The sequence below is a fragment of the Streptomyces sp. NPDC046716 genome (assembly GCF_040645755.1).
GTDB lineage: Bacteria > Actinomycetota > Actinomycetes > Streptomycetales > Streptomycetaceae > Streptomyces.
Genome location: NZ_JBEYYU010000032.1, coordinates 1 through 57,671, shown reverse-complemented (window position 1 = coordinate 57,671; position 57,671 = coordinate 1). Strand labels below are relative to the sequence as shown.

The following is a 57,671-nucleotide window of genomic DNA, read 5'->3' as shown; positions in this document are numbered from 1 at the left end:
GACATCGTGCAGAACGTGCCCCTGGCACGGCACGCAGTTCTGCTGTCCGCCGACGGCCTTCCCCGCGGCTCGACGGAGGGCCTCGACCCGAAGGACGTCGACACCATCTCGGCCGCGATGGCCGGCATGCAGTCCCTCAGCCGCGCCACCGCCCACTTCGCCGGTTCGGCGAAGGACGGGGAGTGGAGCCAGACGGTCATCGAGTTCGACCACGGCTGGATCTTCCTGATCGGGGCCGGGCAGGGCGCCTACCTGGCCGCCGCGGCCGAGCCCGACGTCGACATGCAGCAGATCTCCTTCCGCATGCACCGGCTGGTGGCCCGCCTGGGCAACAACCTCACCTCGCCGCCCCGCGTCCCGACCGACGAGCTCGGGGCGGGCGGCTCCGCCGCGGCGGAGCGGCACGAGGCTGGCGGCGGATCGGGATTCGTGCTCCCCGAACTGGACCGGGCGGTGGCGGACGTGCACGGCGCCCGGCACGCGGTCCTGCTCGGCGGGGACGGACTGCCGCGCGGGGCGACCTCCGCGATGAGCCGGGACCTGGCGGACACCATCTCCGCCGCCATGACCGGCATCCACGCCTACAGCCGGGTGACGGCCCAGTTCGCGGGTCCCGTCGCGGACGCGACGTGGCGGCAGACGGTCATCGAGTTCTCGCACGGCTGGATCTTCCTGATCGCCGCCGGCGAAGGGGCCTTCCTCGCCGCGTCCGCCGAACACGACTGCGATATCGAGGAGTTCACCACCCGGCTCCACCAGGCAGTGCCCGAACTGACCGCGCGCTCCGCACCCGGAGGGGGAGTCGGCGATGTCTGAGGAGCCCGACGAGGGACCGGAACTCACCTCTCCCTTAGTACCGCTCTTCGTGATCACGAACGGGCGTGCCCTGCCGCCGGATCACCAGTACGCGCACACCGCCCTGGTGACGGCCGCCCGCGACGCGGACACCGCCGCGCGTGGGCTGTCCCCCGAGGCGCGTACCGTCCTCGACCTGGTGGCCAACGGATTCCTGTCCGTGGCCGAAGTGGCCGGACACACCCATCTGCCGCTGGGCATCGTCCGCATCCTGCTGGCGCAGCTGGAGGAGGGCGGCCTGATCCTCGTCCGGAAGCCCATCCCCAGTGCCGAAAGGCCCGACAGGGAGCTGGTCAGCGCCGTTCTCGACGGCCTGCGGAAGAAGCGATTCGGAGCGTAACTTGTACTTGGATCCAGACGTCTCACACGCAGTGAAGATCCTCATAGTGGGGCACTTCGGGGTCGGGAAGACCACCTGCATCGGCGCCCTCTCCGAGATCGAGCCGCTGCGGACCGAGGAGGAGATCACCGAGGCCAGTGTCGGCTTCGACGACCTCTCGGGCACGCCGAACAAGACGACCACGACCGTGGCCATGGACTTCGGCCGGCTCAGCCTCAGCGACAGCCTCGTCCTCTATCTGTTCGGCACCCCCGGGCAGGAGCGCTTCAAGGAGATGTGGGAGGAGCTGTCGCGCGGCGCGCTGGGCGCGCTCGTCCTGGTCGACCCCGAGCGCCTGGAGGAGTCGTTCCCGGTCCTCGACCTGGTGGAGCGGTTCGGCCTGACGTACGCGATCGGCGTCAACCGGTTCGACGGCACCGCCGACTATCCCCTCGAAGAAGTGCACGAGGCGCTGAATCTGTCTCCGGACACCCCGGTCGTCGGCTGCGACGTCCGCGACGAGGAGTCGGCCGGGCAAGCACTCATCACCCTGGTGGAGCACCTCATGACCCTGCTCGCCTAGGGCCCGCCCCTCCAGGGACCTGCCCGGCGGACGACGCCGGGGCGTCGTCCGCCGGGCCGCACCGGCCCGCCCCCGCTCATCCGCACCGACAAGAGATCGCCACCCACGCGCGGCCCGCGCCGCCGGCCAGGCCCTAGGAGCACGGAAATGCAACAGCCCACAGAGTCCTCGCACATACCGCCGGGCTGCCCCGCGCACGAGAACGTCCGGCTCTACGGATCCGCGTTCGGCGCGGACCCCGACGGTCACTACGCGCACCTGCGCGCGGCCGGGCCCAGCGCGCCGGTGGACATCGCCCCGGACGTCGAGGTCGAGCTGGTCACCAGCTACGACGCGGCGCTGTACATCCTGCAGAACCCGGCGTCCTTCGTCCGTGACTCCCGGCGCTGGAACGCGCTGAACGAGGGGCGCGTCCCGGCCGACAGCCCGGCCCTGCCGATGATGGGCTACCGCCCGAACGCGCTCTTCAGCGACGGCGCCGCGCACGCCCGGCTGCGCCAGGTCGTGACGGAGAGCCTCGCGACGGTCGACGAACGCCAGATCGTCCGCCTAACGCAGCAGTCCGCCGACTACCTGATCGGCCGCTTCAGCGCCGATCCCAGCGGCCAGGCCGAGCTGATGGCGTCCTACGCCCAGCCGTTGCCGCTGCTGGTCTTCAGCCAGCTGTTCGGCTGCCCGCCCGAGCTCGGTGACCGCGTGATCGCCGGGATCAGCGGCATCTTCGAGGGCACGCCGGGCGCCGATGAGGTCCTCGGCGGCGCGCTCGCCGAGCTGATCGCGCTCAAGCACCGCAGCCCCGGACAGGATCTGACGACGCGTCTGATGCAGCACCCGGCCCAGCTCAGCGACGAGGAGGTGCTGCACCAGCTGGTGACCCTGCTGTCCGGCGGCACAGCGCCGCTGGCGGCCACCATCGGGACCAGCAGCGCGCTGTACCTGGGCGAGGAGTGGCAGGCCGGGCTGCCGGTCGAGAGCGCCGTCTCGCACACGCTGTGGAACTACGCGCCGATCGCCAACTACGCCGCCCACTACCCGACGCACGACGTCGAGCTGGGCAACCGGGTCATCCGCGCGAACGATCCGGTGCTGATCTCCTTCGCCGCGGCCAACACCGACCCCAAGCTGAACGTCCACCGCGAACAGCTCAGCGCGAAGGCCCACTTGGGCTTCGGCGCCGGTCCGCACGGCTGCCCGGCCAAGGACCCGGCGTTCATGATCGCGGTCACCGCCGTGGAGTCGCTGCTCAAGCGGCTGCCGGACGTCGAGCTGCGCCAGCCGTTCGCGACCCTGGCCTGGGTGCCCTCGCCGTGGAGCCGGTCGCTGGTGACGCTGCCCGTCCGCTTCACCTCGCGGGCCGTTCCGTACGCCCTGGGCGACTCGGGCCAGGCGTCGGCGCTGTCCGGTGTCAACCCCGCGTCCACTTCAGCGGAGGCTTACATTCCGGCCACGCAGGGCGGTCAGGCCGGCGCCGGATCGGCGTCCTCGCGGCAGCCGCAGCAGCGCAAGGGGGGCCTTTTCAGCCGCTTCGTGGCGTGGACGAGAGGCGAGTGATTTTAGTAACCCTGCGAGGACAGTGGGTTATTGGATGCTTGAACGATCATGTGGGTATTCATGGCGGCTGACGCTCAGAAAGGAGCATCAGCCATGGGAGTTGTCTCCACCCGGACGCACGATCGCCGGGCCGCGGTCTCACTGTTCTCCAGACTACGGACCGCCGCGGGACAGGCCGATCCCTTCCCCTTCTACGCGGATCTCGCTTCCCGGGGCGGCGTCAGTCCCGCCCCGTGGGGCGGCTCTCTCGTCACCGGCTTCGACCTGTGCGACCAGATACTCCGAAGTCGCGAGTGGCTGGAGCCGGACGCGAGTTGGCGAGAACGTCAGGGGGCCGGTACTCGCTGGAACGCCCCCTCCTCGCGGGAGATGGGCAGGACCCTGCCCGCTCTCAACCCACCGGACCACACCCGGGTACGCCGGGCCGCCGGCGGATTCGACCGCACCACCATCCAGGACATGGGCCGGATGCTCGACCAGGTGACCGACCGGCTGCTCGGCAACCTGACCGAACAGCTGCGGGAGGGCGAAGCCGACTTCGCCACCCTGGTCAGCGAGGAGCTGCCCGTCGCGACCATCGGGCACTGGCTCGGTCTGCCCGCCGAGGACTGGCCACGGCTGCGGGACCTGACCCACGAGCAGGTCTTCACGCAGGAACTGCTCCCCTCCGCGACCCAGTTGGCCAGGTCGGACGCGGCCACCGCCGAACTGCGCGCCTACTTCGTCGAGCTGGTCCGCGACCGGCGGGCCCGGCCCGGCGACGACCCCGTGTCCCGGTGGATCAAGGCCTGGGACGCCGTGGAGCCGAACCGCGACGAGGCCGACGAACAGGTCTACCTGCTGGCCCTGTTCGTCGTCCTGGCAGCCCTGGAGACGACCTCGACCTTGCTGACGATGACGGTGCTCCGGCTCGTCGAGCAGCCGGAACGGTGGAACCTGATCGCCTCCTGCCCCGATCTCGTCCCCGCATTCGTCGAGGAGACGCTCCGCTACGATCCGCCCACCCATGTGATCAGCCGGGTCGCCGCCCGGGACACGGCCCTCGAGGGAATCGAGGTCCGCCGGGACGAGATGGTGCACCTCATGGTGGCGGCGGCCCACCGCGATCCGGCCCGGCACCACGACCCCGACCGCTTCGACCCCCTGCGCAAACCCGCCCACCTCGCCTTCAGCGGAGGCATCCACTACTGCCTCGGCGCCCCCCTGGCCCGGCTGGAGGCCCAGACCCTGCTCCGCCACCTCACCCAGCGCCTCCCCCGCCTCACCCTGGTCCGACCTCCCGCCTGGGCGCCCCGCGTGGCGTTCCGGCGCCCGCTGAATCTGGACGTTGCCCCCGCATGACAGAACAGAATCGTTTCCTCTCGACGCCCTCCCCCAAGGCGATTCGCGTCGAGCAGGACGGCCCGGTGCTCCACGTCCGCCTCGCCCCCGAGGGGATGGACCCCACCCTGAGCGTCGCCGTCCTCGACGACCTCATCTCGGTGCTGAACGATCTCCACGAAAGACCCGACATCCGCGTCCTGGTGCTGTCCTCGATGGGCGAGGACTTCTGCCTGGGCGCGGATCGCATCGAGTTCCGGGCCGCCATGGAGCAGGATCCGAGCGGCGCCGCCCTGCGCCGCATCGTGGACAGGGCCCATCGCCTGTGCCAGGCGCTGGAGACCACGCACGCGATCACCATCGCCCAGCTCCACGGCAAGGTCATCGGAGCCGGCCTCGCGCTGGCCTCGTACTGCGATCTGCGCGCGGGGGCTGACACGTGTCGGTTCCGCATGCCGGAGGTGGGCATCGGTCTGCCTCCGGCGTGGGGCGGGGCCATGGGCCGCCTGATCTCCGAGGGCGGCGCCGCCCGGGTCCGCGAACTCATGCTCACCTGCGACATGTTCGACGCCGACACCGCCCACCGGATCTCGCTCCTGCACAAGGTGACCCCGGCCGACGCACTGGAGCGGGCCGTCGCGGGCTGGACCGGACCGCTCGCCCGACGGTCGCCGGAATCCCTGGTCCTGACCAAGCGCATGCTGGCCGGCTACTCCCGGGCCGACCGCACCGCCGACATCACCCTGCTCGACTCACACCTGCTCGCCGCCCAGGTGATCGGCGCCCGCTGACGCCCGCCGGGCAGAATCGCCGCGCTCCGTCCTGGACCGTTCCGGGGCGGTACGCGGCGCCGGACACCGCACACCCGGCCCCGCGACGGAGCCGGGGCGGTGTCAGGTGCGCACGGCACTGTGGCGCCCGGGGAATCGACCGTACGCAGGTGGTCGACCCTCTCCCGCAGGACGTTGAAGGCGCCGAAGATCTGCCACGCGTACTGACCGTGGAGCGCGGGCCCTGCCCACCGGAGTCCTGGACATCGGACGGGAATCCGCGGCGCCGCCGAGGTGTTGGGCCCGGCATGACCGACGCTCAGGCGCACGAAGACGCACTGCTCCAGCTCGCCGCCGACATCAAGGAAGGTGTCCTGGTCACGCTCAAGCGCGACGGCCGCCCGCAGTTGTCCAATGTGTGGCACGTCTACGATCCCGCTGCCCGCACCCTCCGGATCTCCGTCACCGACGACCGGGCCAAGACGAAGAACCTCCGCCGTGATCCCCGGGCCGGCTATCACGTCACCAGTGAGGACCGCTGGGCCTGGACCGTGGTCGAGGGCACCGCCGAACTGACGCCGGTCGCCTCGGACCCCCACGACGAGACCGTCGAGGCCCTGATCGCCCTGTACCGCGACCGCAACGGCGAGCACGACGACTGGGACGACTTCCGCCGTGCCATGGTCCGCGACAAGCGGGTCCTCGTCACCCTCCACGTGGAGCGCGCGTACGGCCAGCCCAAGCGCTGAGCCGCTACCTCTTCTCCCCTGTCCGCCCCGCCACGGCCAGGCCCGCGGTGCCGACCAGCAGCAGCACCACGATCGTGCCCAGCGTGAACGTCTCGAACGTGGGGCGGGAGACGCCCCAGGTGTCCTGGAAGTCGTAGTCGATGCCGAAGACGGACTCCAGGACACCGGGGAACAGCGCCGCCCAGGAGCCGATCAGGATCCAGGCGTAGACGAGCGCCGCGCACACGACGAATCCCCGGTCGCCGAAGGGGACGCGGTAGGGCCGGTGCACCTCGGGGCGGCGCAGGCGCAGCGCGAGCAGGGCGGGAACGATCGCGAGGTAGGACAGCAGCAGCGTGGTGACCGCCACCGTGAGGACGACGCCGAAGACCGCTCCCGTGTCACCGTGCACCAACCGCATCGCGGTGAGCATGAAGACGGTGGCCACCGCGCCGGAGAGCAGGTTGGTGCGGACCGGTGTGCCGAGCCGGGGGTGGAAGGCGCCGAGGCTCCGGGTGAAGAAGCCGCCGTCGGCCGCCGCCATGGCCTGCATGCGGTCGCTGACGATCATCCAGGCGCTGCCCTGGGTGAGGAGGGCGAAGACGAACATGACGGCGGTGCAGGTGAGCAGCGGGCCGGCCGCGCCGCCGTAGACGCCGAAGACCAGCCGGACCCCTTCCATGAAGCCGCCGATGCCGGTGACCTTGTCGCCGGGTACGACCGCGAGGAGGGCCAGGACCGGGAGCAGGTAGCAGGCGGCCGCGATGGTCGCGGAGCGGCCGAGAGCGGCGGGTACGTCGCGTTGCGGATCGTGCATCTCCTCGCCGGCGGCGTTCGGCGCCTCGAAGCCCACGTAGGCGAAGAGGAGGATGGGCACGAGCCCGAGGAAGCCGGCTGTGGTCGGGGTGAACCGGGCGTCGGACAGGCCCTGGAAGCCGTGTTCGGCTCCGTAGAGGACCGCGGTGACGGTGAACAGGGTCAGGGAGAGGACCTTCACGACCGCGCCGACGGTGGTGATCCACTTGCCGCGGCTGAGCGAGACGATCGCGGTGAGGATGGCGATCCACACGAAGAGCAGCTTGAACGTGTAGTCGCCGACGGTGCCCGAGCCCAGGTGGAAGACGAAGCCGTCCCAGGTCTCGGCGGCGAGGAAGACCAGGGAGCCGCCGAGCCAGATCGGGTTGGTGACCCAGTAGAAGAGCGTGGTGAGCGCGGCCGCCGGGCGGCCGAAGGCGAGCTTCACCCAGACGTACGGGCCGCCTTCCTGCGGGAACGCTGCGCCGGTCTCGGCGAACAGCAGTGCGTAGGGCACGAGGAAGAACAGGGCGATGGCCGCCGTCCAGGTGGCGGCCTCGCCGCCGCCGGTGGCGATCTGGCCGACGGTGTCGAACGAGATCACCGCCGCCACGGCCATGGCGGTGATGTCGAAGCGTCTCAGGCTGCGTCGCAGCCCCGTGGTGGCGGTCTCGGCCTGCGGGCCGGCGGACGTGAGCTTGGTGGACACGGGCAGTTCCTAGGGCAGGGGTCGGGGACTGCGAGCAGTGGCGTGCGGGCGCGTTGCGGGGGGGTCCGTGTCGGACGGGGGCGGGGCCCGGCGGGTGCCGGACCCCGGCCGTCGGAGCGTGTGTGTCAGGCGGGGCGGATCTCGCCGGTGGTGTCGGTGCGTTCGAGGACGCCGCGCAGGGCGGAGGCCACTTCCTTGGTCTCGGTCTCCGTCATGATCAGCGGGGGCGACAGGACCAGGCTGTGGGCGGAGTCGCGGACGATGACGCCGGTCTCGCGGCGGATGACGTCGTGCGGCATTCGGTCGGGGTCCAGCGGGAGCGGGGCGCGGGTGGCGCGGTCGGCGACCAGTTCCACGGCGAGCATCATGCCGACGGAGCGGATCTCGCCGACGATCGGCAGATCGCCGAGGTGTGCCTCGAGTTCGGCGTGCAGGGTCGCGCCGATGGTCTTGGCGCGGGCCAGCAGGCCCTCCTTCTCGATGATGTCGAGGTTGGCGAGGGCGACGGCGGTGGCGACCGGATGGCCGTTGTACGTGTAGCCCATCGGGAAGCCGTGGTCGCGCAGCAGCACCTCGGCGACGTGGTCGCCGACGAGCAGGGCGCCCAGCGGTACGTAGCCGGAGGTGATGCCCTTCGCGGTCACGATGATGTCCGGGGTGACGCCGAAGTACTGGGCGCCGAACCACTCCCCCATCCGTCCGTACGCGGTGACGACCTCGTCGAAGACCAGCAGGATGCCGTGCCGGTCCAGGACTTCGCGGACCCGCGGCCAGTAGTCGGCCGGCGGGACGAGCATGCCGCCGACGCCCATGATGGGTTCGCCGATCATCGCCGCGATGTTGCCGGGACCGATCTCGGCGATGCGCTCCTCCAGCTCCCGGATCAGGAAGTCCGTGGGGTCCTGGCCGTCGTACAGCTCGGTGCGGTAGGGCCAGGGCGGGGTGAGGTGCGAGACGTGCGGCATCATCGGCGCGAACCCCTCGTGGTACAGCGGGAATCCGGTGGCCGAGCCGCCGCCGTAGCCGATGCCGTGGTAGGCCTTGCTGCGCGCCAGGATCCAGGTGCGGTCGGTGTCGCCGCGGCGGTGGTGGTAGTAGCGGGCCATCTTGATCGCGGCCTCGTTGCCCTCCGAGCCGCCGGAGGTGAAGTAGACGTGGTTGAGCGGGTCGGGCGCGAGCGCGGCGAGGCGGGTGGCGAGTTCGACGGCGCGGTCGTTGGAGAACTCCCAGAAGCTGGTGAAGTACTCCAGCCTGCTCATCTGCTGATGGGCGACGTCGGCCAGCTCGCCGCGTCCGTGTCCGACCTGGGCGAGCCAGAGGCCGCCGGTGGCGTCGAGGTAGCCGCGGCCCTCGGCGTCGGTCAGCCGGCAGCCCGATCCCTCGGTCATGACGACGCGCTCGGTGGCGCTGCCGGGCAGGTAGGGGTGGATGATGTGCGCGCGGTCCCGGCGGACGAGGTCTGCGGCGTCGAGGGTCATGAAGCTGCCTTCCGTGATCGGTGACGTGCTGTTCGGGGAGCCCGGGCCGCTCACCCGTAGGTGATCCAGGTGGTCTTCAGGCCCGTGTACTTGTCGAAGGAGTGCAGGGAGAGGTCGCGTCCGTGGCCGGACTGCTTGAAGCCGCCGAACGGGGTGAACGGGCTGAGCGCGTCGACGGTGTTGACCGAGACGGTGCCGACGTGGAGGGCGTCGGCGACGCGGTGGGCGCGGCCGACGTCCCGCGTCCACACGGACGCGGCGAGCCCGTACGCGGAGTCGTCGGCCAGGCGCACGGCCTCCGCCTCGTCGCGGAAGGACTGGACGGTCAGGACGGGCCCGAACAGTTCCTCGCGGACGAGCGGGGAGTCCGCGTCCAGGCCGGTGACGACGGTCGGGTCGACGTAGGCGCCCTCGCGCTCGGGGCGGGTGCCGCCGCAGACGAGCGTGCCGCCCGAGCCGCGCACCGCGGCGAGCACCCGCTCGGCCTGCGCCTCGTCGACCAGCGGGCCGAGCCGGGTGGCGGGGTCGAGCGGGTCGCCGGGCAGCCAGGTACGGGCGTGTGCGGCGACGCGGGCGGTGAACTCCTCGGCGATCGAGGCCTCGACGAGCAGGCGGGTGTTGGCGGAGCACACCTGTCCCGCGTTGTAGGCGAAGCCCCACGCGGCGCGCTCCGCGGCGGCGTCGAGATCGGCGTCGGCGAAGACCACGTTCGGGCTCTTGCCGCCGGCCTCGGGCCACACCTGCTTCATGTTGGACTCCGCCGCGTAGGCGAGGAAGCGCTTGGCCACGGCGGTCGATCCGGTGAACACGAGGGTGTCGACGCCGGGGTGGAGGCCGAGCGCGCGCCCGGTCACCTCGCCGGGGCCGGGCACCACGTTCAGGACGCCGTCGGGAAGCCCCGCCTCGGCGGCCAGTTCGGCGAGGCGCAGGGCCGAGAGCGGTGACTGCTCGGCCGGCTTGAGGACGACGCTGTTGCCCGCGGCGAGGGCGGGCGCGAGCTTCCAGCTCGCGATGTCGAGCGGGAAGTTCCACGGCACCACCGCGCCGACGACGCCGAGGGGTGCGCGCCGCACCAGGGCGAGGTTCCCCGGCGGGGCGGGCGCCACCTCGTCGTAGAGCTTGTCGACGGCTTCGGCGTACCAGGCGAAGACGCCGGCGGCGCCGGGCACGTCGGTGCCGAAGGACTCGGCGATGGGCTTGCCCATGTCGATGGTGTCGCAGAGGGCGAGTTCCTCGCCGTGCGTGTCGATGAGCCGGGCCAGCTCCAGCAGGACGCGCTTGCGTTCGGCCGGTGCGGCGCGCGACCAGCGGCCGTCGTCGAAGGAGGTGCGGGCGGCGGACACGGCGCGGTCGACGTCGGCCGCGGTGGCGACCGCGACGTCGGCGACGGTCTTCCCGGTGGCCGGGTCGACGGTGGCGAGCGTGCCGCCCTCGACCGGTTCGGTCCATCGTCCGTCGATGAAGAGGCTGGTGCGGGGGGCGAGTTCGGCGGCGCGCTGCCGCCAGTGCGAGTGCGTCGGCATGGGGGCCTTCGGTTGCGTACGGCACGCGGGCCGTACGGAGGTGTCCGGGCCGAGTCCTGCGAAGGCGGCTCTCCTGACCCAGTTCTTTGATGCTGGATTCAAACAATGCGTCAGAGGTACGTCAATGCCCTGAACGGGATCTGCTTGATTTACCTGAACGACGTAACAGAGAATTAACCGCATGGGGAAACTGGGCAGACCGAAGAACCAGACGGCGCGGCGCGAGGCGCTCGTGGACGCGGCGGGCCGGGCCATCGCGGAGCGGGGCCTGGAGGGCCTGCGCATCAAGGACATCGCGGCGGAGGCCGGCATGTCCGCGGGGTCGGTGCTCTACTACTACCCGGAGCTGGACGAGCTGGTGATCGAGGTGCACCGGGGCGCGGTCGAGCGCTTCCTGGCGGCACGGCACGCGGTCACCGACGAGGTGGCCGACCCGGTGGACCGGCTGCGGGCGCTGATCGCCTCCGGGCTGCCGTCCGCCCCCGACGACGCCACGCACGGGCTGCTCTACGAGCTGCACGGCAGGGCCGACCGCAGCGCCGGGCACGCGGCGCTGATGGCGTCGCTGTTCTCCAGCGAGGTGGGTCTCTACACGACGGTGCTCGAAGTGGGCGCCGCGACGGGGGTGTTCACCCTGACCGGGCCCGTCGGCGATCTGGCCAGGAACCTGGTCGCGCTGGAGGACGGCTTCGGCCTGCACATCGTGAGCCGCAACGCCGGTCTGACCCGTGCGGAGGCGCAGCGCCTGATCCGTGTCCAGGCGCGGGCGGTGACGGGCTGCGCGGAGCTGTGACGGCTCAGTTTCCTCCGGCTCGGGTCCCTCCGGCTCGGGTCCCTTCGGCGATCTCCCGCAGGACGTCCATGACCGCGCGGGCGCGGGCCGACTGCGCCGTTCCGTCGAGCGAGGCGATCCTGACCTCCAACGGGCGCCCCGCGTCCCGGAGTTCGAGTTCCGCGATCTCTCCCCCGCCGTAGGTCGACCGGGTCGCGGGGCGCTGGTTGAGCACGGAGTAGCCGAGGCCGCTGGCCACCATGGAGCGGACGGTCTCGTAGCTGCGGGTGCGGTAGCGGACGTCGGGCGCGGTGCCGGTGGCGGTGACGAGGGCGCGGAAGTAGTCGCGGCTGTGCGGGAGGTCGAGCAGGACGAGCGGTTCCGCGGCGAGTTCGGCGAGGCTCACGCCGTCCCGGTCCGCCAGCGGGTGCGCGGCGGCGACGATGACGTAGGCGGGGGCGTGGGCGATCGTCTCGCTGCGCAGTTCCGGCTCGGTGGACAGGCCCAGGTCGTAGGTGAGGGCGAAGTCGATGCGGCCCGCCGTGAGGGCGGCGACGAGTTGGTCCGCCTCGTCCTCGACCACGTCGATCTCGATGCCGGGGTGCCGGCGCGTGCACTCGCTGAACAGGCGCGGCAGATAGTACGGGGCCAGGGTGACGAAGCAGCCGACGCTGACGGGCCCGGAGAGGGCGGGTCCGTCGCCGCGCGCCTCCCGTTCCATCTCGCGGGCCCGGCCCAGCAGGTCCCGGGCCTGCTGGCGCAGCCGCTCGCCCGCCGGGGTGAGGGTCAGGCCCCGGCCCCGCCTGCGGATGAACAGCTGCACCTGGAGGTCGCGCTCCAGACCGGTGACGGCGGCGGACACCGCGGACTGCGCGATGTGGAGCTCGGCCGACGCCTCCGTCATCGATCCGCGTTCGGCCGCGACCAGGAAGTAGCGCAGCTGGACGAGGGTGAATCCGGGCGGTGTCGTCATGCGGGGCCCCTGTGCCGGTGGATCGGGTGTGGGCCCGACTCTAGGCCGGGCGTTCACCGGGCACCGCCACGTCCTCGGCGTGCAGCAGCGTCGAGCCCGCGGTCTCCTTCAGGGACAGCGCGGCGATCAGACCGCCCGCCGCGAACACCATGAGGTAGGGCCCCGGCACCAGCGTGCTGCCCGTCGCCGAGATGAGCAGGGTCAGCAGGTACGGCACGGTGCCCGCGAACAGCGCGGCCGTCACGTTGTACGCGATGGACAGGCCGCTCTGCCGGGTGCGGGTCGGGAAGGTCTCCGCCGACCACACCGCGTAGGTGCCGAGGATCGCCGCCAGGATCACGCCGAGCGTCAGACCCGCGATCCAGGTTCCGGTCAGCCCGGTCCGCATCAGCCAGAAGGCGGGCGTCGACAGGACGAAGAGGGCGGCCGTCGCCCCGATGAACACGGGCTTGCGTCCCACCCGGTCGGACAGCGCGCCGAACTGCGGCACGAGCACCAGGCCGAGGAGCGAGATGGCGGTGGAGAGCAGGGCCGCGCCGTCGGCGGACCGGCCCAGGTGGTCCGTCTCGTAGGTGACCAGGTAGGTCAGGACCGCGTAGAACGGCACGTGCATGGCCGTCATCAGGCCCGCCGCCTGCAGCAGCTGGCGCCGGTGGGAGCGCAGCAGTTCGCGGACGGGGCTGCGCGGGACGGTGTCGTTGCTCTCCAGCGCGCGGTATTCGGGGGTGTCCTCGATCCGGTTGCGGATGACCACGCCGATCACGCCGAGCGGCGCCGCGACGAGAAACGGGATGCGCCAGCCCCAGGAGGTGAGCTGGGCGTCGTCGAGGCCGGTGGACAGCAGCAGGAAGACGAACGAGCCGGCGAGGAAGCCGAGCAGCGAGCCGACCTCCAGCCAGCTCACCCCGAACCCGCGGCGGCGGCGCGGCGCGCTCTCGGCGAGGAAGCTGGCCGCGCTCCCGAACTCGCCGCCCGCGGCGAAGCCCTGGACCAGCCGCAACAGCACGAGGAGCACCGGGGCCGCGATGCCGATCGAGTCGTAGCCGGGCAGCAGGCCGATGGTGAGGGTCGCGCCCGACATCAGGAAGATGACCAGGGACAGGGTCCGCTTGCGGCCGATCCGGTCGCCGAGCGGGCCGAGGACCAGGGCGCCGACCGGCCGGATGCCGAAGGAGACGGCGAACACGCCGAACACGGCGAGCAGGCCGGTGGTGCGGTCCTCGGCGGGGAAGAACACGGTCGCGACGGTGTCGGCGAGATAGGCGTACGCGGCCCAGTCGAACCAGTGCACGAAGACGCCGACGGCTCCCGCGGCCACGCTCCTGCGCAGGGTGGCCGGGTCGGTGGGCCCGTCCACCGCGCGGGACTCGGTCTCGGTGGTGGTCACGTCGCTGCCTCCTCGGGTGCGGCCCGGTCCACCGCGGTCCACGCCAGGGCGATCGCCGCGTCGAGCAGGGCCCGCTCGGCCGTTCCGCCGACGCAGTGCGCGGCGAACTCCCGCTGGTGGTTGGTGGCGGGCAGGGAACCGATGCCGATGTAGGGGTGGATGGCGGGCACCACCTGCGAGACGTTGCCCATGTCGGTGGAGGCCCGGTTCATGCGCGCGGCCTGGCCCGGCGGCGCGAACTCGCGTCCCAGGGCGACGGCGTTGGCCCGGTAGTGGGCGAGCGCGGTCTCGTCCGCGCGGAACTCCGCGTACGGCTTGCTCTCCGGTTCGATCTCCAGCGCGCAGCCCGTGGCGAGGGCGCCCGCCTCGAAGGCGCGCATCACCCGGGGTTCGAGCTCGGCGAGTTCGGCGAGCGTCTCGGCCCGCACGTACCAGCGGCCCGACGACCGCTCGGGGATGGCGTTCGGGGCGTCACCGGCGTGCGTCACCACGCCGTGCACCCGCGCCGACGCCGGGAGTTGCTGGCGCAGCAGGCCGATGGCGACCTGGGCGACGGTGAAGGCGTCGGCCGCGTTGACCCCGGACTCCGGGTAGGCGGCGGCGTGCGCCGACTTTCCCGTGTACGAGATCCGGGAGTGGCTGACCGCGAAGGGGCGGGCCTCGGCCACGTCCACCGGCGCCGGGTGGGCCATCATCGCGAGGTCGACGCCGGCGAAGGCGCCGCGTTCCAGGAGTTCGATCTTGCCGCCGCCGCCCTCCTCGGCCGGCGTCCCGTAGACCTCCACGGTGAGCCCCGCGTCGTCGGCGACGGCGGCGAGGCCGAGCGCGGCGCCGACCGAGCTCGCCGCGATCAGGTTGTGCCCGCAGGCGTGGCCGAGGCCGGGCAGCGCGTCGTACTCGGCGCACAGCGCGACGCGCACGGGTCCGGTGCCGATCCGCGCGTGGAACGCCGTGTCGAGGCCCAGGTAGGAGGAGGTGACGTCGAATCCGGCGCGGTCGAGCAGCTCCGGGACGCGGGCGGCCGCCCGGTGTTCTTCCCACGCGGTCTCCGGGTCGGCGTGCAGTCCCTCGGAGAGGGCGACGAGTTCTCCGGCGTGCCGGTCGACGGCCTGCCGGGCCGCGTCCTTCGGGGCGCGGCCGTTCACCGGTCCCCCGGTACGCCGTAGGAGGGTGCGGCGGCCGGGTCGAGGCCGCGCCGCACATAGTCGTCCCGCTGCGGCAGCCACACGTCGAGGAGGTCGCCGAGCCGGTCGACGGGGTCGTCGGCCCAGTCGACGCGCAGGTCGGTCACCCGCCAGCCGACGTCGGCGACGACGGCGAGCCCGGCGGAGTGGACGGGTCCCTCCTCGCCGCCGGCCGCGACGGCCGCCTTCATGGCGGCGATCAGCCGCTCCTCCAGCTCCCCCGCGGCGGCCGCGTACGCGTCGACGAGGACCTGCGCAATGTGCGGGCCGGACAGCATGTTGCCCGCGGCCACCGCGCCGTCGACGGCGACGGCGGCGTACGTGCCGAGGGTGTGCGGGCCGCTGTGCGCGAAGCCGGGCCCCGAGCGTCCGAGGACCGTCAACTGCCGGTAGCCGATGGTCTTCTCGTACCGCCGCGCGCCGGTCACGTCGGCCAGGGCGCGCTCCGCGTCGCCGTGCTCGGTCAGCCCGTCGAGCAGATGGGTGCCGAGGGTCGGGTCGGTGATGTTCTGCGAGGTCGCCGCGCCCACTCCGGGCCGCAGATGGACGACGCGGGCCGCCACGGCCGGGCTCGACGAGCTCGCCGCGATGCCGAACCGGTCACCGTCGCGTACCACCAGGGAGAACGTCATGCCCGCTCCTCCTTCGGCAGCACGGCGATCGCGTCGATCTCGCACAGCCATTCAGGGCGTGCCAGAGCGGAGACGACGATCCCCGTGGAGATCGGATGGACGCCCTTCGTCCACCGCCCGACCGTGCGGTACACGGCCTCGCGGTAGCGCGGGTCGATGAGGTAGATCGTCAGCTTGACCAGGTGTTCCATCCGGCTGCCCGCCTCTTCGAGCAGCATCTTGATGTTCGCCATGGCCTGCTCGGCCTGTGCCTCGGCGTCTCCGACGCCGACGGATTCACTGGTGTCGAGGTCCTGGCCGATCTGGCCGCGGACGTACACGGTGTCGCCCGCGACGACGGCCTGGCAGAGGTCGTTGTCGAGGTTCTGCTCGGGATAGGTGTCTCGGGTGTTGAACGGCCGGATCCGGGTGTGCCCGCCGGCCACGATCGGGGCGCCTGCCATGCTCTGTGCTCCTCAGTTGCTGCCGTGGACGCTGTCGTCGGTGCTCCGGTACGCGAGGTATCCGCGCCGGGTCGTGATGTGGTCGGCGACGTACTTGGCGTCGTGCCAGACGCCCCAGATGAAGCTCGATCCGCGCCGGGACAGCCAGGGCAGACCGAGGAAGTAGACGTCCGGCTCGCGGGAGACGCCGCGGCTCTGCTCGGGCCGGCCGTTCTCGTCGTACGCGTCGACGTCGAGCCAGCCGTAGTCGGCGGCGAAGCCGGTGGCCCACACGATCGAGGTGACACCGGCCTCGGCGAGGTCGAGTGCGAGCCGGGGCTCGGTCAGGCACCGCGGGTCGGCGCCGAGGACGTGGGCCTGCGGCTCCTCGGGAAGGTCGAGGCCGTTGCGCTCGATGTAGGCGTCGGCCGCCCGGAGCAGGCCCAGGTACTTCTCGTCGCCGAGCGCGATGTTCGTGGCGAGATCCGGGGCGAACCGGAGCACGCCGTCCTCGTACGACGCTGTCATCCCCACGAGTTCGACGCCGGTGCCCGCCAGCGCCCGGAAGTCCACGGTGTGGCCGCCGCGGGCCCCGCTGACCGCGATGGTCACGTGGGCGGCGCCCTGGGGCGGCGTCGTCAGGTCCCACAGGCCGAGCACACCGAGCCACCAGCAGAAGTCGCGGCCGCGGTACTGGCGCGGCGGCCTGTCGTGCGGCCCCACGGAAAGCAGCACCCGCCTGCCGGACCTGCGCAGTTCGTCGGCGATCTGGACGCCGGACGAGCCCGCTCCGACCACCAGCACGCCGCCGTCGGGCAGTTGGCCCGGATTGCGGTACTCGCTGGAGTGGATCTGCGTCGGGACGGCGCCGTCCGGCACGACGGGCGGGATGACGGGCCGCTGGAACGGCCCGGTCGCCGCGACGACGAACCGCGCGTCGATGTCCCCCTCGGACGTCTCGACCCGGAAGCCGGGGCGGCCCTGGTTCTTGCGTACGTGCGTCACCTCGACGCCGCACCGCACGGGGGCGTCGATCTTCTCCGCGTACGCGGAGAAGTACTCGGCGACCTGCTCCTTGGTGGCGAAGCCGTCGGGGGCGACGTCGGGGAACTCCAGGTTCGGGAACCGGTCGTGCCAGGCGGGTCCGTTCGCGACCAGGGAGTCCCAGCGCTGGGAGCGCCATCGCTCGGCGATCCGGTCGCGTTCCAGGACGATGTGCGGGATGCCCTGCGCTCCCAGGTGTTCGCTCATCGCTATGCCGGCCTGACCCGCGCCGACCACCACAACGTCCGTCTGCTCACTGGGCATTTCGACCTCCACTCACGCGGCGGCCGATGCCGCGGCGCCGCTGCGGACATCCTTCGGCCGAGCCCGGAGTTCTGTCCAACAGTTGTTTCAGCGGAGAGCGTTCTGTTTATCAGATGCGCCGATGCGGGGGCCCGGCCTGGACGGCCGGAGCCCGGTGCGGCCCACGCCCGGCGGTGACTGCTTCGCTCGCCGGCCAGCCGGAGGTGAAAAGTTCGTTACCGGCGTTGCACGACCCCGATGCCGTGGTCGAGTCTCAGGGGAAACGGACGTCTCGACAGCGAGGGCACGTGGTGACTGCGGTGGACTGGGCACATCTGCGTCAGACACGTGAGCGCGCCGCGGCGGCGCGCGCCGTCTCCAGCGAACTCAAGCAGGAGAGCACCAGGCTCATCATGGTGAGCCGCTCGCTGCTCCGCCGGCACCTGCGGACCCAGCTCGTCGACGAGCCCACCGTGAGCGAAGAGGCGACACGTCGCTGAGCCACATCGCGAATGCAGGGGACCGGGCCGCCGACGCACCCGGCCCGTCCCGTCAGCCGGTCCCCCGACGGTCCCGCCGCTCCTGCTCCCGGCGACGGCGTGCCGACTGGCTCTCCTCCACCAACTTCGCCGCCTGCTGCCGAAGTTCGGCAGATTGCCTCCTGGTGGCCTCGACGCGTCTGCAGACCTTGCCCAGGTCCGTCCAATGGGCCATGGCGGCCACCTTCTTCGCTCCACCGATACCCGACCGGCCCTCTCGAACCGACACGCGCCTGCGCAGCCCGGTGCGCGCGTCGACGGGACCATGCCCCTGATACCCCTGTCCGTCAGCGGCACGCTGCCGGATCGGCCGGATTGTCGGCCGCCGGCCGGAAGGCGGTCGGCTCCTCACCGTCCGTCCCGCGCCCATGACGGCGTCCAGGACCGGCGGAACAAGCGGGCGCCTGCGCTGTTCACCAGCTGTCCCAGTGCAGCACCTGCTCCCTCGGGATGCGGCGGGCCGGGCGGAAGCCGGTGCCGAGGGTGAACGCCAGGGGGATGAACGCCGCCTGCATGACGTCGTCGTAGGGGATGCCGAGGACGCGGGCCGACTCCTTCTCGTGGACGAGGTTCCCGGTGGTCCAGCAGCTGCCGAGGCCCCGGGCGCGGGCGGCGAGCATGAAGCTCCAGACGGCGGGGAGAATGGAGCCCCAGGTGCCGGCCTGGTTCAGGACGGGCGCGTTGTCGGTGCGGCCCTCCACACAGGGCACGACGATCGCGGGGACCTCGTGGATGTGCTCGTAGAGATGGGCGGCGCCGGAGTACACCCGCTCCATGTGCGCCACGCCGGCCCGGCGCACATCCCGTTCGGGGAGAGGGTCGGAGGCACCCGGCGTGCGCACGCCGGCCCGCCACACCTCGGCCAGCGCGGCCCGCTGCCCGGGATCGGTCACGATCACGAAGTGCCAGCGCTGGCGGTTGCGCCCGGTCGGGGCCTGGACCGCCAGGTCCACGCACTCCTCGATCAGCCGGCGAGGTACGTCCCGGGTGAGGTCGAGGCGGTGCCGGACCGCCCGGGTGGTGGAAAGGAGTTCGTCGGAAGAGAGGTCGAGAGTCATGCGTTGACCTTCGCGGGACATGCGGTGCGGCGACAACGCCGGACTTTCACTGGATGAAAACGCGGGGTGCGACATGGCCGAGAGCGTTGCCGGGCGAGTCTTCTCGGTGCTGGACGCGTTCGTGGACGCGCCGGCCACGCTGCGTCTGACGGAGATCGCCCGCCGGACCGGGCTGCCGGTACCGACGGCACTGCGGATGGTGCGGGAGCTGGTCGCGTGGGGCGGGCTGGAGCGGGCGGCCGACGGCTCCTACCGCCTGGGCACCCGCATCCGCTCCCTCGGCGCCGCGGCTCCCTGCCCGCGCGGCCTGCTCGACGTCTCGCTCCCCGCCCTGCGCACGCTCACCTCGCGCACCGGTGGCACCGCGGACATCGCCGTCCCCTCCGACGGCACGGCTCTGTGTCTGGTCGGCGGCAGACGCCTGCCCCTGCACGCCACGTCGGCCGGCAAGATCCTCCTCGCCCACGGCCACGGCCCGCCGACGGAGGTACGGCGCCACACCCGTCACACGGTGACCGCACCGGGCATCCTGGGCTCCCAGCTGATCCGGATCAGGGAGACCGGCCTGGCGACGGCCCACGAAGAGTACGTTCTGGGAGAACTCTCCTTCGCCGCAGCGGTGTCGCGGAACGGCCGGACCATGGCGGCGGTCTTCGTCACCCTGCCCACCAGCTCCCCGCACGACCGCGTCGGCAGCGCCCTCCGCGAGGCTGCCCGCACCATCGGCCGAGGACTCCCCGACCCGTCGCGATAACCGCGGCGACTGCGGCGTGCCACGCAGTTGCCGGATCGAGGAGCGGTCCAGCAGACCGGGATCACCGTGCCGGCGCCATCGGTCGACCCACGTGCGGGCACACGCCCGCGGGACACCCGTCTCGGCGGCGACGTACGCGATCGCGCACCGCGCCAGCGTTTCGACGAGCCACCGCCCCGCGCCCCTGAGAGGCGCGTTGCGGTGCGGCACCCGGATCTGTCCGCTCCGCCGGTGCGGCCCCGATCCGCTCCGAGGGGTGGACCGCTCGACGCTGCCCGCCACGGCGGCGGACGGTGCGGCGTATGCGGCGCGCGGGTTCATCCGGGGATCGGAGTGGCGCCGGTCGCGGCGAGAGACAGGGACCAGAGCCGGGCCGCCTCGTCGGGGTCGATGGCGTAGGCGCGGACGCCGCCGTCGTCCATGGGGGTGCCGGGGGCGGAGACGTGGGCGATGTCGCAGTCCTCCAGGTAGAGGCCGCCCCTGCCGTCGAGGAGCGGGGACGTGGCGGCCCACAGCCCGGTGGCGGCCCCCTGGGAGGGGGTCTTGAAACCGTCGCCGATGACCGTGCCGTGCTCGTCCACCCAGCCGCGGTCGATCTGCGCCTGGAGCGTCATCTCCCGCTGGAGCCCGGTGATGATCTTGCCGGGGTGGAGGGCGAACGCCCGGACGCCGTCGCCTTTCCCGACGGCGTCGAGGTGCACGGCGAACAGGGCGTTGGCGGTCTTGGCCTGGCCGTAGGCGAGCCACTTGTCGTAGCCGGTGCGAAAGTGCGGATCGTGCCAGCGGATGCCGGTCAGGGTGTGTCCGGCCGAGCTGTTGACGACGACGCGCGCGCCGCCCGCGGCGGCCAGGAGCGGATGGAGCTCGCAGGCGAGGGTGAAGTGGCCGAGGTGGTTGGCGGCGAACTGGCCTTCCCAGCCGGGCCCGACGCGCCGCTCCGGGGTGGCCATGACTCCGGCGACCGCCATCAGGAGGTCGACCCGGTCGAGACGGTCCCTGATGTGCGCCGCGGCCGAGCGGACGCTGTCGGTGTCGGCCAGGTCCATGGGGACGATCTCGCAGTCCTTCAGCTCCTTCAGGGCGGCACGGGCGACGTCGGGGCGGCGGGCGGGGACGACGACCCGGGCTCCGGCGGCCGTCAGGGCCCGGACGGTCTCCAGGCCGAGCCCGGAGTAGCCACCGGTCACCACGGCCGTCCTGCCGGAGAGATCGAGGCCGCCCACGATGTCGTCGGCGGTGGTGGAGGCGGAGAAGGGCGAGCCGAGCGGCTGCTGATCAGTGAGCGTCATGCCGCCGACGCTACGATCTAGAGCGAGGTCTAGATCAACCCCGGGAGTGAGCGGCATGACGACCACCGAGGCTTCCGCGCGGTCGCTGAGCATCGGCGAAGTGGCCGAGCGGACCGGACTGAGCGTGCACGCCCTGCGCTTCTACGAGCGTGAGGGCCTCCTCGTCGGGCCGGTCCGGCGCACGTCGGGCGGCCGCCGGCGCTACACCTCCTTCGACGTCGAATGGCTGCTGATCTGCGTCAAGCTCCGCGAGTCCGGCATGCCGCTCGCCGACCTCCAGCACTTCGCCGAACTGGTACGCGGCGGACCGGGCAACGAGGCGGAACGGCTGCGGCTGCTCGACGCCCATCGACAGCGCGTCGACGCACAGATCCGGGCGCTGGAGGAGTGCCGGTCCGTCATCGCCCGGAAGGTCGACGTCTACGCCGAGCACCTCGCCCGCGGTGCGGCCGGCGGGCTCTGGGACCCGACGGCCTGAGGCGAGCCCGGACCACCGTGCGCGTGGCCGCCGGATGCGGCGTGCTCCAGGGCTCGGCATCCTCGGTAGCGTGACCATCCACCGCATGGAGTGTCCATGTGTCCGGTCGGTCCGAGCAGGCCCCCCGGCGGAGAGTGATGAGGCGGCGATGAGCGAACCGACGAAGCCCGAGGTCGACGTACCGAAAGGTGACCCTCCTGCCGAGCTGACCGTCCGGGACCTGATCGTCGGGGACGGGGCCGAGGTGAAACCCGGCATGGTGGTCAGGGTCCACTACGTCGGGGTGACCTTCGCGTCCGGGAAGGAGTTCGACGCCTCCTGGGACCGGGGCGAGCCGTTCAAGTTCGCCCTGGGCGGCGGCAGGGTCATCAAGGGCTGGGACCGGGGGCTGAGGGGGATGAAGGTCGGCGGCCGGCGCGAGCTCGTCGTTCCCCCGCGTCTCGGCTACGGCAATCAGTCGCCCTCGCGGTTGATCCCGGCGGGCTCGACCCTGGTCTTCGTGGTGGACCTGCTCGACCTCTACTCCGGCACAACCGGGTGGAGCAGGACCTAGCGACCGCTGCGGCGGAGAACCGCGGGGAGCGCCCCGGACACCTGTCGGTCCCCGCCACCGCCCGGCCATCCCGCGTTCACGTCCGCCTTCGACGATGCGTCCATGAGACGACACCTCGCCCCCGCCCTGACCCTCGGCCTCTGCGCCCTGGCAGCCTCCACTCTTCCCGCCCACGCCGGTCCGCGCGGGAACACCGAGGGCTACGGCACCAAGGCCGTCTACCGGCCGCAGCAGAACCCGGGGACGTACGAGCGGGCGCCCCGGGGGTTCACGCCGGTGTTCACGGAGCTCGTCTCCCGGCACGGATCACGCGCCGCCACCGACGGCGAGGACGCAGATCTGGTGCTGGCACTGTCGCGGAAGGCGGAGTCGGCCGGCCAACTCACCACGAAGGGGCGGGAGTTCGAGTCGCGGGTGCGCGGACTGCTCGCCGCCATGGAGAAGGTGGGGTACGGAAACCTCAGCGGACGCGGGAAGCAGGAGATGCGGCAGACGGCCGACCGGATGCATCAGCGGCTGCCCTCGCTGTTCTCCCGGATCGCCGAGGACGGCGAGAAGATCGACGTGGTCACCTCGGGACAGGACCGCGCCGTCGCCAGCGGCAGCGCGTTCAGCGACGAACTCTCGGCCGTCGAACCGGCGTTGAAGCCGCTTATCGGCGCCTCGCGCACCGACAAGGACCTGCTGTACTTCCACAAGGCCGCGGGCGGCGCCGCCTACCGCGACTACGTCGAGAACGACCAGCGTCTCAAGGACACCCTCACCGCCATCCGCGAGCAGCCCGCCACGCTCCGCGCCGCCCGCACGATCCTGCGGGAGCTGCTCACCGACGCCTTCGTGGACGGTCTGCCCGACGCCGATGCCGTCGACGCCGCCGAAGCGGTCTACAACCTGTACGCCATCGCACCCGCCATGAGCCAGGAGAGTCCGGACGGTGCCGGCTGGCACCTGGAGCGGTACGTGCCGCGTGCCGCCGCCTCCTGGTTCGGTTACCTGGGTGACGCGGAGGACTTCTACGAGAAGGGGCCCGGGTTCTCCGACAGCGACATCACGTACGACATGGCCCAGCCGCTCCTGGACGACCTGTTCGCCCAGGTCGAGGCCAGGCAGGACGGCACCGGCGACCTGGGCGCCGAGCTGCGCTTCACCCACGCCGAGGAGATCATCCCGCTGGCCGCGCTGATGCGTCTGCCCGGCAGCACACGTGCCGTGGCGCCGGACCGTCCGTACACGTACAAGAACAACCACTGGCGCGGCGCCGCCGTCGCCCCGCTCGGCGCGAACATCCAGTGGGACGTCTTCCGCAAGGGCGACACCTACCTGGTCCGCATGCTCTACAACGAGAAGGAGACCGCCTTCCGCGCGGGCTGCGCCCCGGTGGCCAAGGGCAGCAAGTTCTACGAACTCGGCGAACTGGAGAAGTGCTTCGGCCGCGCGTGATCGGGCCGGGCCCCGTTCTCGCGGCCGTCCGCAGCGGTAGAAGCACCCGGGATGCCTGATCATCGGGCATCCCGCATAGGCTCCGAGGCGGCGGGCAGGCTGACTGCCCGGGCGTCGTGGGCGAGGGGGATCGGCATGGGCGAGGTGTTCTTCCGCAGGCTGAGCCGGTGGCAGGCGGACGGGGACCGGGAGGAGCTGGCGGATCTCTACGTGTCCGCCTACGAGGAACCACCGGGCGAGGAGTACCGCAATCGCGAACGCTTCCTGGCCAGGCTCTCGGAGGATGCCCAGCGGCCGCGATTCGACATGGTGGTGGCCGACGACGCGGAGGGCGACGACGACGAACCGGCGGGGGTGGCGTACGGCTATCCGCTGCACCGGGACGGCTCGTGGTGGCGGGGATTCGTCGGCGTACTGCCCGACGAGGTCGAGGAACTCACCGCCTCGGGCAAGGTGTTCGCCATCGCCGAGTTGATGGTGCTGCCCGAGCACCGCCGCCGCGGGATCGGCACCCGCCTCCAAGAACGGCTGCTCGCCGCCAGCGACGCGGATCTGGCGGTCGCGCTGGTCGATCCCGCCGGCGTGGAGGCGCAGGCTGCCTTTCAGGCGTGGGAGTGGGAGAGGTTCGGCGAACTCCGCCCCGATCCGGGAGCTTCCGTCCTCCAGGTGTTCACCCGGGTCCTGCCGGGCTGAGCCGCGGAGGCCCGCCCGCCGGGGTGCTGATCGACACCCGGCGGGCGGGCCACCGAAAGGGTTGTAGGCCGGAGGACCACGACCTCGCGGGAGGCCTCACGCCCTCGCGCTGTCAGCGCACGCCGAGCGCCTCGCGCAGCGTGGTGAACAGGTCGGTCTGGTTGGTGACACCGAGCACGCGGTACGCCTGCGGGCCCTGGGCCGCGATACGGACCTCGGTGCCGGTGTGCTCCTGGGACTGGCCCGGGGTGTTGGTCGAGTAGTTGACCTTCAGCTGCTGGCCCTCGTCGGTGACCAGCGTCGAGGACAGGCCGGGCGGGGTGGCCTCCAGCGGCACGATCTGGCTGGTGTGGCCGTGGTCGGCGGTGGTGACGACCAGGGTGTCGGGGTGCTTGGCCGCGTAGTCGCGGGCGACCTTGACGGCGCGGTCGAACGCGGCGGTCTCCCCGATCTGGCCGCACGGGTCCGCGGCGTGGTCCTGCTTGTCGATCGAGGCGCCCTCGACCTGCAGGAAGAAGCCCTTCTTGGAGTGCTTGGACTTCTGCTTGGCCTCCAGGAGCTGAATGGCCTTGGTGGCCTGGTCGGCCAGGTTCGGCGTGCCGGCGGGACGGTTCGCGTTGGAGGTGACGCAGCGCTGCGGGTCCGTGCCGCCGACGGCGGCGGTCTTGCCGGTCCACTCGGTGGGCACGTTGCCGGACGCGAACAGGCCGAGCACCGGCTTGCCGCCCTTGGCCGCCTTCATCGACGCGTTGTCGGTGACGACCCGGTAGCCCAGCTGCCGCGCCTGCTCGGTGACGGTCCGGCCCTTGTACTTGCCGTCCGTGACCTTCTGGTCGAAGCGCTGCTTGCCGCCGCCGAACAGCACGTCGACCTTGTGGTTGACGCTCTGCTCGGCGATCGAGCCGGGTCCGCCCTTGGCGAGAGTGTCGCTGGGGCAGGTGGCCATGTCGGCCGGGCCCTGGCAGGAGCGGTCGGTGACGTGGGAGGCGAGCACGGCCGGGGTGGCGTCGGTGAGCTCGGCGGTGGTGACGCTGCCCGTGGCGAAGCCGCCCTTCTGCGCCAGTTCCAGGATCGTCGGTACGGCCTTGTCGGTGCCCGGCGTCTTGGAGATGCGCCCGTTGACGGTCTTGGTGCCGGTGGCCCAGCCGGTGCCGCTGGCCGCGGAGTCGGTGACGTAGTCCGGGGTGCCGTCCTTGTGCACGGCGTACGTCGTGTAGGCGCCGGTCATGGGGAACTTGTCCATGTTCAGGCGGCCGTTCGCCCCCACGGTGTAGTCGCGGGCCAGCGTGATCTCCGAGTCGCCCATGCCGTCGCCGATGAGCAGGATGACGTTCTTGGCCTTGCCGCCCTGGACGGCGTGCCGGGCCTGGTCCTGCGAGCTGAACGCGCCCGCGGAGGCGGAGAACGCGACGGCGGCGGTGACCGTGGCGGCGGCCGTGGCGGCCATCGCGTGACGCCGGGACAGACGCGGTCTGAACATGGCAACTCCTTGACTGATGCTTGATCTTGGAGCTCAGCTCACCAGCCCCGGGTGAACCTCAGCGGACGCCACCACGTCGTTCCGGCGACACGTGGGCGACCTGGCGCGTACGCGGTTCACGGCGCCCGGTCAGGTCTGCCGCGATCGCTGGAGCATGACCTGCTGGGCCTGTGCGGGGGCGAATCGCCGGCGGCCGCTTCACGGCCGCCGGCGATCGGCTTCACGCCGGGGTCATCCGGTGATGCCCGCGGCGCGCACGACGGTCTGCGTCACGGTGTTGCCGTGGCTGTCCGCCGCCTGCACGCGCAGCGTGAGGTACTGGGCGGAGGCGGGAGCGTGCAGGGTCGTGCTCATCCTGCCGTCGCCCCGGCCGCCGAGCCGGGCCGTGGTCCAGGTCGCGCCGTCGTCGTAGGACAGCTGGACCTTGGTGGTGCGCAGCGCCGCGTTCGCGGCTCCGTCGAGGTGGGCGGGCGTGATGAGCAGCGAGGCGTCGCGCTCCGCCTTGCCGTCGGCTGATGTCGGCAGGGCGTAGTCGACCTGGATCAGCGGGAGTTGCGTCGCGTCCTCCTTGTCGCGGGGCCGCGCCGAGGTGAAGGTCCACTCGGTGCGGGTGGCGGTCGAATAGGGGAAGGCGGCTGTGGCGGTCCGTTTCGCCTCGTGCACCAGCCGGTACCTGTCCTTCTTCGCCGGTACGGTCGCCGTCAGTCCGGCGCCGCCCTCGGCGAGCAGGGTTCTGTCGCGGTAGAGGGTGGTCTTCTGGGTCGTGTCCGTGCTGCCGAACGGCGTCCAGTTGACGTGGTCGCCGCCCGAGTCGCCCCACGAGGGCAGGGTGACGTCGATCTGGTCGCCGGTGCGGACGGGCGCCGCGACGCTCCCGTTGATGCGCGGCCTGACGACGGGCCCGAACCAGTCCACGTCCGTGGTCCTGCCCGCCGGGTAGGTGACGGCGCCGGAGGCGCTGTACGACAGCGACTGGAGTTCGCCCTCCTCGACCCACGAGAAGGACGTGTCCGTGCTGACGTAGTCGGTGCGGTGCGCGCCCGCGGTGCTGAGCCGGTTGCTGCCGACCCGGTAGGCGGTCCAGGGGTGGACGTCGTAGCGGTTCTCGTAGACCTCACGGCCGGTGGGATTGTTGAACGTGGTCTCCACGCGGGCGAGTTGGCCGTCCCTGGGGGCGTAGACGGGGTTCGCCGGTGTGCGGCCCTTCCAGGTGTGGACGAGGTCGTAGAGGTAGTCGGTGTCGGGGCGGGACACGGCTTTCAGCGGGATGCTCTTCGTGGGGCTGGCGTCGACGCGTGCGAGGAGTTTCTCGCCCTCGGTGCGGGACAGGCCCACCACCTCGATGGACGATTTGATGATGGCCTCGCGCAGACGCCCGTCGAGATCGTTGACGAACAGCAGCAGTTTCACGCCGGCCTTCTGCGCGGCCCTGATCTGGTCGTCCGCGGTGTCCTCGTCGTCGGAGTCCCAGGGCACGACGGCGGCCTTGCCGGCGGCGTCGACGCCCTCGTAGTCCTCGTCGAGGCCGTCACCGGGGTGGACGAGGTCGAGGTCGTAGTCGTCCTCGGGGAGCTTCGACGACCCCGGCATGATCCACAGGTCGTCGAACTCCTGCGTGCCGGAGGCGACCGTCAGCAGCGGTTCCTGGTTGCGCCAGCGCGCGGTGACGTACTGCTCGCCGTCGCTCACCTTCGGGGTGGCGGCCGTCCACATGCTGTCCCAGCCGTCCGCGATCAGGGTGCTGTCCAGGACGGAGGTGCCGTCGTCGAACTCGCGGTAGTAGTCCAGGCGTCGGGAGAAGTTCTCGGTCTTGCGCGGGGTGACCGCGGAGATCTCCCGGAGTTTGCTGCCGTCGAAGGTCAGGTCGGTGGCGCCGGTGATGTCCACCTGGGGGATGACCATGCGGGCGTATCCGGCCGATGAGGCGCCGTGGGTGCCCTCGACGCGGAAGTCGGCGTAGACGGTGTAGCGGCCGGGCGGCAGGAGCTGGTCCGAACTACCTCCGTCGAAGAGGTAGTAGCCCGCGTACTCGTCGCCCTCCCGGAAGAAGGTGAGGGCGCCCCAGGTGGCTTCGCCGGACCGCCCGGTGATGGTGCTGCGGACGTGGAAGAGCTGCTGGCGGGTGCTGACGCCGAGGAGGGTGCGGGTGAGGACGACGCCGTCCTCGGAGGCCTTCAACCTGCCCGTCCAGCGCTTGAGTTGGCCCGCCTTGGCCGGGTCGGTGGTGACGGTGACGCTCGCCGTGCCGTGCGCGGGGACTTCCATGCGGTCGTCGGAGACGGTGAAGACGCCCGCGGGGACGCCGGGTGCGTCCACGGCGAGGTCTACGGTGACGGCCTGGTCACCGGTGTTGGTCCAGGTCGCGGTCTTTTTCACGCTGTCCGTGCCGTCGCCGGGCGAGTGGATGCCGGCGTCGACCGTGCCGGTCGCGGTGAGGGGCGCGGTGGCGGCCTGCGCGGCGTTCACGCGGCCGTTGCCTCCGTCGTCCGCCGTGATGTCGGGCGTGGCCTTCACGGTGCTGACGAGGGCGTCCTTGATGCGGCTGCCGGTCCAGTCGGGGTGGGCGGCGGCCACAAGGGCAGCGACGCCGGCCACGTGCGGGGTGGCCATGGAGGTGCCGCTGAGGGAGATGTAGGAGCCGGAGCCTTCGCTGAAGTACTGCGAGCGCGCGGCCAGGATGCCGACGCCGGGTGCCGTGATCTCCGGTTTGAGGGCGTCGTCGCCGTAGCGGGGCCCGCGGCTGGAGAAGTCGGCGATGGCGTCCGAGGAGTCGACGGCGCCGACCGTCAGGGCCGCGTCGGCGGTGCCGGGCGATCTGACGGTCTGGGCGCCCGGGCCGTCGTTGCCCGCGGCGATCGTGAACAACGCGCCGGTCTCGGCGCTGAGTTCGTTCACGGCCTCGGCGAGGACGGTCTCCCCGTCGGCGTTCACGCTGCTGCCCAGGCTCATGCTGATGACGCGGGCGCGTTCGTCGCGGGCGGCCCACTCCATGCCCGCGAGGATCCAGGAGTCGTACCCGTAGCCCTCGTCGGACAGCACCTTGCCGACGTGCAGGTCGACGCCGGGGGCCACGCCCTTCTCGGTGCCGCCGGAGGCCGCGCCGCTGCCCGCGATGGTGGAGGCGACGTGCGTGCCGTGGCCGTTGCGGTCGGTGACGTCCTCGCCGGGGACGAAGCTGTCGCTGTCCTCGACCACGCCCGTCAGGTCGGGATGGGCCTGGTCGTAGCCGGTGTCCAGGACGGCGACGTCGACGCCGTCGCCGGTGTTGCCGCCCTTCCAGACCTCGGGGGCGCCGATCTGGGCGGTCGAGTCGCTGAGTGTGGCCTCGACCTTGCCGTCGAGCCACACCTTGCCGATTCCGCCCGCCAAGTCGGTGCCGCTGCCGCGGACTTCTGCCGTCTCGGCGCGTGTGCCGGTGAGTTCCTTCCACAGCGCGCCGGCGTCCTTGCGATCCGCGGCGAGGGCCACGCCGTTGACGCTGGTCAGCGGCCGGACGCCGGTGACCTCGGCGGGCATCGCGGCCGCGCGTCTTCGCAGTGTGGAAGCCGAGGCGTCCTTGCCGCCGTAGGTGACGATGAGGGGCAGGCGGTCGACCGAGGCGTCGTCGTAGCCGTCGGCCACCAGGCGGGTGACGTTGAAGAGCTGGTCGTCCAGCGCGCCGGAAGCCAGGTAGGAGCGGGCGGAGTCGGGATAGACGTACGTGTCGCCGCCCACCGTCAGCACGCGGGCCGCGCCCGGCTCACCGTCGGGTCCCTGCACCTTGAGCGTGCCGGGGCCGCCGCCGGCAGTGGGCGTGATGGTGACCTTGTCGCCGGTGATCAAGGTGACGATCGATGTGGCAACGTTGTCAGCGGTGCGGGTCGCGCCCTTGGCGTCGACGTTCCGCGGGGTGTCTGCGGATGCGGTCATCGGCGGGGTCGCCGCGGTGACCAGAAGGGCGGCCGCCAGCACGAGCAGGCGGCGCCTTCTTCCTGACAGATGGAGTGTCAAAGGATCCCCTTGACTTGAATGGATGTTCAGGCCGCCGGGAATCTATGCCACCGAAGTCGATCTCGGGAAGAGCGCGGAGTGCTGGCATCAGTGCGGCAACACCCCTGAAACAGACGGATGTTGAGTCCGCCAGGACTTATGACGCCTCTCACCCACAGGCCCGCGCCGCAGAGGATGCACTGCATGCAATCTCAGATGGCTGAACCAAGTCGGCGATGCCCGACGCCGACAGCGACGCGCGCCGGGTGATCCTTCGGGCCTTCGGATACGGAGCCGCTTGACGGAATCTGCCGTCCGGACATGCGGAGGACGACGAGTAATTGCAAGGAGCTGTGGGGTGGGGCGGCCGCATGCGCCCGTCGAAGAGATCGATAGCCTGCCGCCATGGCTGCGGACGAGGGGACCGAGCACCTTGGTACCGATCTTGAGGACCAGGGTTGGGGCGCGACGCGTGCCTGGGTGGAGAAGGGACTGCCCGAGGCGGAACGCATCGAGGAAGTCACGCAGTTGCGTGGCGGCTGGACGTCGGAGATGCGCCGGCTGGACGTCTGCGGGCCGGGCAGTCGACGCTCGCTGGTCCTGCGGTCGTTCGTCAAGCCATTCTTCGTTCGCCACGCGGAGGGCCTGCTGACACGAGAGGCAGCCGTTCTGCGCATGCTCGCCAGCACGGATGTGCCCGCGGCCAGGCTGGTCGCCGTGGACGCAACAGCGCAGTACTGCGATCACCCCTCCTTGTTGATGTCCCTGTTGCCCGGGACCGTACGCCTGGATGATGCGCGGACCGACCGGCGTGCCGACCTACTGGCGCGCCAGTTGCTGCGCATCCACCGGCTGCGGGTGCCCGAAGTGGAACGGCCGCGCGCGTATCAGGCGTGGACCTCTCCCGAGCGGGTGATCCCGCCCGAAGACACCGATCAGCCGGAGCTGTGGCAACGGGCCGTGGACGTAATCCGCCGCGAGCCCCCGGACTACCGGGCTTGCTTCCTGCACCGAGACTTCCATCCCGGCAATGTCCTCTTCACGGGCGACGGCGACGGTCTGCGCATCAGCGGCGTCGTCGACTGGGTGGAGACCTCGTGGGGACCGGCCGACCTCGACGTGGCCCACTGCTCGACGGCCCTGGCTCTGCTGCACGGCGTTGCCGCGGGCATGCACTTCGCCGACCGTTACGTTGCGGCGGGAGGGACGCTGGCCGAAGATCGCGCCGCGCATCTCTACTGGCGTCTGCTGGACGCCTTGGCCCTCGCTCCGGACGCGGAGAAGGTCGCGGTCCCGTGGCGCCAGGTGGGCCGCCGCGATCTGACCCCCGCTCTGCTGGCCAGGCGGCTGGAGGGATACCTCCAGGCCCTTCTCACGCGCTACGCCTGAAGACCGAAGCCTCCCGCCCCGCGTTCGACCGACCGGGCCCGCTCCGGCGGCTGCTGTAGTCACAGTCCGCCGTATGCCAGCCCGCAACGTCCGAGTCCCGTTGAGGGGACGCCACCTCGAGCGGCGTCAACGTCGCGGCTCCGCCAGGATGAAAGCCTCAGCCATATTGATTCTATGAATTCCGTCGCTGTTTTCGCGCAATGAGCACCAGAAGAACGAGAGAGGGAACAGTGGAGAGAAGTCGCCACCCCACATCGGGATGCGTTGCGGGAATTGCTATACCGCCGATCAATAGCACGGCCACGGCAGCCCACATGTTGCGGTCTGAAACACCTTTTGACGATACGACAATTTTTGCGGTGAGGAGGAGGCACAGGATGCCGAGGATCACATTCAGAATGGTCAACGTGGGCTTCTTGGTGAGTGGTGGAAGGGCGAGGTCCGGAGGGTCCGGACCTCGCCTGCTGCTACTTACTGCTTGCTTTCAAACGGGGGGTCAGCCCCAGCGGCCGTCGTCCCAGGGGGAGGTCTTGGTGTAGCACCCTACCCAGGGGACGCAGACGGTGATCCGCGAGCGTTCCGCGAAGTTGTAGAAGCCGGTGGTGACCCGGCCTCGCTTCGTCTGCTTCTTGCCCTTGTAGTAGCGGGTCCAGACGGCGTGACGCCGACGACTCTGCCACTTCATGCTGTCGATGTAGACGCCGAACCAGAACCGCCCCATGATGCCCTGAAAGAAAGCACGCAATGCCCTGGGCATGTTGCTGTACGTGGAGTTGTACCACTTGCCGTTCACCCAGTATGTGGATTTCCGCTTCCACTTGGTCGTCTTCTTGGACTTCTTGCCGTCCAGGTCGAAGACATTGATGGGATCGCCCATGCCGTATTCGTAGGCGTTCGCGCTTCCGCCGTAGACCGGGTCGACGGACAGGAAACGACCTGTCACCGGGTTGTACAGGCGCACGCCCATGAGCGTGAGCCCCGTCAGGGTCTCGCTGGAGCGTTGAGCTCCGCCCAGCCAGCTGTAGCGGTCGGAGGACGAGTTGGTGCGAGGGGTTCCGTACTCGTCGTAGTCCATCGCCAGCGGGGCCTCCGAGGCGTCCAGCGGCAGTTGAAGTGCCACGTCACCATGGATGGTGGTGAGCTGGAGCGCGGTGCTGCCGCTCTTCGCGGTGGTTGCCTCGAGCTGCCCTGTCACCGCGGACACATTGCGGGTGAGCGCTCCGGTCGACGTGTTGTCGATGATCCATCGCGGCGAGTCGTTGTCACTGCCGTAGTGGTTGATCTTCGAGGAGGTCTGCGTCCAAGTGGAGCCACTGCCGCTCTCGACCGTCCAGGAGCGGAACCGCAGGGCGGAGTCGAGCTGCCAGGTCTGCCGCTTGCCGCCGGCCGTCTGCTGGTGGGCGAGATCGTTGGTGTAATAGGAGATGGTGCTGCCCGACGGCAGTGTGGTGGTACGTCCGAACGCGTCGTAGGTGTATCCGGTGTCGGTGATGCGATCGGCGCTGTCGTAGGTGTGCCTGGTGGTCGTGCCTCCACTGGTGGTGCAGTCGGCGCCGGGAGTCGCCGCGGCGGTGGTGAGGGCCGTGCGGTTGGCGCGTGCGTCGAAGGTGTAGCTCCGCCGCGTGCAGACCGTCTCGGCGGTGTCTTCGACCGTGGCGAGTCGCCCCGCCACGTCGTAGCGGTAGTTCTGGTCCGACCAGCCGGTGTGCGCGACGACCTGGTCGTGGGTGGAGGTCGTGACGGTGTCCGAGTAGACGAGGGTGTCGTCGCTGGAGCGGGTGTAGGTCCGGTTCAGCACGCTGCCGTTCGTGTCCAGTCGGACGTCCAGCCGGTAGCCGCCGGGCAGGGTCTCCTTCTTGACGTTGCCGTCGGCGTCGTAGGCGTACGCGAAGGTACCGGCCACCGAGTCGGTCATGGATGTGGCCATTCCACCGGGCTCGGCAGCATGGTCGTACGCGTAGACCGTGGTGGACGGTGCGCTGTCGGAGACCTTCACCACACGGTCGAGCAGGTCGTACTGGCTCGTCGTCGTGCCGCCGTCCGCGTCCGTGTAGGAGATGAGACGGCCGAGCTTGTCGTAGCCCTTGGTGATGGTGCCGCCCGTTGCGGACGTGGTCTTCAGCGGCCTGCCCGTGCCTTCTTCGTACTCGATGGTGGCATCGGAGATCGCTTGTCCGATGCCGCCGGTGACGGACGTCTTGGTCTGACGGCCGGCCGCGTCGTGCGTGGTCGTGGTCGTCCGGGTCGTGCCGTTGGCGGTCTCGGAGACCTTCGCGGGGTTCCCCCACCAGTCGTACTCGGTCGTGGTGACGGGCATCCCTGCGGGGTTACTGCCGCCGCCGGTGACGGCGCCGCCCGCGGAGACGGCGCAGACGAGGTCGGCCCATTCGGGGCGGCCCTGGCACGAGCCGCTGCCCGTGGCGGACCAGTACGTCGTGACCCGCGAACTGGCGTCGCCGCTGTCGGCTCCGGGAAGGATCTGACGGATGACCCGTCCCTGGGCGTCGATTTCTGTGGTCTCGGTCAGCGCGAGCCCATCGGGATCCTTGATGACCTTGGTGGGAAGTCCCTTGACCCAGTCGATGACGGTCTGAGTCGTACGGGTGTCGCCCTGGACCGCGGGGTGCTCACGAACCTGAACTCCGTTCGTGGACCGGGTGATCTGGTGCTGGACGGTGGCCGTTCCATCTGTGGGACGGCCGGTGTCGTACGCGTTGACGGTCCAGGAGCGGCCGGTGACCGCAGTGCCCGCGGACGCCAGAACGGTGCTGCCCTGCTTGAGGTCAGCGGTCAGCTCGACCCGTCGCAGTGGCCCGAACTGCTCGAATTGCCGTGTGCCGCTCACGTTGTAGAGGGAGCGCGTGGAGAGTAGATCCGCGCGTTCCGCCGAAGCCAGGCGGTCGATGCCGAGGTCGGACTGGACCTGACGGTCCGCTGCCGTCAGGCCGAGGGCCACACTCCGGTTGGCGGCGGAGAGGTCCCGGACGAGGTTGCCGAAGCGGTCGTACTCGGAGGCCGTAATGTGGCCACCGGGCTGTGCGGTATTGACGCGACGGCCGGAAACGCCGAGATAGTGCACCTCGGCCCGCTTGTAGGACTCCGGATCCAGTGCGCCACCCGAGTTCGAGGAGGGAACCGAGTCCGCGGGGAAGACTGCCGTGGCGTCGACGGGGGCATCGAGCTGTGCCCAGGTGGCGACGGTGTCGACGCCCATCCTGTAAGGGGCGGCGGAACCGGTCAGCGGAACGTCGTAGACGACACTGGTGATCGCCTTGCCGTCCTCTGTATCGGCCGAACCCTGCTTCAGCGCGGCGCGAGTGGCCTTGAGGAGCATGCCTTCGCCCGCGGTGGCGGCATCGCCGGCCTTCCCGTAGGTGAAGGTCCACGGCAGCTCGCCCGGAGGGGTGTACTTCACGACGCGACCCGCGCCGTCGTACTCGTACCGGGTCTTCTCCACCGGGGAGGTCCGGGGGTTTGACACCTCGCGCAGCCGGCCCTCGCCGTCGTACGCGTAGGTGGCGATGGCCAGAACCTTGGAGCTGGTGGCACCCGGTTCGGTCGCCCACAAACGGATGGACTTGACCTGTCCGACCACGTCACCGAATTCGGTCTCCGTCGCGGTGGTGGACAAGGGGTACAGGTATTCGAGGACGCGGCATCCCTTGGTGGAGGGATCCTCGGCGCATTCGGCCGCGGTGGCGGCCGACGTGGGAGCGATGACCCACTTGGGCCGGGCGACGGCCTTGCCCTGGTAGGTGGTCTTGGTCGAGACCACCGTGGTCGTCGTGTGGGAGAGCCCGTCGAGAAGTGTGCTGGAGACCTGCCATGTCGACAGCGACGCATCCGCCTTGGTGAACCGCGTAACGGTGCCCTCGGTGTCGGAGAGAGTGAAGGAACTGGTCACATTGCCCTTGAGGGTGAGCTCCTCCGCACCCGGCTCGGGTATCCAGCCCGCCCTGTCCGCAGTTGCGGTGAAGTGGATCTCGTCGCCTTCGGAGTCCACGACGGCGACGGCGGTGTCGGAGATCTTACGAAGGTGCGCGTAGTCGGAGTCCGCAAGTTCGGCGGCGGTACCTGACACCCACTCCTTGCCGAAGATCGGCGCCTGACCTTCCTGTTCCCCACCCTTGGCCGGGGTGCGGGACGAGGACGTGCGGGAAACCAACATGTCGAAGGCGCCGGCATCGGTTTCCGACAGAGCGAAGTCGCCGGTGAGCAGGTTCACGCTGCCGGGACCGACCTGCTGTGTGGCAGCCCCGTCTCCGTTGCGGTCCACGACCACGTTGAGAGGCTCCGTGGCTCCGCTGGTCGTACCGGATCCGGTGAACTCGGCCTGGATCTGGACGGATCCGTCAGGATCCACCGTGTCCGTGGCGCTCCAGGTCAGCGGGGCGTTCTGGCCCATGGTCAGCGGTACCGGCCACTTGCTGAGGGGCTTGCCGTTGCTGGTGACGTCGCCGACGGGGATCCGGGTCCAGTCGTCGGCCTCGGAGCGGCGCCAGGAGAATGCCACGGACGTGTAGGTGCCGGCGTCGGCCTCGGCCACCAGGGGAAGGCGGCGTGCGGTGCGCTCACCCTCCTCCGGCTGGACGAACCCGCCCGGGCCGGCGTGGAAGGTGTACTCGATCGCCTCGGACTTGTTGTCCGCCTTGTCCACCGCCCTCACTTGCACGGTGTGGGTACCGTTCTTGGGCGGGGTGATGGTGATGGCCTTGGCCGAGGAGGATCCGCTCGTTGCGACCTTTTCCCACGTCGTGCCGTCGAGTGACCATTCGAGCCAGTGGTGGTCGGCCGACGGCGGAGTGACGGTGAATGTTCCGGCCTCACCTGCTCCCTTGACCCAGGAACCGGAAGGATAGTCCGTGGACGTGATCTTCGTGGGGGCCGAAGGTGCCTTGGTGTCGACGGTGAACTTCTTCCATGACGACCACCCGGTGTTGTAATGGGCGCCGTCGTAGGGAGAGGTGCGGAACCGGTATGTCTTCCCCTCGGCGAGTACACCTTCCGGCACCGTCACCGAGGCAACCTCGCCAGAGGGCACGTACTTTGACACGAGGACCTTGCCGACCTGGGCGTCGGTCGCGTCGTCGAAGATCTGGAAGGTGCCGTTGACCTGATCGCCATCCGCATCGACGAACGTGTCGTTGAGGGTCGGTGTCAGGGTGTTGACGATGTAGTCACCGCCGTAGGAGAAGTATGGCGGACCGGCTTCCTCCTTGGTGCCGGTACGGGGCCGGTAGTTGTAGTTCACCACCAGCTTGGGTGGATTCGCCGCGGCATTGGCCGAGTTCACCCGCTTCCACTGCGCGACCACGCCCTCGTCGGTCGCCCGCAGGCCCATGTGCCCGCGGGTGGCCTTGGCCGATGCCCACTCCTGTACGAGCGTTGTCACGTCGGAGTCGATCCAGCCGTCGGGCTGGGAGGCGCAGCCCGCGTTCCCGGTGGTTCCGGTGGAAGTCGCCTTCTTCGCTGTCCAGGTGGGCTGTGCGGTCCAGCGCGAGGACGTGGAGGCGGCCCCGGTCGACCAGACCTCCCACGGGTACGGCTTGCAGTCGGTGTTGCCCGAGTGGAAGTTCCACAGGGACAGCTTCGCGTCCAGCACCAGGGCGTCCTGGACCGGCGCGGTGTTCCAGCTGATGAAGGAGCGCGCGGTCCGCGCCGTGCCGTTGGAATTCGTCGTCCCCGGGTTGCCCAGGTCCAGCTCCGTGTCGGCTGACCAGTCCACGGTCTCGCCCTGCTGGACGTAGGTGTCGAAGACGTTCGACAGCGATGAGGTGGAGGGGTCGACGGTGACCGGATAGACCGTGTCCGGGTCGGCGAGGAACTTCGCGTCGGGTGTCACCACCAAATCGACGGACGCGCCCCTCTGAACGACCTTCAGGCCGACCTCGGCGCGGTTGGTGTGCTCACCGGAGCGCTTGTCGACGGACGCGTCCCACATCACGGGAGCAGGCATCACGGAATGCTTCTTGTTCTTCCTGTCGGTGAACTGGACGCTGCCGTCTGCGAGTTGCTCCGCCTGGAGCCCCTTCACCTGCAAGGGCAAGGTGTAGGTGTAGGCGCCCGTGTCCGGCTGCTTCTTGATCTCGACGTACTGCTCGAAGCCGGTACGGGTGGCCTCGACGACGACGTCCGCCCCGGGCACGGCATCGGTGTACTCGGCACGTGTGCCGTCCAGCTTCGGCTTGGGCAGCCCGCCCTTCCACTGCAGCGTGATCTTCTGGTCGCCCTCGCCCATGGTCACCAGGTCGGTGGCCTTCGCCGACTGGGCGGCGCGGAGCGAGGCCGGGCGGGTACCGGACTCGCCGGCCAGCTTCAGTCCCTGCGGGTGGGACTTCGCGGTCACGGTGCCGTCGTCGGCCGCGGACAGGCTGACGTCGATGTCGCGCCAGGTGCCCGTGTCCAGGTCCTGGTAGCGGATCGGTCCTGCTGAGAGCTCCGTGGTGAGCGAGCCGTCCTTGTTGACCCAGGTGGTGGACGTCTCCGTACGCTCGGACAGCGCCTCCACCCGCCGGCCGGACAGCCGAGCCGCCACCTTGGCCGAGGCTATGTCAGCGGCCTGGGTCGCGGTCTGTTTCGCGGAATCCGCAGAGGCGCTGGAGCCACGGGACGCGGCGGAGGGCAGCGCGGCGGCGGCCTCACTACCGTAGATCGCCAGGGATGTCATGAGCAGGGCCAAGCCGCCTGCGACGGCTCGGAGACCCGGGCTGTGTCCGGCCGCTGCATCCGCGCGGTCGGGTCTGGAACTTCGCATAGGTCCTTCCTCTGTTGGGCTGTCAGGGAGAAACAGGGCATGGGCGGAGCAGGGCCTGGCCCCGATGGCCGATCCTGTGGGTGTGAGGGGGCGTGTGGGGACATGGCTGACGACGCCGTCCGCGGTCGGACGGCGCTCAGCTCACGACATGGGATGTGGTGACGGGGTGCTGCGGGCTACGGCTCGATGAGACCGACCCTGATGGCGTAGCGGGCGAGCGCGAGACGGTCGCGCAGGCCGAGTTTCTGCATGAGATTGGCCCTGTGCCGCTCGACCGTCTTCACACTGATGTACAGAAGCTCGGCGATCTCCTTCGACGAGTGCCCTTCGGCCACGAGTTTGAGAACCTCTTCCTCACGTTCCGTGATGGTCCGGGCTCCCTTGTCGGCGGAGAGCACGTTTTCATCGGCTCGGTCGAGGATGCGACGGATCAGCGTGCTCTCAGCACCGGGGTAGATGAACGGCTCGCCCCGGACGGCGGCATGACACGCGTCCACCAGATCGCGATCGGCGACCGACTTGAGCACATAGCCGCTGGCACCGACTCGTAGGGACTCGAAGAAGTATTCGCTGCTGTCGTACATGGTCAACATCAGGACGCGCAGGCCAGGATGGGCACGGGAGAGTTGCCGGGCAGCCTGGAGTCCGGTCAGCCGTGGCATCGCGACATCCAGGATCGCCAGGTCCACTTCCGTGGTGACCGCGGCCGCGACGGCCTCGGCGCCGTCTCCCGCCTCGGCCACCACGCTCAGTCCGGGCTCGTGGTCCAGGATTAGCCGGATTCCTCGTCGTACCAGTGCATGGTCGTCAGCCAGCAGAATCCGGACGGGTGAGCCGCTCATCGGGTCCCCTCCGACACGGACGGCACAAGAAAGCGCACCTCCGTGCCACCGTCAGGTGGCGCTCGGAACGTCAGGTCCGCGCCCACCAGAAGGGCACGTTCCAGCATTCCCCGGATGCCCGAACCCTCTTGCTTTCCTTGCAGGCCGCAGCCGTTGTCGCGCACCACGAGTTCCACCTGGTGCGCGCTGCGCCGATACAGGTGAAGGCTGACCTGCTGGGCGTGCGAGTGGCGGAGGGCGTTCGAAAGGCCTTCTTGTGCCACGCGATACACGGCGAGTTCGGTTTCACCGGCGAGTCGGGGCAGTTCCGATGCGATCTGATGGTGAACCAGGAGACCGGGCGTGCTGAATTCGGCCACCAACGCTCGCAGCGCACGGGGCAGGCCCAAGTCCTCCAGTACACCTGGTCGCAGCCGGCGCGCGATACAGCGGATCTCGTCGAGGCTGTCGCGCGTCAGTTCCTTGACCGCGAGAAGCTCCTCACGAAGTTCCTTGGCCGCCTCATCGGCCAGCCAATTCAGCTGGAGGAGCACTGCCGTCAGCGTCTGACCGACCTCGTCGTGCAGCTCCCGTGCGAGGTGCTGCCGCTCACCTTCCTGAGCTGCCACCACCCGCGCGCTACTCAGAGCCCGTTCATGCTCCAGTCGATCGAGCATGGCGTTGAACGTGGACAGCAGTTCGGCGATTTCGGTGTGTCCGCTGACCTCCGGCCGAGCCGAAGGATGGACAAGGTCAGCGGAGGCCATTGCCCGTGACAGCCGCTTCAGGGGCGCCAGGCCGTAGTGGAACAGCACAGCGTTCACCACGAGCATGGTCAACACGCCGCAGCCGATCACCAGGGCCTCGCCGAGACTCACGGGCGTTGAAACAGTGACCCAGGGGCCCATCAACAACGCGGCAGCGGTGACCAGGACAAGCGCATTCAAGGTGAAGATGCGCCAGAACAGCGACACCGCGAACCCCCTTCCCCCGACGACCTTGCCCACACCGGACCATTGGATCACGGCCGTGAGCTGCGAAAACATGACCAGCGCAGTCTGAAATATCGGAACGGCGACGTCTATGGGGGGCAACACCCATCTTTACCGTCTTCGACCCCTCGGACCGGGCCCGGGTCACCAGACTCCCGGTCCCGGTCCAGTCCGACAGACGATCGCCAAACCACGGCCAGTCGGCAGAGCTTCACGGCATGCAGGGCAGTACCGACCCCAACCAGATGCAGCACACAGCCGAACAGGCCCGCAACGAATCCCCGTTCCTCCTCCGCGGGCAAGCTCCGCACCTGTCCGAGCACGACACTCAACGCAACACCGGCAACTGGCTCGCCCACCAGCAGCCCACCGAACGCCGGGGCGACCGGCTCGCCCTCTGGTTCAACGTGCTCAGCGTCGCAGCCGCTTCCCGGCCTGCTCGTGCAACCCTCGGACGCCTTTGCGAGTCTCCTGTTTGCCGAACGGTGGGTCACGCCTGGATCAACTTCGGGCAAACACCAACAAACCCAACACCTCATCGAAGCGGGATGTCCGCCGGACGCCTCTGTCCCTTGCAGGAGCTCAACGCATGGCCAAGCACATACGCCCTACCACCCCACCTCCGGCGCACATCCGCGTCGCCACAGCGAACGCCCCGGCGACGCCCCTGACCGGCGGCCTCCTCACCGCGTCGGCGGGCACGGCCGGCGCGGCCGACGGCGTCACGCAGCACCGCAAGGCGGATCTCAACGGGGCGGGCTACGGCGACGCCGCGTTCTCCACTGGCAACGCCACTGCGTCCGGGCAGAAGAACGCCGCGGACTTCGTCGCCCCGCACGAATCGGCGAACGGCATCACGTCGACCCAACGCACCACCATCAGCCAGAACACCACCAGCGCGCCCGGCTCCTCCGCGGCCTTCTCTCAGGACCGCTGGCGCGCCGCCCTCACCGCGAGCGACATCAACGGCGACGGCTGCCCGACGCTCGGGGCGAGAGCCACCAACTGACCTGCAGCCATGAGTAGTTCATCCGACCGGACGACGGGCGATCCCGTCACACCGAACTGCCGGACAGGCCCGTACTGCGACGTCGGCCACCAGGCCCACCTCAACAACCACTCAGTGGTCGATCAGCACAGCCACACCCGACACGTCATCGTCAACAACCCGTCGAAAGGCCCGTCCATGAAGCGTACGCTCACGTTGATCACCGCGCTGGTCGTCACCGCGCTGTCGTCCACAACGGCGCACGCCGCGGTCAAGAAGGCCAAACCTCCGCTCAGTTGCGAATCTCGGACGTTCACCTCAAGACCGGGCCCCGCCTTCAGCGACCCGGAGGACGCCGACGCCCAGATGAACATCATGGGCCCGATCATCGAATCGATCAACAGCGCCAGTTGCGGGCAGACCATACGCGTCGCCATGTACTCGATAGGCAGCACACAACCGGGCCCGGACTTCGCCAACGCCCTGATCGCCGCGCACCAGCGGGGCGTCATCGTCAAGGCGCTGATGGACTCTCACAGCGACAATGCGACCTGGCAGTCGATGGTCACCGAGTTGGGCAACGACCCGCAAGCCTCCAGCTTCGCCGCGCTGTGCCCGGGCGGCTGCCTGACCCACTACTCCGGCTCCGCCCTGCACGCGAAGTACTACATGCTCAGCGGCGGGAGCGACGCGAACAGAACAGTGACCGTCAGCAGCGCCAACCCCACCTCCGCCCAGGCCAGAACCGCGTGGAACAGTGCCGCCACCGTCAAGGGCAACGTCGACCTGTACAACTCCTACCTCCGCTACTTCACAGCCATGGCCAAGGGGGCACTCAACGGCCCGGGCCCGCTGGTTCCCGACTACTACAACTCCACCAGCGGCGAGGCCGCCAGGAAACTGTCCCCGCCCTCCTACCAGTGGCCCAAGGCGCGCTCCAGAAGCGACACGTGGGTCGACTTCCTGAACAACGTCAAGGCACCGGCCACGATCAACATCGCCATGTTCCAGTGGACCTCTCACGGGCAGCCGGGCGACCGGAACTATCTGGAGCTGCCGAAGAAACTGGTGAGCCTGGCAAACACCGGCGTGAAGATACAGATACTCTTCACCGCCGGCCAGGTTGACGGCAGCGTGCAGAACTACCTGAAGAACCGGCCGAATATCACCGTGCACGACACCACCCGCGGCACCGACGCGAACGGCAACGCCCTGCACTACACGCACGACAAGTACATGATGGTCAGTGGTAATTACGCGGGTACGTCCAACTCCAGACTCGTGTTCGTCGGCTCCTCGAACTGGACGAGCAACGGCATTTGGCACAACGACGAGTCGGACCTGAAGCTGGTCGGCCAGTCCAACTACGAGATGTTCATGACGGACTGGCAGAACCAGTTCAACCGCTGCTGTGGGACCGTGGCGCGAGAGTTGAGCGCCGAGGAGCGCGCCGAGAATACGGCACGCGAGATTCCGATCGACCCGAGGCAGGTCAAGGAATAGACACTCTCGGTCACAGCCGGCCGGTTACTTGCCGAACCTGCCCCTGAGACCGTCGAGCAACTGCCTGTGCCCGTACCGCTTCACATCGCCGTCAGGGCCGACCAGGGGTGCTGCGCTCCACGGAGCGCACATCGGACGTGATCAGCTGTCGCGCTCGTCCGCCTCGCCGTGACCCAGGCCTGCGCAGCACTCCGGCTGCTGCCGCTGGCCTGCGCCCTTACTCTCCCGCACGGCGCACGTCAGCCGCACCTGAGATAGGGGCGGCGGTGTAGTCCCGATGAGTAAATGCCAACGGGCCCGGTCCACATCGTGGGTGACGGCCGCCAGAGAGTCCGCGCCCTCCTCTGGGCACACGCATTTCCCAGTCATGTCCGACTTTCGATGCGCAGCAGCAAAGTTGTGAGGTAGTCCTGCCGCACTGCGGATTACTACAGAGCCCGAGGACGCCCTCCACCTCGCCCGCTCAGGCGGCGCCCACTCCGGCAGGGGGCGCCGCACCGCCGGACTGTGAATGGTCGGCCTTGAAGCTGCGCCCCCGCGCTCCTCGGCGGCGCAGCAGCCGACGGCCGCGAGCAGATCGCCCAGCCCTCGTGCCGGGATGGTCGTAGCCGTACCACTTCAGGCGGCCTCCGTAGACGAACTACAGTTCCTGCTGGACTCCCGGGCGCGACGCGGTTGCCGAGTGGAGGCCGCCCGATCCGGATCCAGCGGCGCCGGATGCCATCGCGCCCGCACACCGCCGCCCGGACGCCACCGATTCCACCCGGCAGTACCACCGAGGGGAAACAGCGCGCATGACCGTCAGTCTCACCATGTACGACACCCCACGACCGCATAAGAGCGCGCACGCCACAGGGCTCCCTGTGCTGCCCCTGTATCCCGTCCACACAGCGGGTCCGGGAGAGCAGCCCCACGTCCTCGCGCACGTGGAGCGCGAACTCCCGCCCGGCGGCATTCCCTCGTACCGCGGCGACCGCAAGAAGGGGGCCCGTTCCTTCCTCCTGTGGGCCGACGAGGAACGTGCGCAGCCGCTGGCCCGTCTGGTCACACAGTCCACCGAGGGGCACCGGGTGACCTATCAGGTGCTGGACGCGTACGGGCAGATCATCGGCACCATTACGCGGCGGAAGGCGTTCAGGGGCGGCGGGTTGCGGATCCGCTGGACGGTGTCGCAGGCCGGCGCTCCGGACGCCGTGGGCTACAAGGGACGGCTGTTCTGGTGGGCCTTCTGCTGGATGTTGTCTCCCCTGCTTCCGTTCGCCTTCATCGCCGCCTTGCTGGAGAACGGCGACCTCCCACGCGCTCCGCGGCGCGTGAGATGGCGTGCTGACGGCCGACTGGTCATGGAGCACAAACCGTCGTCGAACGCAGTGCTGCTCCGGGTTCCAGGCCTTGATCCCCGGGTAGGTGCCGCGCTCGCGGCGCTGCTGGCGTCCTTCAGGGGTTGGTATCGGACCTCATGGGACGACCAGAAGGAATGACCGTCGATGTGTACGCCCGGCATTGCAACAGTCATCGCCCCCACCAGGTTAGGACACCGCTCCCGTCCCCCACTCGGGAGCAAACCGGAAACAGAAAAAGGACCGTTCGAAAACGGTCCTTCACCTGCGACATTCGACGAATCGAACAGTCGGGACGACAGGATTTGAACCTGCGACCCCTTGACCCCCAGTCAAGTGCGGCCGCTCCTAGACGAGTTCTTGAACGCCACTGTGCGCCGTTGCGAGATGTTCGTGGCGCCTGAGCGGAAGTTCACGGAACCACGCTACCGACGTTCATGGTTTGACGCTATTGACGGATTTTGCTGGCTACTTCTTACGGTACGCACCTTTAGTGAGCCGTCAATTCTCGTCTCGTTCCAGAGGCGCCATGAACTGTCGACCGGCATCGCATTCACTGGGCGCCGTTGCCCTACGCCAGGTGCTGCCCCCTGACGCTGCAAGCAGTAGGACGCGCTTGAACCCCATCGGCCTCCACTCACCACGCCGTCTACGCAAGCCTCGGGCCTTCCGCTGTCACTCAAACCTGCAGCCCTCGTGAACAGCCGCGGCCGGGAATAGGACCTCTATGAAGGCCCCGGCGAGGGACACCTGCTGCACAGCGAGCTGCTCAACGACGTCTTCCACGGTGAAGAGCCCAGCTACTCGCCCGGTCCAACGGCATAAGCGAAGGGCTGGGCTGCCGTTGACGCAGCCCGCATCGGTCATCCTTATGTCTCCGATCAAGCAGGCGACGACCGGGCAGTACCCGGTCGCGGCCTGTCCGGCTGCGTCGTCTGCCCGGCCGACGGGCCCCGACAGCTGGCAGCTGGCAGCTGGCAGCTATGCAATCTCCGCAGCCAGGGGCGGCGTCACCAGCCGTGTCGCGCTGGGGTCGACGTCCGGAGCACAGGTGAGGACCGGGACCTCGTGGTCCGGCAGCCCGTTCATCTCGACCGCCGCCTGACCGAGCAAGTGGGCGCCCTGCACGGACTGTCCCTCGGCGATGGCGGCGTAGAACCGTGCGGCATAGGTGATGGCGTCGACGTCGCCGATGGACGTGGCCATGCCGATGGCAAACGGGACGGTCTCGACGAGGCCGGCCGTCTGCGCGGCAGAGTGACAGGAGTTGAGCACGACCAGCAGCGGCTTCTCGTCCACGGCCGCGATGGCCCGGGCGAAGGCGCCGGCACTGACGAGGACGCTCTCGTGGAAGTCGTCAACGTCCTGCTCGAACTCCAACAGGTCCGCCCCGCTGTGTCCGGAGAAGTGCACGACGTGGGGACGGAAGCGAGGAAGGGCGTCCAGGAGGGTGTCCGCGGTCGCAGCCGAGTGAACGTCCAGTTCGACCAGGTCACGGTGGGTCGCCCGCTGCACGATCGTACGGATCCGCTCCTGTTCCCGCCCGATGCGCAGACTCCCGTCGGAAGCAGCCCCCAGCAGCAACACCCGCAGTTTCTCCGGCTTCGGCGCCCGCAGTTCCCTCAGCACCGTGCGCACCTGCCCCTCCGTCGCCGACAGGCGGCTCTCCATCCTGCGCTGCTGGGCCGCAGCACGGCGCTCGGTCTGATCCCGCTCGCGCTGGCGGGCCTTCTCCGCAGCGGCGGTCTCGGCCGTCTCCGCCTTCGCCAGCCTCACCGACAGGTCGGAGATCTCCTTGCTGAGCTTGCCGACCTTGGTGCTCCAGGTCCCTGCGTCACGAGCTGCCTTGTTGGCCTCGTCCTCGTACCGCTGCGCCGCGCGCAGCTTGCTCGCCCGGGTGCTCGCCGTCTTCGCCTTCTCCGCGGCCGACCGCTCCTTGGTCGCCTTACCGCGTCGGTCGGCCTCCTTCGTGCGGAACTCGCCGACCTTCTTCTCGGCGGCGGCCCGCTCCTTGGTCTTCCGGTCCAACTGACCCCTGTAGGAACTTGCGCTCATCGGGTTCCCTCCCTGTGCTACCTGTCGCTCCAGCCTACGAAGCCCCACTGACAACGCCCGCCCAAGTCCTAAGCGCCAGGAAGACATCGGCGTCAGTTCGCATGCGACCTGGCCGGTCCTGGAGAAACGAAAGATCAAGAGGGGTCCTCCTTGCCTCTCGCCCGGGCCGGCCGTGGTGCACCGTCCAGCGCGCGCGGGAGGGCCGTTTCCCGGCGCCGGGGCGTGCGGCCTCGCGCCGACCGGCGATCGACCGGCCGGCGGAGGCGCCCCGCCGAGCCGACGGGGGAGGATGGTGGCCCGCCTGTCGGCTCGGCCCTTCTCGTGCTGCCCAGGGCCCCCTCAGCTCGCGCTACGAAATTCCACGGAGGGGGAAACAGGGGCAGTAAGGGCTAACTAGCAACGGTTTGAAGTGAGTTGACAGGGTAATGGCGGCTCTGGGATCTTTGCGGTGCGACACTAGCCGTGTGCCTGTACGCATCACGGCTCGTCTTCGCTTCGATGAAGACGAGCCGTTTCTGTTTTCCCGACTGCTGAGCCCCTGGGTGACATCCTGACCTGCCCCATGTCTCGGGTTCCAGTTCTGGTGGCTAACGGACAGCCCTTCGCGGAAGGCTGGCAGTGATGCCTCGTCCCTATCCTCCGGAGTTCCGGGCGCGTGCCATCGCGCTGGTCCGCTCCGGCAAGCAGGCCAAGCAGACCGCGGTCGAGCTCGGCATCCATCCCGTCACGCTGTCGAAGTGGCTGCGGCAGGACGACATCGACCACGGGCGGCTGCCGGTTAGCCACCGAACCTGGAGCCCAAATGGTGGGGCAGGTCAACTTGTCACCTACATCTGCAGCAGACCCAACAGAAGTCCTGAAGGGCAAGGTCATGCCGCTTGCTTCGCCACGCGGACTGCCTGAGAAGCTGCCTACGCTCGGAAACCGAGACGCACAGATCAGGAGTACCCGGCCCGATGAGCCTCGGCCGTGAAACGATGGCGCCGTGAGCGGCGTCGACACCGTCAGAGGCATCGCCTTCCAACAGGCGCACGGGGTTCTCGAAGCAATCAGCATGCTCGAGGATCCCCTTCTCGGCAGCATCCGGGTCGAGGGCCTCGACGATGTGGTCGACGTCGAACTCTTCACCAGGGACGGGCGATTGCACCGTGCCATTCAGGTCAAGATCCGCACCAGCGGATACACCTGGGGCCAGGCGGAGCTGTTGAACGTCTTCACACGCTGGGCCGCTCTCCCGGGCGCCCAGCATGCGACGTTCGAGTTCCTTACCGACGGCCGACTCGGGCCGACGGGCGAACTGGTGGAAAAGGCATTACGGTCCACCGCCGCGGGTGATCCGGCAAACCTCGTCGCCCTCCTCGGGCCCCATGCGCCCGACGCGACCGTAGTGAGCGCGCTGGGCCGGGCTCGGGTGCGACAGGACCCGCGCGGAACCAAAACTGTGCTCGCTGAGGCAGAGCGGCAGGTCTCTGCCATGCTGCCGACAGTGCGTTCCCGGTCGGCCCTGCGTGAGCAGGCCGAACGGGCGGTCGACCGGCTCTTCCGCCACATGCTCGCGGCGGCGGGCGAACATGACCCGGAGCAAAGGCTTCTGACACGTCAGGACATCGCGCAGCTACTCGGTGTCCCCGCGGACCAGAGCGCCGCCCAGCGGTGGCCAGGCACTGTAATGCCTCGATACCTTCATGCTCTATCGGGCTTGCAACCACGGCAGGTTCTCGCCGAGTTGAAACTCCGGCCCGTAGGCCTGTCGAGCCTGCAAGGTAGCCCGTCGTCGGTCGGGCCCGATGAGGAGGACATGTCCGCCCTGACGCGAGGTCCAGGTCCGATGATCCTGGCTGGCCGGTCAGGCTCGGGAAAGACCACAGCCGCGTCCCTGCTACGGGCGCTCTCCGTCAGGACGGGCTACCCGGTCATCGTGGCGCACGCGGAAAGCTATGTCCCTGGCCGCCTCGCCGCCCTTGTGGCCGACGCTCTGGGCGCCATATTGGAGCAAGATCTACCTTCCGCCACCGGCGCGCAAGCGCTGGCTGACCCCGCCGTGACCGTGGTCGTCGACGGAGTCTCTGAGGTCACCCCATCACTGAGGGAGGGGCTGGCCGAGGAGCTTCGCGCCCCAGTCGCGTCGGGCCACGGCGCACGTCTGGTCCTCGTGGGCCGCGATGCCTCGGTAATCGGGTCCGTACTGCCGAGCAGCGTCACCCCACATACCTACGAGCTGTCGCCGCTCTCCCACTCCCAGAAGATCGAGTTGGCCACATCCGCGACGGCCGGCAGCTCCGCCACAGCGCAGGCGATTGTGGCGGTCATCGGGGAAGTGCTGGGCGAGGCTGTGGACAATCCGCTGCTCTTCGCCATGAGTCTGGAGGTCAGGTCAGAGCTGGCTGGCACGACCGGCCGCGCGGATGTCTACCGGACCTTCCTCAGCCGCCTGGCGCGCCGGACTGGAGCCGCGGGCCTCGGATCCCTGGTTCCTGTCCTCGGCATTGCGTACGCGAGGTTGCTAGACGACGGACGCCGCTTCGCAGACATTTACGAGTGGCTGGAGATCCTGGCAGACGCCTCCGGCCCCTTGAACGCACTCGGGCTGCAGACGACCGCCGCGGAGCTCCACGACGCAGCACGACGCTGCGGCCTGATCAGTCTGACCGGGTGGGAACAAACCGTCGTTCCGCTCCATGACTCGTTCGCCGACTACCTCGCGGGGGATGCGCATGCGCGAGGCCGCGCGCCGCTGCCGCAGACCCTCTTCCCCGGCGACGAGCAGCGTCTGCTGTTCAGCGTCGAGATCGGGGGCGTAACGGATAAGATCGCCCAAATTGTGGCTCGCGACCTGCCGTTCACCACAGTCGCCCTGTCGCGATACGACCGACGCCTCGCAGATGACGACACTCCGCACGAAGTCGCCTCACTCCTCGCTCACCTCCGTCTGGGCCACGGCGGTGTCATGCTGGCACGGCTTGCGGACGGAAGGGTCATGGCTCTGCCATCCAGCTCCGACGCATCGCGATGGATCGACGCGAAGGATGCGATCCGGCTCTCCCGCACGTCTGTCGCTTCGACCGTCCTCGACGCGGATACCGGGCCGACACGGATCGCCGTGCGGCTGTGGAGACAGCACCTCCTGAGCCTGCTGACTGCGCCCGCCGGGATCCGTCCTGACCAGCCCCGCACACAGGCCGACGCCGTACTCTTGCTGACCGAACACGCGCGACGCACAGCCACAGCCACCCGCGAGCTCGTAGCGGCAGCCACGCCACCGGGTCACGAAGCCTTACTAGCGGCGCACACGGGCCCCGGTGGCATGAACGCGGTCGTCGGCGAGCGCGAGTCGGATCCCTTCGGCGGTACGGAATGGGGCGTGACCTACACCCGCAGCGACGAAATCACCGTTGTATCAACGCAGCAGACGACCTCTCCCTTGGATACGACGACCGGAGGCAGCGCTGGCCTCCGCGCGCTTTTGGACCGGTCACCCCAACAGGCAGCCGCAGCGTATGTACGCACGGCTATCCACTCCCTCACGAACCAAAAGTGGCTCATCCCCTAGTCGGAACACCAATCACGAAAGCACGATCATCATGAGCGATGCGCAAGTGTGGCAGGCCGTGACCGAGCAGGCGCAGGTGTGGGCGGAACTGCCGCTTGTCTCCCGCTTCGCCCGTGAATTGCCCTACAACAACCGGGAGTCCCTGACCGAAGTCCCCACTCACCTGGGCGTCTTGGAAGCCCATGGCGCCCAGATCACTGGAAGTCCGCTCCGGGCAGGCTCCACCGTGGCAGTGTTCAGTCAGGTCCGGCTGCCCGACGATGAGCGGCAGGTCCTGACCGCTAGCTGGCAGGAATGGCTTGATGCCGCGCACCGGATTGAACGAGCGCACCGGGACACCATCGCCTGGATCCGTTCGCGCCTCCCCGGCTATCCGCTGCTCCCCGCCCCCCATCTGGCGCCCCATACGGCCCTGACAACCGACGAATTCAGCTGGCGCCTGACTTGGCCACCTCAGGATCGCGCCGCCGGGATCCAGTTCACGGGGTCTCCGCAGCAAGCAAATCAGCTACTCAACGCATCCAGAAGGACAGCCACCGTTCTGGACCGCGCAGCTCAGAACCTGTCCACCACGCTCCAGCACAGCGACGCCTGGCAGCAGTTGAAGGCCACGCACAAGGCGCTGGACAGTCCGAGCCGTTCACGCCTTATTGAGACCCGGACAAAGGTCAAACGACTCCTTACCCCTCAGGCTCTCGACATTCACGACACACGCATGATTGAGCGTCACAACCACCGCACGGCGATTCTCCAGCAGGAGATCAATCAACTCGACGGTGCGGCCCGCGCATACTGTGAAGCCTTCGACGCCACGGACCAACTCATCGAGTTCGCGGCAAGCGACGTCTTCGGCCAGCTCGCACTCCACGGCGAGCCCCGCCGCGTCTCAATCACCGATCTTGATCTCACTCCTGGCACTGTCCCTCAGGCACACTTCAGCGTCTCGGCCGACGACTTCTCGTTCACCTCGGGCCTCATCGTCAGGCCCGACGACCCCCTGCTTCCCGAAGCCTGTCATGTGACCGGCATGACCTGGAGTTTCTCCCACACCTCTGAGAGCCGACGCGTGACGGCCCGAGTTCTGTCCGGATCCGAGTACATGTGGCGCTGACTCTGGCCCTGGAAAGCTCTTTCCCGGCCCTCGCCGCTGCGTGCAGCAGGCGAACCGGCTCTCAGAGGCCCTCTGTAATCCAGGCCAGAGCACGGTTGAGGAGCATGTTGCACGGTATCCCAGCGAGCACCAGTTGCGCCCCAGACTGAGCCAACGCGCACAGTCGCACCGTTCGCTCGGTCAAGGGATCCGCGCAGGTCGCAGGCCGTGCGGCGCGCGTTGTGGTCGTGGCGTGGGCGTTCGCCTGGAACTCCGGACGCCGCAAGATCATCCTGGAAACACAGGCGTCACACCATGCGCAGGGAAGTGGTCACCATGCGCTCCCACCACGCCACCGGACGTGTCTACCGCCGCTGCGGCTGCCGCGACGCCCAGAAACACCAACTCGGCTCCCACTGCCCGCTCCTGGCCACCGACCCCGGGCACGGGACCTGGACCTTCGCCGTCGAGATCCCCGCCACCACCCCCGGCGGCCACAACCGCACCGTACGACGCGGCGGATTCCCCACCGCGGACGAGGCCCGCACCGCGCTGCACCGCTACCTCGCCGGCCGCAGCATCGGCATCAGCGCCGACCCCAACCCGACCCTCGAGGACTACCTCACCCAATGGCTCGCCGGGAAGAAGCTGCGGCTCAAGCCCACCACCTGGATCCGCTACCGCGACTACACCCGCAACGACCTCATCCCCGCCCTCGGCCCGATCCGCCTCGACGACCTCGCCTACGAACACCTGCTGCGCTTCACCCAAGCCCAACTCGCCGCCGGACGCGGCCAGCAGACGGTCTGGCACATCCTCGCCACGCTCTCCAGCGCCCTCGGCGAGGCCGTGCGCACCCACCGGCTACCCGTCAACGTCGCCCGTCCCACCATCATCCCCCGCCCGGCCCCCGCGGAACGTGTCATCTGGACCACCGCCCAGGCCGTGCGCTTCCTCGACCACTGCCACACTCATGACCCCGACTTCGCCGACCTCGTCGAACTGCTCATCGGCACCGGACTACGCAAGGGCGAGGCCCTCGCCCTGCACTGGTCGGACGTCCAACTCGACCAGAACCGGCTCTACACCCGCTGGACACTCTCAGCCGTCGACAACAACCAACTCGTCATGACCACCCCGAAAACCCGCAGCAGCCGCGACTGGGTAGCCCTCTCGCCCCGTGTCCACAACACACTCGACCAGCGCCGTCACACCACACTCGCGACCGCAGACCCCACCGAGACGGCCACCATGGCCGACGGGTTCGTCTTCTCACGCCCCGACGGACGCCCCTGGCACCCGGAGTGGGTCCTCAACCACTTCCACCACCTCACCGACCAAGCCGGCCTCCCCCGCTGCACCCTCCACGACCTGCGCCACCTCGCCGTCACCACGGCCATCAGCGAGGGCGTCAGCCTGTGGGTCGTCTCCCAGACCGCACGACACTCCACCATCTCCACCACCGCGAACATCTACGCCCACGTCACCCGACGCACCGCCCACCAGGCCGTCGACGCCATCGCCACCGCCCTCGACCGCGAAGAACAACACGCGACCACATCACGACCACCACACCACACACCGCACCAGGCCCATCAGCACAAACCAGGCGCCGACGACCGGGTTACGACCACCCGACGACCACACATGAAAAAGGCCGCCCCTGCCAAACGGCAGAAACGGCCTCCGACCTGCAAAAAGCTGGTCGGGACGACAGGATTTGAACCTGCGACCCCTTGACCCCCAGCGGTACGCAGAACTACACGCCCGAGGTTCACGGTTCAACGCTTCCGGGAGAGGTTGCCAGCAACTTCCCACGGTACGCGCGTCTATCGCGCCGTCAAATCTCTTCTCACGCAGCAGAAACGCGGGCTGGCAGCCAACTTCGCATCTGTTACGTGCCGTTGACCCACGCCGGACGCTGTTGTGTGACGCTGCCACCAGTCGGGCGCGGCGAGGAACTGCACGTTCCCGGCAAAGTGCTTGATCCGAATCGCGTACCAGAGATCGGTGCCGCGTTCCGTCTCACCGGTCAGGCGGTCGCAGCGGATGAGGGTGCCGTCCAAGATGATGCAGGGCAGGTGTTGGTGGCGGCACCGTTCAAGGACCTCGGGCAATTCCGGGGCTTCGCCGGCCAAGACATCGATGCCTTCGTGCAGGTAGCGGTAGGCGGTGGCCTGAGAGATCCCGGCATCGGCGGCGAGGAGCACCGACGCCCGGGCCGCCGACGTCGACGTCCCGGTGACAGCCGCGGACCGGATGGGCTCCCCACGGGACGCGATCGGCGCAAAGGTGCCCGACGGCCAGTACTGGCCCAACTCATGCGCGGCTTCGCCGATTCCCCTGGATCGTCCTGTGTGGATGAAGGCAGTCCGGCTGGGATAGCTCGACAGCGAGGAGCTGCCGGTGGACGGGTCCCTCGCCCGAGCCGGTTCCGCACCCCGGAGATATCCTGACCGCCCTGTCACCTGGCCCTTGCCCCGTGGGGAGTTACTCTTGCCGCAGCTCGCCTTGACCACCGCCTTCAGGGCCGAGTACGAGCAGTTGGACAAGCCGGTGCGGGCCGGCGTGCTCAAGGCGGTGGCGAAGTTCCAGTCGCTGACCCCGGCACAGCTGGGGCCGGACAAGGGACTCGGGTTCAGCGCGCCGGTCAAAGCGCGTGACTCGCGCGTCCGCACGATCCGCATCACGGCCTTCTGGCGCGGCGTCGTTCTCGCGCCGGACGACGGCAGCGACATCTACGTACTCCTGAAGGTGCTGCCGCACGAGGATGCGATGGCGTGGGCCGTCAAGCGGTCCTTCACCGTCAACGCCGCCACACACCGGCTCGAAGCGCGCGACGTGGGAGCGATCGACGAGCTGCAGGGCACGCAGCCCGCCACCGCCGTCCCGTCCCCGCTCTTCGCGGAGTTCTCCGACCAGGTTCTGCACGAACTGGGCGTCGACGAGCCCACGTTGAAAGCTGTCCGGGCGATCGCGGACCGGGCTCAGCTGGAGGCCCTCGGCGCCTTCCTCCCCGAGGACCAGTACGAAGTGCTGCAGTACCTGGCGGAGGGCTTCTCCGCAGATGAGGTCTTCCGGGATCTGGTGGCCGCACGTCGGCCCGCCACACCGAAGGGCTCCGACGGCAGAACTCTCGCCACGGCCATCTCCGATAGGGGCAGCCGGATCACGCTCGCCCCGGGTTCCGCGGAATGGGAAGAGATCGACGGCAAGCTCCTGGTCGCGCCGGAGCTCGGTGAGCTCCCCGCGCGCGCCATGCCCGGCCAGCGAAAGGCCTACCGGTGCGAGCGCCTTCCCCTGGTCGACGGCGGACAGGCGGACGTGTTCAAGGCGGTCCACAAGCCGAGCGGCCGGGTCGTCGCGCTCAAGAAGCTGCGGGACAAGCACCCGCTGCCCCGCCAAGTGGCTCGCATGGCCCGTGAGATCGAGCTCGGCCGGCGCCTCGACGGGAACCCACACGCGATGCCCGTCCTGGACTGCGACCCCAACAACACGTGGTTCGTCATGCCGTACGCGGAGGCCACGGCGGAGCAGTGTCGGGACCGGTTCGCCGACGTCCCCGCCCTGCGTTCGCTTCTGGTGGGGGTGTGTTCCGCCTTGACCGTGGCACACCGGCAGGGGTGGGTCCACCGGGACATCAAGCCCGCCAACGTACTGCTCCTGAACGGCCGTTGGCTGCTGGCCGACTGGGGAATCGTCAAGCGCCCCGCGGGCCTGACAACCGACGCGCAGCGCACCCGGATGGGCATGTTCCTCGGCTCCGACGGGTTCGCCGCTCCGGAGTCGTACAGCGACGCCCACGCGGTGGGTCCTTCGGCGGACATCTACAGTCTCGGCCAGTTCATCGGGTGGGCCGTCACCGGCGAGTATCCAATGCCCAATGTTCCGCTGCTGCCGAAGTCCGGTCCTTGGCGATCCGTCGTGCGCGAGGCAACCCAGTTGGAGCCCGCGCGTCGGCCGGCCACCGTCGAGGACCTTCTGCGGCTCGTCGGCCGGGAAATCGACGAGCCGCAGGAGTCGCCGCTCGTAGCAGGTGAGTACTGGCGGGGTGAACTGGCCACGGGATCTCCGGAGGCGGCCGATCAGCTGGTCGCATTGGCAGGCATGAAGAGCGACGACGCAGAGCTCTACTGCGACCTGCTCATCAAGATCCCGCTCGCCCCTCTCCTGCCCGCCCTGCTGTCCGATCCCGCCCGCGCGGTCGAGATGGCCCGTTCCATGGCCGAACTGCTGGGCTCTCACCGGCCGCCGGAGCCCGGCGAGGTTGATGCCGTCATCGGATGGCTGATCGCCCTGGCCCAGCAGGCCGCGACGGCAGGCGAGCTGGACCTTCTGGAGACCTGCTGCGGCGGCGCGTTCGACTGGGGCTCCGCATCTGAGGACTGGTCGCCGCCGCCCTCACTTGCCACGTGGATCTCCACCCTGTCCGGCGATGCGGCGAGCTCAGTGGCCAGCATGCTGCGGCAACACCCAGGGTTCGCAACCCACTTGGCACCCCTGGCCCACGATCTTCGAGTCGACCACCGCATCCGCCACGCCGTCTCGGGCCCCTGACGACCACACGCCGCCCGGAGAGGATCAGGCGGGCCGCGGGGCAGGCACCGTCGGAGCGGCAACGGCGGCACCGTCCACCTGCTCACCAACGGCCCGGCCGAACAGACAATTACCGTCGACATCGCTTCCCTGCCCCCGTCCTCGCACCGGGTGGTGATCGCCGCAGCCATCAACGGCGGCCTGTCCTTCGGTGACGTCGGCGCCGTCCAAGTCGCCGCGGCACCTGGCGACAGCGCCGCCCCGCTGCCACGCGCGACACTGGACGCCGCCACCAGCGAGCGCGCACTGAGCGACTCTGTCGGGGATCTTGAAATTCCCCGGCGCGATGCGTGACCGTCGGGCAGGCTCGGCTCGGTTTCGAAGGTCGGTCGTCTTCGTGAGGTGAGTCGGTGTCGCTGCGCGCTCGTCCGGGTGAGCAAGTTCCGTCGTTGACCGCGCAGGTGGCGCGGGCGAGCAACCCGAACGGGATGAACCTTCCCCTTGATCGTGGACACCTGGAGACTGGAACCTCAGTGGTTCCAGAGGAAGTAGCGCCAGGTGGGAAGCAAGTACACGAAGCGGTAAACCGAAGAGTTCAAGCGGGACGCGATCGCGCTCGTCGACTCCTCGGGCAAGACGGTCACCACGGTGGCCCGGGAGCTGGGCATCAGTTCCGAGTCCCTGCGCGGCTGGTACCGCAGGGCCAAGGCGGACCGGGGCGAGGGCACCTCCGGCGAATTCAGCAGTGCCGAGCGCGAGGAGCTCAAGCAGCTGCGGCGGGAGAACCGTGAACAGCAGCAGACCATCGAGATCCTGAAAAAAGGCGACTGCCTTCTTCGTGAAGGAGCACGACAGGTGAGCGCGTTGTACCGGTTGATCCATGCGGAGAAGGCGAACTGCCCAACTCGCGCGTTCCTGGCACCACGGCAACACGCTCATACGCACGAGGCCGCGATGCCCGCACCTTCGCACCCCACCTCGCCGAGCTCGCCTCTTGATCCAAAGAAGCGGATTTCCCTCCCTGAATCCCCCTCACCTGCGCTCCGACGCCGTGAATGGGCGGTGAAGATGCGAATCCAGAAAACCGACGTGGACATGACGAAGGCGTACGCTGGCTAACGCACGATCAAGGGCAGCAACATGAGGTCTGCTGGGGGCGATTGATGCTGACGTGGATCGAGGCGGTGGCATTCGGCGCGGGCGGTGGGCTGATCGCTGAGGCGGTAGTCACCTACGGGCGCATGAATGCCTGGCAGCAAGCGCGTCATGCGGCGCGGGCGGCAGAGGCCGCGCTCCCGCCACTCGACAAGTTCATCGATCCCTTCGCGGATTCGCTCGCCGCCCTCATGCGCGTGACGCTGGGAGGCGCGGCCGGGTGGTTGCTTCACACCGAGGTCACCGGAATCTATGCGGCGGTGACTGTCGGAGCCTCCGCGCCAGCCCTGCTGGCCCAGATCGGTCGGGCGACAACGCCCTCCGAGGCTCTGCGCGGGCCTCGCGAAGCCATGCTGGAGCCGCTGGCGTCCGCGGACAGCGAGGGGCCCTCTCGTATCCGCGAGGAGGCGCCGTGACTAACGGTTCGCTAGCACGGCGTTTTTGGCGCTCGTTTACCGGCGGCGTGGATCCGCATCACCTGCACGCTCGGGTGCGCGCACGCGAGGGCTACTCACTGTGGCTGCGGATCTGGGCGTCGTTCATCGGCACGGACTTGCCCTCAGGATCCATGCAGGCTGAGCCCACCCTTCCCGACACCTTGCGCGAGAATCGCCCGACTCCCAGAGCCGCGGACGAACAGGTTCTGGCCAGGCCACCTGCCCCGGGCTGGTTTCCACTCCCGCGGCTGCCGCAGGGCGGCGGTCTTGCCGCAGCGGGAGGTGACACCGTGCTGCTGGAGGCATCGGCCCCGGACGGCATCGCACGCTTCCTCGTTCACAGCCACGCGGGCCCCATCCGCGGGCACAGCCTGGAAGTCGTCGTGCCTGACGCAGAGAACACCGTGCCCATGATGACGGCGCTCCGATACCCGACCCTGGCCGGGCCCGAGCAGACCCTGCTCGTTCCCGTGGTGAGGGCGCCCCTTGGGCCTGCCGCCTCGTACGTTCGGCTCCCAGGCTTCTCCGGAGAGGACTGGACAGCATCCGCGCCGATTCCGGTCAGTCGAGACAGTGCGTGGGACGCCGAGACGGTCGCGCTGTCGGTCGGCGCCTCGCTCAACGAGGCGACCCGTAACGCCTGGCGCGCAGTACGAGCAACAATTTCGGATGCGGATCTGCGTCACGTCATCGATCGGGAGCTGCCTTGACCAGGGCAGCAAGGCCAGGGCAGCAACACGCCCGGGGCGGATTTTCTGCGGACGTCATGACGAACCGTCCAACGGGCTGGCGCTTGCGGAGACATCGTGGCGGCCACGCGGCCCGGATCGCAGTCGGGAAGGCGCTGGAGCGCGCTTCCGGCCCGCAGACTGCGGCCCGGGAGCTGCTGGGCGAGTCAGCGCTGTGGTGGAACTGTTGCAGCGAAGCGGTCCAAGACGATCCGGCCTGGCTCGCAGGTCGCGGCTGCGAAGACCTGCATGCCTGGCTTAGAGCAACCGCACCGGATCAGGAACACTCAGTCGCGGTACGAGCCGATCACCCGCTCCTCTTGGCCAGGGCGCTCGTCGCACCCCCAGGGGGCGGCGAAGAACACAACGAGGCAATGCTGCGGCTGCTGGGGGCGTGGGAAGGCAGCGGATTGCTGTGCCCGGATGCGGCTCCGGGACCGGTGCAGCCCGCCGGAAAGAAACTCTCTGATCTCTCGCCCCGGCTCGCCGGTGCCATCGACACGCTCCTGATGCGCAACCAGCAGGTGCGCCCGTCCTCGGCGTCCGGTCGGTCAACTCGGCCTTCCGAGGCTCTTGTTGTGATTGCCGCGCTCATGATGGCTGGCATAGCGCCACGCAGGCGCCCCGCCGTCCGCATACCCGTTGTCTTTGGCCGCCTGCCCGAATCCAGCGGGGTCACCTCGGCAACTGAGGGGGCTACCGGCATCCTGGAACTGCGGGAGTTCCCGGCGGGGCCTGCGGGTTTGTATCCGGACCCGCGGACGATGGACGGGGTGCGCAGCCCCAACGGCC

43 protein-coding genes and 5 pseudogenes (1 of these 48 running past the window's edge) are annotated in these 57,671 nt (G+C 69.4%); 28 read left to right on the top strand and 20 right to left on the bottom strand.

Translation table 11 applies throughout. From position 1 onward, the window contains the following. The 7 genes from ABZ930_RS23650 to ABZ930_RS23620 all read left to right on the top strand — a co-directional run. On the top strand, positions 1-816 hold the 3' portion of the coding sequence (locus ABZ930_RS23650; RefSeq protein WP_361550915.1) for a roadblock/LC7 domain-containing protein. The gene continues 30 nt to the left of window position 1, outside the view; the window shows 816 of its 846 coding nt (coding positions 31-846); the start codon falls outside the window, past its left edge; its stop codon occupies positions 814-816. Then, entirely contained in the window at positions 809-1,195 is a 387-nt protein-coding gene (locus ABZ930_RS23645) for a DUF742 domain-containing protein (protein ID WP_361550913.1), read from the top strand. The genes ABZ930_RS23650 and ABZ930_RS23645 overlap by 8 nt, the downstream gene beginning before the upstream one ends. Before the next feature lies 1 nt (position 1,196). Continuing rightward, positions 1,197-1,757 carry an ATP/GTP-binding protein gene (locus tag ABZ930_RS23640; protein WP_353946026.1) on the top strand — a complete coding sequence of 187 codons (561 nt, stop codon included), beginning with the start codon at positions 1,197-1,199 and terminating at the stop codon, positions 1,755-1,757. 147 nt (positions 1,758-1,904) lie between these two features. Then, entirely contained in the window at positions 1,905-3,308 is a 1,404-nt protein-coding gene (locus ABZ930_RS23635; RefSeq protein ID WP_361550910.1) for a cytochrome P450, read from the top strand. Between the two features lie 93 nt (positions 3,309-3,401). After that, positions 3,402-4,649 carry a cytochrome P450 gene (locus ABZ930_RS23630; RefSeq protein ID WP_361550907.1) on the top strand — a complete coding sequence of 416 codons (1,248 nt, stop codon included), beginning with the start codon at positions 3,402-3,404 and terminating at the stop codon, positions 4,647-4,649. Then, on the top strand, positions 4,646-5,419 hold the full coding sequence (locus tag ABZ930_RS23625; RefSeq protein WP_361550904.1) for an enoyl-CoA hydratase/isomerase family protein: 774 nt from the start codon (positions 4,646-4,648) through the stop codon (positions 5,417-5,419). Before ABZ930_RS23630 ends, ABZ930_RS23625 begins: the two co-directional genes overlap by 4 nt. Positions 5,420-5,706: 287 nt before the next feature. Next, complete coding sequence (locus tag ABZ930_RS23620) at positions 5,707-6,147, top strand: PPOX class F420-dependent oxidoreductase (RefSeq protein ID WP_361550901.1); 441 nt, start codon at positions 5,707-5,709, stop codon at positions 6,145-6,147. 4 nt (positions 6,148-6,151) lie between these two features. Here the strand turns inward: ABZ930_RS23620 and ABZ930_RS23615 are convergent, their stop codons facing one another. The 3 genes from ABZ930_RS23615 to ABZ930_RS23605 all read right to left on the bottom strand — a co-directional run bounded on the left by ABZ930_RS23615 (position 6,152) and on the right by ABZ930_RS23605 (position 10,631). Beyond that, a complete protein-coding gene (locus ABZ930_RS23615; protein ID WP_361550895.1) occupies positions 6,152-7,630 on the bottom strand; it encodes an APC family permease in 1,479 nt (492 codons plus the stop codon). 125 nt (positions 7,631-7,755) lie between these two features. Beyond that, the gene (locus ABZ930_RS23610; RefSeq protein ID WP_361550892.1) at positions 7,756-9,108 is read right to left on the bottom strand and encodes an aspartate aminotransferase family protein; all 1,353 of its coding nucleotides are present in this window, start codon (positions 9,106-9,108) and stop codon (positions 7,756-7,758) included. Between the two features lie 50 nt (positions 9,109-9,158). Then, positions 9,159-10,631, bottom strand: a complete 1,473-nt coding sequence (locus ABZ930_RS23605; RefSeq protein ID WP_361550889.1) for an aldehyde dehydrogenase — start codon at positions 10,629-10,631, stop codon at positions 9,159-9,161. Positions 10,632-10,812: 181 nt separating this feature from the next. Between ABZ930_RS23605 and ABZ930_RS23600 the strand changes: the two genes are divergently transcribed. Then, positions 10,813-11,424 (top strand): TetR family transcriptional regulator, encoded by a 612-nt coding sequence (locus ABZ930_RS23600; RefSeq protein WP_361550886.1) that lies wholly within the window; start codon positions 10,813-10,815, stop codon positions 11,422-11,424. Positions 11,425-11,428: 4 nt separating this feature from the next. Here the strand turns inward: ABZ930_RS23600 and ABZ930_RS23595 are convergent, their stop codons facing one another. From ABZ930_RS23595 to ABZ930_RS23570, 6 genes are read right to left on the bottom strand one after another with little or no spacing between them, the layout of a single operon-like run. After that, positions 11,429-12,376, bottom strand: a complete 948-nt coding sequence (locus ABZ930_RS23595) for a LysR family transcriptional regulator (RefSeq protein ID WP_361550883.1) — start codon at positions 12,374-12,376, stop codon at positions 11,429-11,431. A gap of 40 nt (positions 12,377-12,416) precedes the next feature. After that, positions 12,417-13,763, bottom strand: coding sequence for an MFS transporter (locus ABZ930_RS23590; RefSeq protein WP_361550880.1), 1,347 nt, complete (start codon positions 13,761-13,763; stop codon positions 12,417-12,419). Next, positions 13,760-14,908: a M20 family metallopeptidase gene (locus ABZ930_RS23585; protein WP_361550877.1), complete on the bottom strand. Its 1,149-nt coding sequence runs from the start codon at positions 14,906-14,908 to the stop codon at positions 13,760-13,762. The genes ABZ930_RS23590 and ABZ930_RS23585 overlap by 4 nt, the downstream gene beginning before the upstream one ends. After that, the gene (locus tag ABZ930_RS23580; protein WP_361550874.1) at positions 14,905-15,579 is read right to left on the bottom strand and encodes a DUF1028 domain-containing protein; all 675 of its coding nucleotides are present in this window, start codon (positions 15,577-15,579) and stop codon (positions 14,905-14,907) included. Before ABZ930_RS23580 ends, ABZ930_RS23585 begins: the two co-directional genes overlap by 4 nt. Continuing rightward, positions 15,576-16,022 (bottom strand): RidA family protein, encoded by a 447-nt coding sequence (locus tag ABZ930_RS23575; RefSeq protein WP_361550871.1) that lies wholly within the window; start codon positions 16,020-16,022, stop codon positions 15,576-15,578. Before ABZ930_RS23575 ends, ABZ930_RS23580 begins: the two co-directional genes overlap by 4 nt. A 12-nt stretch (positions 16,023-16,034) precedes the next feature. Continuing rightward, positions 16,035-17,309 (bottom strand): NAD(P)/FAD-dependent oxidoreductase, encoded by a 1,275-nt coding sequence (locus ABZ930_RS23570; RefSeq protein ID WP_361550868.1) that lies wholly within the window; start codon positions 17,307-17,309, stop codon positions 16,035-16,037. 299 nt (positions 17,310-17,608) lie between these two features. Between ABZ930_RS23570 and ABZ930_RS23565 the strand changes: the two genes are divergently transcribed. Continuing rightward, positions 17,609-17,788, top strand: a complete 180-nt coding sequence (locus tag ABZ930_RS23565) for a hypothetical protein (protein WP_361550865.1) — start codon at positions 17,609-17,611, stop codon at positions 17,786-17,788. 52 nt (positions 17,789-17,840) lie between these two features. On the opposite strand, the gene ABZ930_RS23560 is transcribed toward ABZ930_RS23565, so the two are convergent. Both ABZ930_RS23560 and ABZ930_RS23555 read right to left on the bottom strand, forming a co-directional pair. After that, the gene (locus tag ABZ930_RS23560; RefSeq protein WP_361550862.1) at positions 17,841-18,002 is read right to left on the bottom strand and encodes a hypothetical protein; all 162 of its coding nucleotides are present in this window, start codon (positions 18,000-18,002) and stop codon (positions 17,841-17,843) included. 238 nt (positions 18,003-18,240) lie between these two features. Beyond that, complete coding sequence (locus tag ABZ930_RS23555) at positions 18,241-18,885, bottom strand: nitroreductase family protein (RefSeq protein WP_361550860.1); 645 nt, start codon at positions 18,883-18,885, stop codon at positions 18,241-18,243. 73 nt (positions 18,886-18,958) lie between these two features. Between ABZ930_RS23555 and ABZ930_RS23550 the strand changes: the two genes are divergently transcribed. Continuing rightward, on the top strand, positions 18,959-19,639 hold the full coding sequence (locus ABZ930_RS23550; RefSeq protein ID WP_361550857.1) for an IclR family transcriptional regulator C-terminal domain-containing protein: 681 nt from the start codon (positions 18,959-18,961) through the stop codon (positions 19,637-19,639). A 317-nt stretch (positions 19,640-19,956) separates the two neighbouring features. Here ABZ930_RS23550 and ABZ930_RS23545 read toward each other — a convergent pair whose 3' ends face one another. Then, positions 19,957-20,928, bottom strand: coding sequence for an SDR family NAD(P)-dependent oxidoreductase (locus ABZ930_RS23545; protein ID WP_361550854.1), 972 nt, complete (start codon positions 20,926-20,928; stop codon positions 19,957-19,959). A gap of 55 nt (positions 20,929-20,983) precedes the next feature. On the opposite strand from ABZ930_RS23545, the gene ABZ930_RS23540 reads away from it, so the two are divergent. The 4 genes from ABZ930_RS23540 (at position 20,984) to ABZ930_RS23525 (ending at position 24,092) form a co-directional block, all read left to right on the top strand. Further along, positions 20,984-21,406 carry a MerR family transcriptional regulator gene (locus tag ABZ930_RS23540; RefSeq protein ID WP_361550851.1) on the top strand — a complete coding sequence of 141 codons (423 nt, stop codon included), beginning with the start codon at positions 20,984-20,986 and terminating at the stop codon, positions 21,404-21,406. Positions 21,407-21,554: 148 nt separating this feature from the next. Continuing rightward, complete coding sequence (locus ABZ930_RS23535; RefSeq protein ID WP_361550848.1) at positions 21,555-21,959, top strand: FKBP-type peptidyl-prolyl cis-trans isomerase; 405 nt, start codon at positions 21,555-21,557, stop codon at positions 21,957-21,959. Positions 21,960-22,061: 102 nt separating this feature from the next. Then, on the top strand, positions 22,062-23,399 hold the full coding sequence (locus ABZ930_RS23530; RefSeq protein WP_361550845.1) for a histidine-type phosphatase: 1,338 nt from the start codon (positions 22,062-22,064) through the stop codon (positions 23,397-23,399). Between the two features lie 135 nt (positions 23,400-23,534). Beyond that, positions 23,535-24,092, top strand: a complete 558-nt coding sequence (locus ABZ930_RS23525; protein ID WP_361550842.1) for a GNAT family N-acetyltransferase — start codon at positions 23,535-23,537, stop codon at positions 24,090-24,092. A gap of 112 nt (positions 24,093-24,204) precedes the next feature. Here ABZ930_RS23525 and ABZ930_RS23520 read toward each other — a convergent pair whose 3' ends face one another. Continuing rightward, the gene (locus ABZ930_RS23520; RefSeq protein WP_361550840.1) at positions 24,205-25,572 is read right to left on the bottom strand and encodes an alkaline phosphatase; all 1,368 of its coding nucleotides are present in this window, start codon (positions 25,570-25,572) and stop codon (positions 24,205-24,207) included. 231 nt (positions 25,573-25,803) lie between these two features. Continuing rightward, complete coding sequence (locus tag ABZ930_RS23515) at positions 25,804-29,481, bottom strand: S8 family serine peptidase (RefSeq protein WP_361550837.1); 3,678 nt, start codon at positions 29,479-29,481, stop codon at positions 25,804-25,806. Between the two features lie 465 nt (positions 29,482-29,946). Here ABZ930_RS23515 and ABZ930_RS23510 point away from each other — a divergent pair, with 465 nt between their 5' ends. Then, positions 29,947-30,930 (top strand): phosphotransferase, encoded by a 984-nt coding sequence (locus tag ABZ930_RS23510; protein ID WP_361550834.1) that lies wholly within the window; start codon positions 29,947-29,949, stop codon positions 30,928-30,930. A 172-nt stretch (positions 30,931-31,102) separates the two neighbouring features. On the opposite strand, the gene ABZ930_RS23505 is transcribed toward ABZ930_RS23510, so the two are convergent. The 4 genes and pseudogenes from ABZ930_RS23505 to ABZ930_RS23490 form a co-directional block, all read right to left on the bottom strand. Further along, positions 31,103-31,336 carry a hypothetical protein gene (locus ABZ930_RS23505; protein WP_361550831.1) on the bottom strand — a complete coding sequence of 78 codons (234 nt, stop codon included), beginning with the start codon at positions 31,334-31,336 and terminating at the stop codon, positions 31,103-31,105. A 432-nt stretch (positions 31,337-31,768) separates the two neighbouring features. Beyond that, positions 31,769-37,555, bottom strand: a pseudogene (locus ABZ930_RS23500) (DNRLRE domain-containing protein); the annotation flags it as partial. A gap of 305 nt (positions 37,556-37,860) precedes the next feature. After that, positions 37,861-38,526: a response regulator transcription factor gene (locus tag ABZ930_RS23495; protein WP_361550828.1), complete on the bottom strand. Its 666-nt coding sequence runs from the start codon at positions 38,524-38,526 to the stop codon at positions 37,861-37,863. After that, on the bottom strand, positions 38,523-39,479 hold the full coding sequence (locus ABZ930_RS23490; protein WP_361551046.1) for a sensor histidine kinase: 957 nt from the start codon (positions 39,477-39,479) through the stop codon (positions 38,523-38,525). Before ABZ930_RS23490 ends, ABZ930_RS23495 begins: the two co-directional genes overlap by 4 nt. A 607-nt stretch (positions 39,480-40,086) precedes the next feature. Between ABZ930_RS23490 and ABZ930_RS23485 the strand changes: the two genes are divergently transcribed. From ABZ930_RS23485 to ABZ930_RS23475, 3 genes are all read left to right on the top strand, one after another. Further along, positions 40,087-40,506 (top strand): hypothetical protein, encoded by a 420-nt coding sequence (locus ABZ930_RS23485; protein WP_361550825.1) that lies wholly within the window; start codon positions 40,087-40,089, stop codon positions 40,504-40,506. 9 nt (positions 40,507-40,515) lie between these two features. Beyond that, entirely contained in the window at positions 40,516-41,988 is a 1,473-nt protein-coding gene (locus tag ABZ930_RS23480; protein ID WP_361550822.1) for a phospholipase D-like domain-containing protein, read from the top strand. A 926-nt stretch (positions 41,989-42,914) separates the two neighbouring features. After that, entirely contained in the window at positions 42,915-43,469 is a 555-nt protein-coding gene (locus ABZ930_RS23475; RefSeq protein WP_361550819.1) for a hypothetical protein, read from the top strand. An 840-nt stretch (positions 43,470-44,309) separates the two neighbouring features. Here the strand turns inward: ABZ930_RS23475 and ABZ930_RS23470 are convergent. Then, positions 44,310-45,383 carry a hypothetical protein gene (locus ABZ930_RS23470; RefSeq protein ID WP_361550816.1) on the bottom strand — a complete coding sequence of 358 codons (1,074 nt, stop codon included), beginning with the start codon at positions 45,381-45,383 and terminating at the stop codon, positions 44,310-44,312. Between the two features lie 621 nt (positions 45,384-46,004). On the opposite strand from ABZ930_RS23470, the pseudogene ABZ930_RS23465 reads away from it, so the two are divergent. The 4 genes and pseudogenes from ABZ930_RS23465 to ABZ930_RS23450 all read left to right on the top strand — a co-directional run. Further along, positions 46,005-46,160 (top strand): annotated as a pseudogene (locus ABZ930_RS23465) (transposase); the annotation flags it as partial. A 208-nt stretch (positions 46,161-46,368) separates the two neighbouring features. Continuing rightward, a complete protein-coding gene (locus ABZ930_RS23460) occupies positions 46,369-48,933 on the top strand; it encodes an ATP-binding protein (RefSeq protein WP_361550813.1) in 2,565 nt (854 codons plus the stop codon). 31 nt (positions 48,934-48,964) lie between these two features. After that, entirely contained in the window at positions 48,965-50,044 is a 1,080-nt protein-coding gene (locus tag ABZ930_RS23455; protein WP_361550810.1) for a hypothetical protein, read from the top strand. Between the two features lie 294 nt (positions 50,045-50,338). Further along, entirely contained in the window at positions 50,339-51,763 is a 1,425-nt protein-coding gene (locus tag ABZ930_RS23450; protein ID WP_361550807.1) for a site-specific integrase, read from the top strand. 89 nt (positions 51,764-51,852) lie between these two features. Here ABZ930_RS23450 and ABZ930_RS23445 read toward each other — a convergent pair whose 3' ends face one another. Next, complete coding sequence (locus tag ABZ930_RS23445) at positions 51,853-52,341, bottom strand: hypothetical protein (protein ID WP_361550804.1); 489 nt, start codon at positions 52,339-52,341, stop codon at positions 51,853-51,855. Between the two features lie 178 nt (positions 52,342-52,519). Between ABZ930_RS23445 and ABZ930_RS23440 the strand changes: the two genes are divergently transcribed. The 6 genes and pseudogenes from ABZ930_RS23440 to ABZ930_RS23415 all read left to right on the top strand — a co-directional run. Next, positions 52,520-54,580 carry a protein kinase gene (locus tag ABZ930_RS23440; protein WP_361550801.1) on the top strand — a complete coding sequence of 687 codons (2,061 nt, stop codon included), beginning with the start codon at positions 52,520-52,522 and terminating at the stop codon, positions 54,578-54,580. Between the two features lie 66 nt (positions 54,581-54,646). Then, positions 54,647-54,868: pseudogene (locus ABZ930_RS23435) on the top strand (DNA polymerase III); the annotation flags it as partial. Positions 54,869-55,156: 288 nt separating this feature from the next. Beyond that, a pseudogene (locus tag ABZ930_RS23430) lies at positions 55,157-55,678 on the top strand (transposase); the annotation flags it as partial. 44 nt (positions 55,679-55,722) lie between these two features. Beyond that, a complete protein-coding gene (locus ABZ930_RS23425) occupies positions 55,723-56,130 on the top strand; it encodes a hypothetical protein (RefSeq protein ID WP_361550798.1) in 408 nt (135 codons plus the stop codon). Next, on the top strand, positions 56,127-56,861 hold the full coding sequence (locus tag ABZ930_RS23420) for a hypothetical protein (protein ID WP_361550795.1): 735 nt from the start codon (positions 56,127-56,129) through the stop codon (positions 56,859-56,861). Before ABZ930_RS23425 ends, ABZ930_RS23420 begins: the two co-directional genes overlap by 4 nt. 392 nt (positions 56,862-57,253) lie before the next feature. Then, positions 57,254-57,671 (top strand): annotated as a pseudogene (locus ABZ930_RS23415) (hypothetical protein); the annotation flags it as partial.

Coding starts and splice junctions, on each gene's coding strand:
- ABZ930_RS23645 (WP_361550913.1), top strand. CDS start 809: ATGTCTGAGGAGCCCGACGAGGGACCGGAACTCACCTCTCCCTTAGTA.
- ABZ930_RS23635 (WP_361550910.1), top strand. CDS start 1,905: ATGCAACAGCCCACAGAGTCCTCGCACATACCGCCGGGCTGCCCCGCG.
- ABZ930_RS23630 (WP_361550907.1), top strand. CDS start 3,402: ATGGGAGTTGTCTCCACCCGGACGCACGATCGCCGGGCCGCGGTCTCA.
- ABZ930_RS23625 (WP_361550904.1), top strand. CDS start 4,646: ATGACAGAACAGAATCGTTTCCTCTCGACGCCCTCCCCCAAGGCGATT.
- ABZ930_RS23620 (WP_361550901.1), top strand. CDS start 5,707: ATGACCGACGCTCAGGCGCACGAAGACGCACTGCTCCAGCTCGCCGCC.
- ABZ930_RS23610 (WP_361550892.1), bottom strand. CDS start 9,108: ATGACCCTCGACGCCGCAGACCTCGTCCGCCGGGACCGCGCGCACATC.
- ABZ930_RS23605 (WP_361550889.1), bottom strand. CDS start 10,631: ATGCCGACGCACTCGCACTGGCGGCAGCGCGCCGCCGAACTCGCCCCC.
- ABZ930_RS23600 (WP_361550886.1), top strand. CDS start 10,813: ATGGGGAAACTGGGCAGACCGAAGAACCAGACGGCGCGGCGCGAGGCG.
- ABZ930_RS23595 (WP_361550883.1), bottom strand. CDS start 12,376: ATGACGACACCGCCCGGATTCACCCTCGTCCAGCTGCGCTACTTCCTG.
- ABZ930_RS23580 (WP_361550874.1), bottom strand. CDS start 15,579: ATGACGTTCTCCCTGGTGGTACGCGACGGTGACCGGTTCGGCATCGCG.
- ABZ930_RS23575 (WP_361550871.1), bottom strand. CDS start 16,022: ATGGCAGGCGCCCCGATCGTGGCCGGCGGGCACACCCGGATCCGGCCG.
- ABZ930_RS23570 (WP_361550868.1), bottom strand. CDS start 17,309: ATGCCCAGTGAGCAGACGGACGTTGTGGTGGTCGGCGCGGGTCAGGCC.
- ABZ930_RS23560 (WP_361550862.1), bottom strand. CDS start 18,002: ATGGCCCATTGGACGGACCTGGGCAAGGTCTGCAGACGCGTCGAGGCC.
- ABZ930_RS23555 (WP_361550860.1), bottom strand. CDS start 18,885: ATGACTCTCGACCTCTCTTCCGACGAACTCCTTTCCACCACCCGGGCG.
- ABZ930_RS23550 (WP_361550857.1), top strand. CDS start 18,959: ATGGCCGAGAGCGTTGCCGGGCGAGTCTTCTCGGTGCTGGACGCGTTC.
- ABZ930_RS23545 (WP_361550854.1), bottom strand. CDS start 20,928: ATGACGCTCACTGATCAGCAGCCGCTCGGCTCGCCCTTCTCCGCCTCC.
- ABZ930_RS23540 (WP_361550851.1), top strand. CDS start 20,984: ATGACGACCACCGAGGCTTCCGCGCGGTCGCTGAGCATCGGCGAAGTG.
- ABZ930_RS23535 (WP_361550848.1), top strand. CDS start 21,555: ATGAGCGAACCGACGAAGCCCGAGGTCGACGTACCGAAAGGTGACCCT.
- ABZ930_RS23530 (WP_361550845.1), top strand. CDS start 22,062: ATGAGACGACACCTCGCCCCCGCCCTGACCCTCGGCCTCTGCGCCCTG.
- ABZ930_RS23525 (WP_361550842.1), top strand. CDS start 23,535: ATGGGCGAGGTGTTCTTCCGCAGGCTGAGCCGGTGGCAGGCGGACGGG.
- ABZ930_RS23520 (WP_361550840.1), bottom strand. CDS start 25,572: ATGTTCAGACCGCGTCTGTCCCGGCGTCACGCGATGGCCGCCACGGCC.
- ABZ930_RS23515 (WP_361550837.1), bottom strand. CDS start 29,481: ATGACCGCATCCGCAGACACCCCGCGGAACGTCGACGCCAAGGGCGCG.
- ABZ930_RS23510 (WP_361550834.1), top strand. CDS start 29,947: ATGGCTGCGGACGAGGGGACCGAGCACCTTGGTACCGATCTTGAGGAC.
- ABZ930_RS23495 (WP_361550828.1), bottom strand. CDS start 38,526: ATGAGCGGCTCACCCGTCCGGATTCTGCTGGCTGACGACCATGCACTG.
- ABZ930_RS23485 (WP_361550825.1), top strand. CDS start 40,087: ATGGCCAAGCACATACGCCCTACCACCCCACCTCCGGCGCACATCCGC.
- ABZ930_RS23480 (WP_361550822.1), top strand. CDS start 40,516: ATGAGTAGTTCATCCGACCGGACGACGGGCGATCCCGTCACACCGAAC.
- ABZ930_RS23470 (WP_361550816.1), bottom strand. CDS start 45,383: ATGAGCGCAAGTTCCTACAGGGGTCAGTTGGACCGGAAGACCAAGGAG.
- ABZ930_RS23455 (WP_361550810.1), top strand. CDS start 48,965: ATGAGCGATGCGCAAGTGTGGCAGGCCGTGACCGAGCAGGCGCAGGTG.
- ABZ930_RS23450 (WP_361550807.1), top strand. CDS start 50,339: ATGCGCAGGGAAGTGGTCACCATGCGCTCCCACCACGCCACCGGACGT.
- ABZ930_RS23425 (WP_361550798.1), top strand. CDS start 55,723: ATGCTGACGTGGATCGAGGCGGTGGCATTCGGCGCGGGCGGTGGGCTG.